This window comes from Burkholderia sp. SRS-W-2-2016 (assembly GCF_001931485.1).
Taxonomy (GTDB): domain Bacteria; phylum Pseudomonadota; class Gammaproteobacteria; order Burkholderiales; family Burkholderiaceae; genus Paraburkholderia.
In genome coordinates this window covers 1-57671 of the sequence record NZ_MSDV01000055.1, presented here as the reverse complement: position 1 = coordinate 57671, position 57671 = coordinate 1, and the positions used below count along the sequence as shown (strand labels likewise).

Genomic DNA, 57671 nt, shown 5'->3' with positions numbered 1-57671 from the left:
GGAGCGCAGCGCGTCGACCCAGACGCCGAAGCGCACGAAGCTGAACCCCGCTGCCTTGATGCGGGTCGCGGTGTCGGTATCGAAGCGCTCGATCTTGACCTGCGTGCCGGTTCTGATCGAACCATCGCTATTGGCCGGCCATTGCCGGAATTCCTGCGCGTGGGCGGCGCCGAACGCGCAGAGCAGAGATAGCGCGAGCGCGCATCGTTTAAGTCGATTCGTTAGCGAGTACATAGTGGCCCTATTGCTTCGGGTCGGCCGGAAGTTGCAGCGGCACGCGTCGCGTGAGTGGGACCCGCGACGGGCTGCCCGAGCGCCCGGCCAGATAGCTGAGCCGCCACCCGCAAAACAGCGCGACACTCGACAGATGCCGGATATAACTGCCCAGATCCGGCTCGAACAGCATCGACACCGCGATGTGCCCAATCACGAGGCAGGCGAGCAGATCGACCGCATTCGTGCCGCCGCGCGCGAGCGCCGGCTGCGCGGGCAGCCGGCCGAACGCCGAGCCGAGCACGATCCACACGAACGCGAGCATCACGAACTCCTTCGGCCCCGGATAAAACAGCACCGGCACGTTGAGCTTCAGAATCGCGTACGCGTAGTCGATGCAGAACGCCGTGAACGATGCCGGTTCGACCAGGTTGTAGAAGCTGGTGCGCGCGCCGTACGGCGAGCCCGCCACCAGATAGTCGACCGCCATATCGCGCGGATGCATCAGCGCGAAATACGCGTGCTCCGGCAGCACATAAAGAACCAGCAGCACCGCCATCAGCAGCACGGTTTTACGCCGCAACGACCCGGTGCGATAAACCCACGCGCCCACCGCGATCGCCAGAATCAGTGCGAAGTAGATGCGGACCGTTGCGGCATAGCCGGCATAGCAGGCGAGCGCCGCGACCGCGACATACCACGCGCTGCGTTTGCGCGCGATCAGCACCAGCACGACCGACATCAGCACGACCAGTGTGTCTTTACTCGCGACGAACAGATTGAAGAACAGGCACGGCGCGACCAGCACGACATTCACGAGCAGACTGCCGACGCGTTTCGACAAGCCGATCATCAGCCAGATAAACACGACCCCGACGGCCAGCACGAACAGCTTGCTGCCGCTATCGCCGAGCGCCGCATAGAACTTCGCGACCGCGTCGAACGAGGTGTCCTGATAGGTGCTCGATCCGCCGACCTGCGACTGGATCTTGTCGGAGTCGCGAAACACGAATTCCGGCAGGAACGCGCTCGCTTTCCAGTACAGCGTCACGTAGACGAAGATCGTCAGACTCGCGACCAGCCGCACCGTGCCCGTGCTCAAACGCGGGCCGGCGTTCAGCACTTTACGCAGCATGGGCCGCCTCCTTGTCCGCAACAGCAATCGCGGCCGGATTCGGCGCATGCGTGCGCATCACGATCCACGCAAGGATCGCGACGATCCCGACGCTCGCGCTTAGATGCGCGAGTGCCGCGCCGATTTCGTCCAGTTGTTTGATTAGCGTCCATTCGACCGGCACACAAGCAAGCGCGACGCAGCACATCGCGACCGCTACGCGTTTGCCGGCCCGCAACGCAATTGCAGCGGCCCAGTACACGTCCGCAATAGATCGGAGCACGAACGAAATCAGCAGGATCAGCAGCATGCCGAATTCCTGCCGGCCGGCCGGCTCGCGCGCGATGTGGAAAAGCGGCTGATGCACGAGCACGATCGCGGCCGCCGCCAGCAGCGTGATGCCGATACTGGCGAGCAGCGCGCGCCGCAACGTCGCACGGAACGGGCGCGCTGCGTGAGCGCCGCCGCTCAGCGCACGAACGAGGCGAGGCCCCGCGGTCACGACGATCGTCGCGTACGCGATGGTCTGGATCGAACTCGAGATCGACCACGCGAACACATAGCGGCCGAGCGTGTAGCTGGAGAAAACCTGGCTCGCCAGAAATCGTTCGCCGTACTGAAGTCCTGAAAGCAAGGTTGCGGCGACGAAGAACGGCAAGCCGTCGAGCCACACCGAGCGGAAGCCGCCGTTGCTATGCTGAGCCACCGCATCGCGGTTCGACGCGTCGCGGTTCAACTTCAATTCCCGCTCACGCCGCGCGATACACCACAAAGCGGCGAGCGACGCGAACACATTCGTGCCGCACCACAACGCAAAGATCGTCTCGACCGAACGGCTCAGCCCGGCGAGCAGCACCGCAATTGCGACCGCCGCCCAACCGCCGGTGCGGATAAACAGCAGCACCGCGCCAGCACGCGCGCGATGCAGCGAAAACACATACGAGGTCGTCTCCAGGCCGGCATGCTCGGAAAAAGCCACCAGCATCACGCCCCATAGAATGCCGGGCGCGATCCGGCTGAAACCGTCGAACACACCCGCGTGATACACGCCGCCCACGACCACTGCGATCGCCACATACACCGCGCCATACAGCAGCAACAAGCGACGCGCGTCGTGAATCGCCGGCAGCGGCTGCTCCGCGCTTAGGCGCCGGTTGATTTCGGTGCTGAAACCGAGCCCCAGCAATTTGGACGCCACCACCGACAACGCCAGCGCGAGACCATAATCGGCGACCGCCGCGAAGCCGAGTACCCGCGCGACGACGATCGTCAGCACGAATTTCAGCGCCAGCGCCGCAATCCGGAAGCCGAGGCGAACGAGCAATTGCATCAGCCGTCCCTGCTATACGCCGCGCGTCGCGCGCAGCGCCGCGATGATCTCATCGCGCTCCGCGCGAATCCGCTCGCAGGCGCGCGAGGTATTCGCCCAGAACTCGCGAATCGCGCCGGGCGCGAGGATCGTCGCGACCACGTCGGCCGGATCGAAATCCGCCGCATTGCTGACCCAGTCATTCAAGCCGAGATCGTCATACGCGCCGAAGCCTTTGCGCTCATAGCTCAGGTGATACGCCGGCACGCCGCTCAGAATCGACTCCAGCGCTCCATGCAGCCGCACCGACACGACCACGTCGGGCCGGTCGGTTGCGAGCAGTTCTTTCAGCGACACCAGTTCGCGCTCAATGCCGATGCTGCGGTAATACGCGAGGTCGTCATTGCCGCGGCCGGTGCTCTGGACTGCGAAGCTGATCCGGCACGTGCCGCCCAGCTCGCGAATCAGCTTGCGGGTCGACGCTTCATAGCGCTGCCGCTGCAGCGCGTTCCAGCTCGGCGCCTTGCGCAGCACGAACGCGACGTGCTTCACCTGCTGATTCGCATCGCGGGCAAGCGCGGCGATCTGCGCGCTGCGCCGCTCGACATCGAGTACCGCGAGATCCGGCGCGCGCCGGGTGTTCGCATTGCGCGCGAGAAAAGCCGCCGAGCGGTCGTCGCGCACGAAGACCGCCGAAAACCTGCCGAGCATTCGCGTCAGATGCGCGCGCAGCGGTAGCGCGGGGATCGTGGGGCCGATACTCTGCGGCAGATACACGACCGGCTTGCCCGAGCGGCACGCCGCGCGCATCTGCAACAGATGCCCCGCCTCGAGCTTGAGCGCCTCGCTCAGATTACGCGCGCGCAGATAGCCGCCGCCGACGCCGACCACCACATCGGCGGCGGCGAGCCGCTGCGACAGCTCGCGCATCCGGCTATAGAAGCCGCCGGCGAACAGTCCGCCCAGCGCGCCGCCGACCCGAGCGAGACCGCTCTGCGCGAGCACCGGGGCCGGATACACGTTCGGATAGCCGGCGAACGAAGCTGGGTCCGCAGCCACGATCGCGACCTCGGTCGCGTCGCCGAACGCGCGCTTGAGCAGATCGACAGAAAGATCGACGAGCAGCCCGTCGCCGGAATTTTTCGAGCTGTACGCTTGCAGCAGCACCACCTGCGTCGGCTTTTTCATCGGGAATCCTTTTCGATCAGTTGGCGATAAACATGCGCGGTCCGCTCGACCATCGCGGCGGCGGAAAAGCGCTCGGCGGTGCGCTCGCAGTTGCGCCGCAGGCGTTCGCGCAGGGCGGGCTCTCGGACCAGCGCATCGAGCGCGTCCGCGAACAGCGTCACGTCGTCCTCGTTCGGCACCACGTAGCCCAGTTGTTGCGCGTCGATCAGTTCGGCCGCGCCGGACACGCGGGTCGACGCGACCGGCACGCCGGCGGCCATCGCTTCGAGCACCACATACGGAAATCCTTCGTAGCGGCTCGGCAGCGCGAACACGTCGAACGCGGAGAAGTAGCGGCGCGCGTCGGGAATCGCGCCGAGCACGCGCACGTTGGCCGGGATGCTGCGCTCATCCAGACCCGCGGCAACCGCGAAATCGCCGGGACCGAGCACCGCGAACACCACTTCGCGCAGGCCGCGTTCGAGCAGCGTGCGCGCAACCCGCGCGAGCCGATCGACGCCCTTCTGAAAGTCGAGCCGCCCGACGAATCCGATCACCACCGCGTCGCGCGGCAGATCGAGCGCGGCGCGCGCATCGGCGCGCGACAACAGCCGCGGCGCCGGCACGCCGTTGAAAATCGTCTCGATGCGCGACGCGGCGATATGCAGCGTCTGTTGCAGATGCTCGGCCTCGTCGATCGACACCGCGATGATGCGATCGCTGCGAAAGCGGCCGAGCAGGCCTTCGATCAGGCCATAAAAACGCTTCTGCGCAGGCGGCAGATACGGATTGAGCGTATAGACCGCGTGCGGCGTATACACCTGTTTCCACGGCCCGAAACACAGCCGCGCGAGCGCGCCCGCCTTTGAGCTATGGCTGTGCACGATATCGGGCCGCAGCCGCTGCAGGCATCTGAACAGTTGCGCGAAGGCGACCATGTCGGCCGCGCCGACCGAGCGATGCATCGCCACGCGCTGCACGGAGTCGCACTGCGCGAGCACCTCGTCGCCGAGGATCACGTGATCGAAACGCTTGCCGTGCGGCACCACCAGATGAATCTCGAAGCCGCCCAGCTTGCGCAGCCCGCGCACCAGATCGGCGATATGAACCGCGACCCCGCCGCCCGCCGCCTCGACCACCAGCGCGATCCGCAAGCGCCGCCGCGCTTTGCCGTTGCCGGACTCGCGCTCGGCCTGGGCCAGCGCTTCGTTCGCGTCGCCCGCTTCACGCGCCGCCCCGTGCAGCTCCAAGGTCTCGCCCGCCGTGGTTTGCATCATCGTCTCCGTCCGATACGTGTGATCAGTCGCTGCCAGCAGCCGCCCGCGCCGGTGCACGGCGGTTCTTCGTAGCTGTACTGAACGAATCGGTAGCCGCCGTTCTTGCGGCCGTACGAGCGGCGCGCCGATTTCGGATCGATGCCGTTCAGGATCGCGCCGGTGACCGCGCAGCCCGCCTGCGCGAGCCGGCGCACGCATTCGGCCAGATCCGCGGCGCGCGTCAGGCCCGCTCGGGCCACCAGCATCACCGTCGCGCAATGCGCGGACAGCATCACCGCGTCGGTCACCGCTAGCACCGGCGGCGTATCGACCAGCACCACGTCGTAGTCGCGCGCAACCGCGTCGAGCAGTTCGGCAACGCGCCGGTGCAGCAGCAGTTCGCCGGCATTCGGCGGCAACGCGCCGGTGGCGATGAAGTCGAGATTCGGCACCACGTCGCGCTGGATCACTTCTTCGCGCGGCAGTACGTCGGCGATCAGATCCACCAGTCCGTGCTCACGCTGCCGGCCGAAGTAACGGTGCAGCGAACCGCGCCGCAAGTCCGCGTCGATCAACAGCACGCGCTTGCCGCTGCTGGCGAGCAGCGCCGCGAAATTGGCCGACACGAAAGATTTGCCGACGCCGGGCGTCGTGCCGGAAATCAGAATCACGTTGTTCTTCGCATTCGACATCGCGAATTGCAGCGCGGTGCGCAGACTGCGCATGCTCTCGACCGCGGGTTCACCGGGCTGCTCCAGCGCGAGCAGACGCAGCCCCAACACCTCGGCCGACGCATTGCGATCGAGCTGCTGCTGATGCCGCGATTCGGGAATCAGCGCATACACGTGCAGGCCGACCTGGCGCTCGATTTCCTCCGCTTCGGAGATGCCGGCGAACAGGAAGCTGTGCGCGACCGCGAAGCCGACGCCGAGCAACAGGCCGAGCAACGCGCCGGCGGCGATCGTCACCGGCCGGTTCGGAAACGCGATCTGCTCGGGCACCACCGCGGTATCGACGAGACGCACGCTGCCGGTCTTGCCGGCCTTGACCAGCTTCAGCTGCTGCACGTTGTTCAGCAGCGCGGTGTACAGCTCGGTATCGACCTTCACGTCGAGCAGCAAACGCACCGCGTCCTGCTGCATGTCGGGCAGGCGTTTGATCTGCTCGTCGAACGTGCGTTGCTGGGTGCGCAGCGTCGCGATCTGCGCATCGAGCGCGACCACCTCCGGGTGCGCATTGGTGAAGCGTGCAGCCAGTTCGTCGCGCTTCTGCTGCAATTCGAGCATCCGCGTCTTCGAGTCCGCGGTCTGCTGCAGCGCGAGCTTCGCTTCCTCCGACAGATCGACCGACCCCTGTTTGTCGCGCAGCTTCGTGTAGCGCAGTTGCGACGCTTCGAGCTGCTTTTTCAGCTGCGGCACCTGGGTATCGAGAAACGTCAGCGATTGCGCCGCTTCGGCCGCCTTGCGCTCGACGTTCTGCTGCACGTAATAGCGGCCCACCGCCTGCAACTGGTCGCGCACCACGAGCGGATCGCGGCCCTTCAGCGTCGCGATCAGTACCCCTGACGACTTGATCTTCTCCTGAATGTCGAGCCCGCTCTGCATGCTCGCGATCGCATCGAGCTTCGACTTGCGGACCAGTTTGAATTTGGTGCCGGGCTGCGCATCGACCGATTTGACCAGCAGCGTGATCGGTCCGTGGCTCGTGTCGAACACTGCGCGCTCGCCGATCGTGCCGGTGACCGCGTGGTCGAGATCCCAGCCCGCGAGCCGGTAGTGGCCTTCGGGCAGCACGGTCAGCGAGAAGCTGTCGCCTTGCAGACGCTTCGGCACATCGAACTGCACGACCTCGGCGCTTTCGGTGCCCCACGCCCAGCCGCCGATGCCGAGCAGGCCTGGCCGCGTCACGCCGTCGTTAAAGCGCGAGACGAAGTCGCCGAAGAGCGGGAAGCGGCTCGGCCGCACCACGATATAGCTGTGCAATTCGTCGACGACGCTCGTCACCACCAGCCGCGACGCCATGATCTGCTGCTCCGCCGAAGTCGGCGAGTTGTAGTTGAACAGCGACGACACGTCGCCCAGCAGACTTTGCGCGGACGCCATCCCGCTGCCGTCCTCGACCTGAATCGAAATATCGGCCTGGTAGCGCGGCGGCACGAGGAAGGCAAAGGCGGTCGCGAGCGCGATACATGCGACGCAGACTTTAAGAATGACCCAGCGGTAGTCGACGAAGATATCGATCAGCCGGATCAGATCGATCTCGTCGTCGGCCGGTTTGAGCGCCTCGTTATCGGGCGATTGCAGCGATTTCATGGTCAACAGTCGGGTTGTTTCGACGCACTCAGGACGACGAATGATCGGTGGATAAAGCCGCCGTGCCGGCACCGGCACGCGTGGTCACGCCCGCGATGCGCGCGCACCATGCGTCGACGCCGGCGTCGATCAGCGCGAGGCTTTGTTCGAACGACGCAAGGCCTTTGCGATGGGGATCGGGAATCTCGAAGCGCGCGTCGGGCGGCCCGCCCGCGCCGTGCGACGAACCGAGCAGATAGACGCGGCCGTACAGCGCGGCGAAGCGGCGCTCCACGTACTGCTTCTGCGCGCGGTCCATCACCAGCACGAGATCGGCGGCTTCGGCGATCAGCGCCGTCAGTTGCCGCGCGCGATGCGCGCTCAGATCGAGGCCGCGCTGCTGCATCAGCTGCACCGCGAGCGGATCGGCGCCCTCGCCGTGCAGCGCGCCGATCCCGGCCGACTCGACCGCGACCGCTTCGAGGCGTTGCGCGAGCAGCACCTGCGCCATCGGACTGCGGCAGATATTGCCCACGCAGACGATCAGCACGCGCCGGATCATTTGGTCACCAGCCCGGCCGTCAGGCCGCTGGAAATCAGCGGCATCAGCAGACTCAACACGCGGTTGAAACGGACCAGACCGTTGCCGTCCACATACACGACGTCGTTCGGCTGCAGCTCGAAATCTTTCGCGAGCAGCATCGCGACCGGCGAGCGCGCATCGAGATGGAACACCTGCGGAGTGCCCGACAGCGAGCCGCGAATCACATACATCTGCGCGGCGTCGGCGGTCGACGAATTGACACTGCCGGCTTGCGACAGCGCATCGGCCAGCGTCAGCCGGCCGGTGCGGCGCGGAATCGCCGCGATCGGCTTGTTCACTTCGCCCATCACGTACGCGTGGTTTTCGTCGCGCGACACGACGCGCAGAAAATCGCCCGGCTGCAGATAGATCAGCGACGGGCTCAGGCCCTGGGCGAGCAACCGCGTCAGATTCAGACGATGCGATTGGCCGCTGCGCACCAGCACCAGATCGCCCTGATCGGCGCTGTCGCTGAAACCGCCGGCGCGGCTGATCGCTTCGTACAGCGTCATCGGCACGTCGTTGACCGCCAGCGCGCCGGGGCTGTGCACTTCGCCGTCCACGTACACCTGATGCGCGCGATACGACGCGACACGCACCGTCACCTGCGGCTTGATGAAGTACTTCGCGAGCGCGCCGGTCAAACGTTGCTGCACTTCTTCCGCGCGCAGACCCGCGACGTGCAGTGTGCCGGCATAAGGAAAGGTCAGATTGCCACTTTGATCGACGATAAAACCGGCCGACGGATCGCCGGGACGCACCGAGCCGGACGCTTGCGACGGCCCGAGCGCGGCGGCGAATTCCGGGTGATCCCAGACGACGATCTGCAGCACGTCGCCAACGCCGATCGCATACGCTTGCGGCGAACCCGACAGCAGTTGCGACAGTTCGAGCTGCTGTTGACGGCGCTCTTCGCGGACCCGCGCGAGCAGCGCGGCGTCGACTTCGGTGATCGCAATCGCCGGGGTGCCTGGTGTTGCATCGGCGGTTCGGAGCGGCGGGCTGGGAGGGGCTAGCGCCGGCGTCGGCTCCGGTGCCGGTGCCGGTGTCAGTGCCGAATCGCTGGCCGCGACTGGCGCCGCTTCGCTGGCAACGTCCGCCGCCGCTTCGCTGGTCGCGTCAGCAATTGGATCGCTCTGCGCGAGCGTCTCCGATTCGTTCGTCATACTGGACGTTTCCATTCGCATGCCGGGCGCGACCGCGCAAGCGGACAACAGCAGCGAGACCGACACCGTCAAAACACCGAGCCGGCGCAGCGACCCGGTCAAAACTGAAGCAGACATCGTATTCAACCTATTCTTCGGCGGACGCGAAGCGCGCCGCCCTGCCCGCCCTTGTGAGGCGGATTTATCTTCGCTAACGGATCAATAGGCATTGGTGTGCCGCATACCCTTCACGACGGTCGCGAGGATGATGCGCATGTCCAGGCCGAACGACCAGTTCCGCAAGTAGTACAGATCGTGCTCGACTCGCGCCTGCATCTTTTCGAGTTGCTCGGTCTCACCGCGAAAGCCGTTGATCTGCGCCCAGCCGGTAATGCCCGGCTTGATCCGGTAGCGATGGATATAACCGTCGACGATCGTGCGGTAGTGCTCGTCGTGTTCGATCGCATGCGGGCGCGGGCCCACCACCGACATCTCGCCGCGCAGCACGTTGAGAAATTGCGGCAATTCATCGAGGCTTGTGCGGCGCAGAAAAGCGCCGAGTCGCGTAATGCGCGGATCGCCGCGCGTCGCCTGACGGACCTCGCCGGGCTTTTCCGTATGCACGCGCATCGAGCGAAACTTGTAGATGCGAAACACCCGGCCATTCGCGCCTTTGCGCTGCTGCGTGAAAAACACCGGCCCTTTCGACGTGAGCTTGACCGCGAGCGCGATCGGCACCATGACCGGCGCGAGCGCGATCAGCATCACGAACGCGAAGATCCGGTCGAAGATCGCTTTCTGCAGCAATGCGGCGGGCGTCATCGGCGAGACGATCAGATTGATCGCCGGCGCGCCGAGCAGATCGACCACGTTGCGGTCGAACATCACGAGGCGACTCACGTCCGGGAGAAAACGCACGTTGACGAGATCGCCGCTGAATTCGTCGAGCACGCGCAGCAGTGTGGTTTCGTCCGAGATTGGCAGTGCGAGCCAGACTTCGTCGATCCGCTGCTCGCGGACCCAGTCGGCAAACGCGCGCAGCGCGACGAACGCCGGCAGGCCATCGCTTCGCTGCCGGCCGTCACCAGCGGTGCTGAGCGTCGCGACCGCGCGAAAGCCGTCGGCGGGCGTCGCCGCGACTCGGGCCAGTACCGCGTCGCAATGTTCTCCCGCGCCGACCACCGCGACCGTGCGTTGGTCTTTGCCGGTGCGCCGGCGGCCGAGCAGCGCATGCACCGACAGATGCGTGGCGACGATGCCGGCCGTGGTGAGCGCGGTCCAGCTCAACCACCAGAAGCGCGAAATAGAAGGACTCCGATGCAATAACAGAGTCACCGCCAGCCCGCATGCCTGCACCGCGAACCAGCCGCACACCGCTGCCGCGAGCGGCCACCATTTCGATTGGCCGCGCCATAAACGGTAAAGGCCGAACATCGACAACAGCAGCGTGGCAAGCGCCATCTCGAACATCACGACGGCACTGACGAGTGCGCGCTGTTCGACACCGGGTTTGAAAAGAAGCGACGCGACGGCGGCGCCCACCGCAATGGCGGCAACGTCGAGTAAGCGCGCCAGTACGCTCTCCATATCGACCAGGTCGCGGCCGGCAGTGTGATGGATCACAGTACGCACGATGCGATCTCGATGCTTCTGTTCAGGGTCACCGGAATTGCCTTGTGTTCCAAAGGAACCGGATGATGCGACAGAAACACACGGACCAGAATAGTTCACGTCCTAAATACTGTTAGTTTTAATCAGATGCTTTCATCGCGCATTAGCGTTTATAGAACTACTTCCAAAGTACTGTAAAAAAGCATTTCATAACGAATAGCTAATAGGTGCCCGGAGAAACTTTAACTATCGTTATTCGTGCTCCGCCCGTATGCTCGAACGATGATCGGCTATGCGGCTTATTGCATTGCGGCAGAAGATTTTTCATCGTCATGGGAGCGACATCATGAAGATCTGCATCTTCGGAGCGGGAGCGATTGGCGGGATGATGGGCGTGCAGTTGGCGCGGGCCGGCGCGGACGTGAGTTTCATTGCGCGCGGCCCGCATCTGGCGGCAATGCGCGAGCACGGCGCGCGTCTGATCATGGACGGCGAAACCTATAGCGCCGCGGTGCGCTGCACGTCCGATCCGCGCGAACTCGGCGTTCAGGATGTGGTGATCATTACGCTGAAAGCGCATTCGCTGCCCGGCGTGGTCGACTCGATGCAGCCGCTACTCGGCAAACATACGGCAATCGTGACCGGCGTGAATGGCATTCCGTACTGGTATTTCTATCAGCATGGCGGACGTTTCGCCGGCACGCGGCTGGCGAGCGTCGATCCGGACGGCACGCAATGGAGCAAGCTCGGACCCGAACGCGCGATCGGCTGCGTGCTTTATCCGGCGGCCGAAATCGTCGAGCCCGGCGTAATCAAACATGTGTACGGCAAAAAGTTTCCGATCGGCGAGCCGAGCGGAGAACGCACGCCGCGCATTCAGCAATTGCATGAAATCATGCAGGCGGCCGGTTTCGACGCGCCGATCCGCGACAACATCCGCGACGAAATCTGGCTCAAACTGTGGGGCAATCTGTGTTTCAACCCGATCAGCGCATTGACGCACGCAACACTCGATGTGCTCACGAGCGACCCCGGCACGCGCGCGGTGTCGCGCACGATGATGCTCGAAGCGAAGCGGATTGCAGAACAGTTCGGCGTGCACTTCCGCGTCGACGTGGAGCGACGCATCGACGGCGCGGGCGCGGTCGGCGCGCATAAGACCTCGACACTCGTCGATCTCGAGAATCGCCGCCCGATGGAAATCGATCCGTTGCTGACCGTGGTTCAGGAAATGGGCCGCCTGGTTGCGGAACCCACGCCGACTATCGACGTGGTACTCGCGCTAATCAAGCTGCGCGAGAAAATGGCCTTGCAGGGCGATTAATCAAAGTTATTCGAAACTATATTAATTCTTGAAAAATTGGTCGCATTAAAAAAGATTGGACGCTAAGCGTCCAATCTTTTTTTCATTCACCGCTATTGATCGATTGCGACCCACACGGCTTTCGGTTCTGTAAAGTTCTCGATTGCCACGTCGCCATGCTCGCGGCCGAAACCCGAATCGCCGGCGCCGCCCCATGGCAGACGTACATCGGTATACCCATAGGTATTGATCCACACGGTGCCCGCTTTCAGATCGCGTGCCACGCGATGCACGCGGCTCAGATCCGCGCTCCACACGCCGGCCGCCAGGCTATATGCGGTACCGTTGGCAATCCTGAGCGCATCCGCCTCGTCGTCGAAGCGGATCACGCTCGCGACCGGACCGAAGATCTCCTCCTGTGAGATTCGCATCTCGTGCTCGACATTCGCGAACACGGTCGGCTCGACGAAAAAGCCGCGACTGCCGACGCGCGCGCCGCCCGTCACCAGCGACGCTCCTTCCGAGCGGCCGGTCTCCACGTAGCTCAATACGGTCTTCATCTGCGAGGCGGAGATCAGCGGCCCCATCGAGGTTTCCCGCACCGACGGGTCGCCGACCTTGATCGACTTCGCGCGTGTGGCGAGCCGCTCGACCACTTCGTCGTACACGTCGCGATGCGCGAGAATCCGCGAACCCGCGGAACACACCTGGCCGGTATTGAAGAAGATCCCGGACGCCGCGGCGCGCACCGCGTTGTCGAGATTCGCGTCGGCGAAGATCAGGTTGGCCGACTTGCCGCCCAGCTCCAGCGTCACACGCTTGAAGTTGCCGGCCGCGCCCTGCAGAATGCCGCGCCCGACCGAAGGCGAACCGGTGAACGTAACCTTGTCGATGCCCGGGTGCGAGACCAGCGCGTCGCCGACCACACTGCCCTTGCCGGTCACGATATTGAGCACGCCCGGCGGCACGCCGGCTTCGAGCGCGAGTTCGCCGATCCGCAACGCGGTGAGCGGCGTGATTTCCGCGGGTTTGACGATCAGCGTACAGCCGCACGCGAGCGCCGGCGCGATCTTCCACATGCCGATCATCAGCGGGAAATTCCACGGCACGATCGCGGCGACCACGCCGACCGGTTCGCGCAGCGTATATGTCAATGCGTCGGGACGCGTCGGCACGACCTGACCGTTGATCTTGTCGCACCAGCCGGCGTAGTACTCGACGGTATCGATCGCGGCCGGCACGTCCTGGCGCATCACCGCGGAAATCGGCTTGCCGCAGTCGAGACTTTCGAGCGCGACGAGTTCTTCCATGTTCTCGCGCATCAGGACCGCGAGCCGCTGCAAGATGCGGCCGCGTTCGGCGGCGCGAATCGAATTCCACACTTTCAACGCCGCGCGCGCCGCGCGCACCGCGGTGTCGACGTCGGCGGCGCTGCCCTGCGCGACCAGCGCGATCGGTTCCTCGGTGGCCGGATTGATATCGACGGAATATTCCCCGGTGCCGGGCGGCAGCCGCTTGCCGTCGATCAGCAGATCATGTTGTCTGAGGTCGGTCTGGGTTTCCATCATCAAGCTCCTTGAGTAGGACGTTATGTGGCGAGCTAACGGCGCAGCGTTCGAATCGCTCGTAAAACAAGGGGTTTTGTGCTGCGCGCGATCTAAGGTTCATGCAGCAGGCTGCGCGCGACGGACGGCCAGTTGAAGGTCCGCGCGGCGCGAGGCGCCGCGGCGTCGGTATGCGCAGGCTCATTAATCGATGCGAAAAACTGCGCCCACACGGCGGCCGCGTTCGGCCGCAGCGAGCGATTGCGGCGCTGGACCAGCACGGTGGTGAGCGTGGTCCGCGGCACCAGCGGACGGCTCACCAGACCCGCACCCGGCGCCGGCCAGTACGCGTCGACCGGCAATACGCCGACCCCGAGGCCCAGCTCGACCATCCGCGCTACCGCCGCGACGTGGCCGAGTTCCTGCAACGGTCCGCGCTTCAGCTCGTGGGTAACGAGTGCCGGCTCCAGTGCCGCGCGCACGCCGGTGTCGGCATTGAGCGTCAGCAGCGGCCACGCGCGCAAGCCGCGCCAGTCGATGCTGTCGTGACGCGCGAGCGGATGCGCGGCCGGCATCACCGCATGCAGCGGCGTGCTGAACAGCACCTGTGCGTGCAGCAGATGACTGTCGATTGCTTGCGCGACCGACACCACGCCGAAGTCCACCTCGCCATGCTCGACGCTCGCGAGCACGCCGCTTTGCGACTGATCGCGCACCGACACCACCAGTTGCGGATAGTCCGACGCGCAATGCGCGAGCGCCTGCGGCACCCAGCTCGACGACAACACCGGATTGCTCGCAACGATCACGACGCCGGTGCGGCCGTCGTTGGCGGCCCGCTCTTCGAGCAGCGTCAATTCGATTTCATCGAGCAGGCGGCCAATTCTTCGCTCGAGACTCGCGCCGGCATTGGTCAGTTCTACCTGGCGTGTGGTGCGGTCGAACAGCTTCAGATCGACCGCCTCTTCGAGCTCGCGGATGCAACGGCTTACCGCCGATTGCGTCAGGTCGAACTGGCGCGCCGCGCGGGTAAAGCTGCGCTCCCGCGCGACCGCGACGAACACCTTGAGCTGCTGCAGCGAAACGTTCATGTGCTCGGGCCCCGGCGCACGCGGCTCACGCCGCTTATTCGCCGCTCTGTTCGGGCCAGTGACTCATCCGCGACGCGCTGCCGGTGCCATGCGGATGTCCGGCGACCGCGAGCGCGCCCTGCGGCTCGTTATGCGAGTCGATCCAGCGGGTGCGCATCGGCTCGAGAATGAATTTCGCCGAGATGCCCGCCGCGATCGTGATGACCGCGGACACGATGAACACCAGGTTCCAGCCGCCGGTGGCCGCCAGCACCGATGCGATCGGCACCAGCAACGAGGCCGTGCCTTTCGCGGTGTACAACGTGCCCGCATTGGCCGCCGCGTATTTGCTGCCGAACGTATCCGCGCAGGTCGCCGGGAAGATCGAGAAGATCTCGCCCCAGAACAGGAAGATCAGCGCGGCGAACACCATGAACGCATACGGGTTGGTGCCGAACTGCATCATCCCGAGCAGCGCGAGCCCCTCGCCGATGAAGATCACGAACATCGTGTTTTCACGGCCGATCTTGTCGGAGATGAAACCGCACAGCGGTCGCGTCAGGCCGTTGAAGATGTTGTCGATCGACAGCGTCAGCGTGAGCAACGGCAAGGTCGCGCCGAACACCGACATCGGAATGCGCGCGAGGCCCCAGTCTTTCGCGATCGGACCGATCTGCGCGGTCGCCATCAAGCCGCCCGCGGCGACCGCGACGAACGACGCGTACATCACCCAGAACACCGGTGTCCTGATCATCTGGCGCGACGTGAAATCGACCTTCGACACCGCGAACTTCGTCTTGCGGGCCGCCTGCTGACGCAACACCGGCCGCACCAGCAACAGCGCGAGCAGCAAAATGCTGACGCCTTGCACGATGCCGAAGAAGAAGAACGTGTGCTCGAAGCCGCGGCTATTGATCATGTTCGCAATCGGTATCACGGTGAGCGCCGCGCCCGCGCCGAAACCGGCCGCGGTCAGGCCCGCCGCGAGACCGCGCCGGTCCGGAAACCATTTGAGCGCATTGCCGACGCAGGTGCCGTACACGCCGCCCGCGCCGATCCCGCCGATCACCGCGGCGAAATACAGCATGCCGAGTGTCGTCGCATACGAATTGAGAACCCATGACAGACCCGCGCAGATCGCGCCGCCGGCGACCACCGGGCGCGGTCCGAAGCGGTCGACCAGCCAGCCTTCGAACGGCACCAGCCACGTTTCGGTGAGAATGAAGATCGAGAACGCCAACTGGATCGATGCCTCGCTCCAGTGATGCCTCGCATGCATCGGCGCCACGAACAACGTCCACGCATATTGCAGATTGGCCACCAGCGCCATACACACCATGCCGATGACCAGTTGCCACCATCTGTTTCGCCAGAACATGCCAGCTGACGATTGCTGGGTGATATTGTCCATGAGCCTTGTCTCCACTATTTATTTAGTGCCGGCGGCCTGAGTGCCGCGCTGGATGTGTCCCGCCTTATTTTTATGTCCCGAAAGTACTTCGCCATTCGGGAAGATTGAAAAATAGCCACCGCTAATTGCCGACTTCTTTAAAACGATTCGCGCCGCATGCCGGGAAATTCTGCTTTATTCCGAGCAATTTAAATACACGGGACGGTAAGCGTTACAGCCAACTTCTAGACAATTTCCCGCCATTTAGTGCGCTACCCCACCCTACCGCGCGTTAACCCGCACAACGCGCCGGCAATTCGGCTTCTTATAAGAATCCATGCTAGGGTCATTGCTGAATTACGAATAATTAAAGTTTGTTATTATGTCGATTCACAGTTCCTTATACATCGACCATGACGATGCGCAATGCGACGCTGCGGCAACTGAAGGTCTTTGAAACGGTCGCGCGACACCTGAGTTTTTCGCGCGCGGCCGAGGAACTGCATCTGACTCAGCCGGCCGTCTCCACCCAGGTCCGGCAACTCGAAGAACATGCGGGACTGCCGCTGTTCGAACAGCTCGGCAAGAAGATCTACCTGACGCCGGCCGGCACCGAAATGCTGCACTACAGCCGCGCGATCATGCAGCAGTTCCACGAAGTCGACGAGGCGATGAGTCAGTTGAAGGGCGTCTCCGGCGGCAAGCTCAATGTCGCGGTGATCAGTGCCGGCGACTATTTCTTTCCGCGCCTGCTGGCCGAATTCACGCGCCGCTATTCCGGTGTCGATCTGAATCTCGCGGTGCACAACCGCGAAGAATTGCTGCATCAACTCGCGACCAATCAGACCGACCTCGCGGTAATGGTGCGGCCGCCGCATGAAACCGACGCGACCAACGAACCGTTTGCGCCGCACCCTTACGTGATCGTCGCGGCACCCACCCATGCGCTCGCGCATAAGCGCAACATCCGCTTCAGTCAACTCGCGAACGAGGCGTTCATCGTGCGCGAACGCGGCTCGGATACGTGGAATTCGATGGAAGAAGGTTTCGCCGGGCGGCTGTCCAATCTGAAGATCGCGATGGAGATCAAAAGCACCGAGACGATCAAGCAGGCGGTGATCGCCGGCATGGGCATCGCATTTCTGTCCGCGCATACGATCAGCCTCGAATTGCAATTGGGTCATCTGGTGGTACTCGACGTGGAGAGCTTTCCGGTGATGCTCAACTGGTACGTCGTACACCGGAAGAACAAACGCCTGCCGCCGGTCGCGGTCGCCTTCAAACGTTTCCTGATGGAGGAAGGCGCGAATCTGATCGAACGTATTACGCGCGTGAAGGAATTGAGCGTGCATAAGCAGTAGGCTATGGCAACCCAATAAAACTTTAACTATTGCAAATCGGTCGCGACTTCTATGCTGCAAGCGAGTTCTTTCACTTGCCAGCTCAGGAGGCCGATCATGAACCACGCACCGCTTCACTCTTCCGTCAGTCCGCGCGGCGCCAGCCTCGGGACGGATCAGCGCGACGCGCATCCGGACGACGCGCATCTGAGTGCTTATAACGCGGCATTCAGCGATCTCGGCCTGCGCTTCCGCTGGGATCGCGCGACGCTCGATATGCTGAAAGAATTCAATAGCGAGTCGGCGCGTATTACCGCGTATATCGAGCGGTATCACAATCATTTGCATCGCGCGTACGACGCCGAGTTTCTCGCGCAAATGATCCTGCATAGAAAGACGCAGTACTACAGCGAGTTCGCGGCGGCGGCCGGCGAATAAGCGCGGCGGCAAGCACTGCGGTACGCGATGTACTCGATGTACGCGATGGTTCGATAGCGGCGGGCTCTGCAGCCCGCCGCGCCGCATTGCCGGTACGAGCGGCTGTGCATACTCCGCATGTACTCGCGCGCTATTCATGATGCGCGCCGCGTCGTCGTGACATGAAGCGGCCGCGCGCGCGTGCATTCGCGCTGCCGGCCATTCACGTGGCGGCCTTCGCGCAAACCGCGCCGATATGGATAAGCACTCGCGCGCACGGTCCCCGGCGCGAGATCGCGCAACGCCCACATCGGCTCCGCACCGCCCGCATCCCCGCAATCTTCGCCGCCGTGCCATGCGAGATTCGCCAGCAGGCCCGGCCGCGCGATCGTCATGCCGTCGCTGCGCGCGGCGAACGCATAGACGGTGCAGGCGTCGCCATTCGCCGCGTGCACAGGCAAACCCGAGTACTCGCGACTAATCATTAGATGCGCGCCGATCGCGGCCGCCAACGCGCTCATCGCGAGCAGTTCGGCAAGTCCGAATAGTTGCGCGGGTTCAGTCGCGAAGCTATAGCCGAGCCAGCCGCATAACAGCAGCGCCAGCAGATTGACCAGATGATGACCGGGGAGCGCGAGCGCATCGCGCTGCAATGCACCGCGCAGCTTGCAGAACGCGAGCGACGATTGCGCGAAGATCAGCGCGCCGATGAATACCGCCGCGCACAACGCGAGCCGTTCGGTGTTATCGCTCGCCGCCGTCGGCACGGCATGCGCAACCCCTATCGAGACGACCGCGAGACCCATGCCGCTGCCGAGCAACGCGACAAGTGCGGGCCAGCGCGTGGGATTGCGTCCACGCATCCGCCATGCGCCGAGTACCGCACCGGTCAATGCCGCGCCCACAATCCAGGATCGAGCACCGAGCCCTGCCGCGAAGCTGCCGGCCAGTAGCGCCGCGAACGCGACCGCGCAACCGTAAAGCCGGCGAGTCGCGCGCCATTTGCACAGACGCTGCCCGAGCGCGACCAACGCGACCAGCAGCGCCGCGCCCAGCGCGGCGGCGAGCGTCACCGCCAGCAGCAGCAACAGGTCCATCCACACGGCACTCCCACAAGCTTGCAGCATGCGTGACCCTCCGTGATGCGATGTACAGATGCGAGCCGCGCGCTCGCGCGGCTTCGCACAACGCTCAGACCGCGCGCAGACCGCGCTCAGACTGCGCTTACACCGTATTCGCGGCGGCACCGTCGCGCTGCTGCGAATCCGGCGCCGGCGCTTCGCGTTGTACGCCGGTGCTCAGCGTATTGGTCAGCGTGCCGAGACCGTCGATCGTGATCGAGACCGTTGCGCCGTCCTTGATCGACCCGACCCCGAGCGACGTGCCACATGCAATCACATCGCCGGGTTCGAGCGTCAGATCCTGCGAAATCAGGCTCACCTGCTCGGCGGGCGAGAAAACCATATCGTCGAGCGGATAGTTCTGCCGTTCGACGCCGTCGAGCGTGGTCAGCAAGCGCGCGTGCCGCCAGTCGAAACCGGACACGATACCGGGACCGATGCAGCAGAATGTATCGAAGCTCTTCGCGCGGCACCACTGCGGAAAGTGCGGATTCTCGTTGAGCAGATCGGCGGCCGTTACGTCGTTGATCAGCGTGTAGCCGAAAATCGCGGCCTGCGCCTCGCGCACGTCGACGTCGCGGCAGCGCTTGCCGATCACGACGCCGAGCTCGCCCTCGTAGACGATCTTGCCCGCGTAATGACGCGGCCGGCGGATCGGCTCGCCCGAGCCGATCACCGAGGCCGCCGGCTTCATCAGAAACAGCGGATGGGTCGGCACGGGCTTGTCGAGCTTCGCCGCCAGCGCGTGATAGTTATTCCACAACGCGATGACCTTGCCCGGCGCGCATGGCGCGAGCGGCGTCAGCGCGCGCAGCGACAGCACCGCGCCGGTCGGCACAGGCTGCTCGAGACTTTCGTACTCGTGCAGATAAGCGCCTTCGACCCGGCCGAACACGATGCCGCCATCGCTCGACATGAACCTCATCCACGTATCCATAGCTCGCTCCCGCGTTCAGATCGCGCCAGCCGTGCGCAACGCGCTGATCTGCTCGGGCGTATAGCCGAGCTCGGCCATCACTTCGTCGGTATGCTCGCCGAGCAGCGGCGAGCGTTGGACGTCGGTCGGACTGTCGGACAGCTTGATAGGATTACCGACGGTCAGATACTTGCCGCGCTGCGGATGATCGACTTCGACGATCGTGCCGGTCTTGCGCAGCGACGGCTCCTCGGCGATTTCCTTCATCGACAGGATCGGCCCGCAAGGAATGTCGTACTTGTTCAGGATCTGCATCGCCTCGAACTTGGTCTTGGTCATCGTCCAGCGTTCGATCTCCGCGAAGATCTCTTTCAGACGCGGCAGCCGCGCGGGCGCGGTCGCGTAGTCCGGATCGGTGGCCCACTCTTCCTTGCCGATCACGTTGCAGATCTTCGCCCACACCGGCGCCTGCGTAATGAAGTAGATATACGCGTTCGGATCGGTCTCCCAGCCTTTGCACTTCAGAATCCAGCCCGGCTGCCCGCCGCCCGATGCATTGCCCGAGCGCGGCACCGCTTCGCCGAATTCGCCGTTCGGATATTGCGGGTACTCCTTCAGCACCTCGGTACGCTCGAGCCGCTGCTGGTCGCGCAGCTTGACGCGGCACAGATTGAGCACGCCGTCCTGCATCGCCGCCAGCACGCGCTGACCGCGTCCGCTATGCGTGCGCTGATAGAGCGCGGTGACGATGCCGAGCGCCAGATGCAGACCGGTGCCGCTGTCGCCGATCTGCGCGCCGGTCACGACCGGCGGGCCATCGTCGAAACCGGTGGTCGATGCCGCGCCGCCCGCGCATTGCGCGACGTTCTCATATACTTTGCAATCCTCATAAGGCCCGGGACCGAAGCCCTTCACCGACGCGACGATCATCCGCGGATTGAGCTCCTGCACCCGCTCCCACGTGAAGCCCATCCGGTCGAGCGCGCCCGGCGCGAAGTTCTCGACCATCACGTCGCATTTGCGGATCAGCGCTTCGAGTACCTGCTTGCCCTCCGGATGCTTGGTATCGATCGTCACCGAGCGCTTGTTGTGATTGAGCATCGTGAAGTACAGACTGTCCACGTCGGGAATGTCGCGCAGCTGTTCGCGCGTGATGTCGCCCGCGCCCGCCCGCTCCACCTTGATCACGTCCGCGCCGAACCACGCCAGTAACTGGGTACAGGTCGGTCCCGATTGCACATGCGTGAAATCGAGGATGCGCACACCGTCGAGTGCCTTGGCCATGTGATGTCTCCTGAAGGGGGATGCGGGTTATTTGTACATGGTCTGGTTCTTCGTGCCCGGCGCGTATTCGCGCGGGTCGACCCAGATATTGACCACCGCGGAGCGGCCGGTCCGATGAATCGCTTCACGCGCGCGCTGCAACGCGGCGGCGATCTGCGCGGGATCGCGCACTTCCTCGCCGTAGCCGCCGAGCATCTCCGCGAATTTGCTGAACGGCACGTCGCCGAGCAGATTGCCGACGTTGCCCCGCTCGTCGCCGTATTTGGCCAGTTGTCCGTAACGAATCTGGTTCATCGCCGAGTTGTTGCCGATCACCGCCAGATACGGCGCGCCGAAACGGTTCGCGGTTTCCATATCGAACGCGGTCATCCCGAACGAGCCGTCGCCGTAATAGCAGAGCACTTCCTTGTTCGGGTGCGCGAGCTTCGCGGCGAGCGCGAAGCCGGTGCCGACGCCGAGCGAGCCCAGTGCGCCCGGATCCATCCATTGACCGGGCCGGCGCGGGCGCACCGCCTGCGCGGAAATCGTCACGACGTCGCCGCCGTCGCCGATGTAGATCGTGTCGTCGGCGAGGAATTCGTTCAGCTCGTACGCGACCCGATACGGATGGATCGGAGTACTGTTCGAATGGAACAGCGGCAGCAGTTTTTCAGTGGCGGTGGCTTCCGCATCGCGCAGCTGCGCGAGCCATTTGCGGCGCGCCTGGCGCTTGTCCTCTTTCACGCGGCCGCTGGCCGCTTGCAGCACGGCCGCGAGAATCGCGCCCGGATCGCCGACCAGACCGAGATCGATATCGCGGTTCTTGCCGACCGTTCGGTAGTCCATATCGATCTGCACCAGCGTCAGTTCCTTGCTGATGCGGCGCCCGTAGCCCATGCGGAAATCGAACGGCGTGCCCACCACGATCAGCACGTCGGCGTTCGCGAAAGCCTGCGAGCGCGTGCGGTCGAAATGATGCGGATCGCCCGGCGGCAGCAGACCGCGGCTCGCACCGTTGAAATAACCGGGAATCTCGATCCCGCGCAGCAGCGCGACCGCCTCCTCGTGACCGCGCGCGATCCACACCTGCTGGCCGTACAGGATCGCCGGCCGCTCGGCATTGACGAGGATGTCCGCGAGTTTTTCGATGTCGCGCGGATCGCCGATCGATTTGGTCGACGCGCGATAGTGGCCCGGCTTCGGCACGACCGCGCGGGTCGCGTCGACTTCGCGGTCGAGCACGTCGCGCGGAATTTCGAGGTAGGCCGGACCGGGCGCGCCGTTGAAGCACTCGCGCGCGGCCATCGAGATCATGTCGGCGACGCGCTCGGTGCTCGACACGCTCGCCGCGAACTTGGTGATCGGCGCCATGATGTCGACGTGCGGCAGGTCCTGCAGCGAGCCCATTTTGTGTTGCGACAGCGCGCCCTGGCCGCCGATATGCAGGATCGGGCTCTCGGAGCGGAACGCGGTCGCGATGCCGGTCACCGCGTTGGTGCAGCCGGGGCCGGCGGTCGTCACCACGCAGCCGAGCTTGCCGGTCTGGCGCGCGTAGCCGTCGGCCGCGTGCGCGGCGACCTGCTCGTGGCGCACGTCGATGATGCGAATCCCTTCATCGACGCAGCCGTCGTAGATATCGATGATGTGGCCGCCGCACAGCGTGAAGATCGTGTCGACCCCTTCGTTCTTCAGCGCCTTCGCGACCAGATGGCCGCCCGACACGACGCCGGCGTCGCGGGTTTTCTGCTTGAGGGTGTCGTCGGCGGTGGTGGTGCCGGTGGCGGGGTTCAGGGATGCAACGACTGCGGACATGGTTGTCTCCTTTGTCGATCGGAGTTGTCACTCCGGTCCCATGCGGGTTCACTTGCGGTCGATCGGCATGAAGCGTCGCGCCTGCCCCGCTCCATACCGTATGTGATATATCACATTCAATCAAGGCCAATTTCGAGATAAGTCGGGTGCGTCGGGTTGCTGCTGAAGCCTTTTCCTGCGCGGCTTTGCGCCGGAATTACGCGCGTCGCGAAGGTCGTTTCAAGGGAAAACACCGAGCCGGAATGTTCTGCGTCCGGCGTTGATATATCACATACCATATTTCTGAGACAGTCAAGCGCGGTTTATCCCGCAGAGGCGATTAGCGCTCCCCCCGCCCCGCTCCGCGCAGAACTCCCGTTACTGTCCAAACGCCGGACGCAAAAAAGCCCGCGGTGCCAATGCACCGCGGGCTTCGGGTCCTGCCGCGCCCCAACCGGGCGCCTAACCGCTACTCAATCGAGAAAATCGCAATTCGCTTCGACGAACGCCGCCAGATCGAGCGAATGCTGACGCGTGAGCCGCTCGGCAAGTTCGGTATCGCGCTTCTCGAGCGCTTCGATGATGCGCAGATGATCGACGATCGAACGCGCCGCGCGGTCGCTCTGCGAGATGGTCATGCGCCGGATCGCGCGCACGTGGATGAAGATGTTCTTGATCGTGTCGAGGATGATCTGCGACTTCGACAACTCGACGATCGCCTGATGAAACGCGATGTTCGCATCCGAATACTCGGCGATATGCTCGGCCGGCGTGGAGTCGCGGAAGTTGTCGAACATATGGCGCAGGCGGCCGATTTCCGCGTCGCTCGCGTGCAGCGTGGCGAGACGCGCGGCCATGCTTTCGAGCGCGGCCCACATCTGGATCATTTCGACGATTTCGCGCTTGCTCTTGCGCACGATATAGATGCCGCGCCGCGGCACCATGCGCAGAAAGCCTTCCTGCTCGAGCAAGGTCATCGCCTCGCGCACCGGCGTGCGGCTCACGCCGAGCGATTCGCTGAGCACGCGCTCGTCGAGACGGATTTCTTCGCGATTCTGGTAGATGTCCGCGTCGGCGATCGCCTGACGCAGCATCGCGTACGCCTGATCGCGCAAGCTCGCACTCGCGCCGATCGGCTGCAAAGACAAAGTCAGCGGGGTGGCCACTGCTTCAGTTTGAAGTTCTGACGACATTCATCGCCTCTGCTGGAACATGCGCGCGATTGAGCGCCGACGCCGTGTTGCCGCGCGCCTCGCCCAGGCCGATGAAGCGGCCATGCCGGGATGCGAATTGCGCGACCGACTCGGGAATCCCGTCGGTCAACAAAACCGTGGCGGCGGAGCCCAACGTTACGACAGCCATGGCGAACAGCGCGAGAGGCACAAAATCCACTTGTCACTCCAGACGATTGAGAGAACGAATTCCTCAATCATATGCTGCAACGCCGCATTTTTCAATATTCGGTATGTAGTATATCAACGCGTTGTTGTTTTTGAGACTACTTCCACGTTAGCACGCGCGGGCCCCACCGGTTGCGCCGTCGCCTCTCCTCTTCGCTCACGCTCGGTGTAAACGCGCAAAACGCGCGCTATGCGCGCAGTGACGTGCGATGATCGCGCATTTTGCCGTCCGGACGGGTTGTGAGACCGAGGTCGTCTCATTAACCTTCCGGACATCGCGCCCCGGCTCGACCCACTCAAGCATCACGCCGTCCGAACAGGAGACATGACCCGATGAGCACCACCCATCCGCAGGCCGCAGTGGCCTCCCATTGCACCACGCGCAGTCAGGCGCGCAAGGCCGCGCTCGGCAGCTTTATCGGCGCCGTGGTCGACTGGTACGACTTTCTGCTGTACGGCATCGTCGCCGCGCTGGTGTTCAACGCCGAGTTCTTCCCGGCCGTCAGCCCGGCGATGGGCACGCTCGCCGCGTTCGCGACGTTCGGCGTCGGCTTCCTGTTCCGCCCGCTCGGCGGCTTCGTGTTCGGCCACTACGGCGACCGCCTCGGGCGCAAGCGCATGCTGGTGCTGACGGTGATGATGATGGGTCTGTCGACCGCGGCGATCGGGCTGTTGCCGGCGTTCTCGACGATCGGCTGGTGGGCGCCGGTGCTGCTCGTCACGCTGCGCGCGATTCAGGGCTTCGCGGTCGGCGGCGAATGGGGCGGCGCGGCGTTGATGGCGGTCGAAAGCGCGCCGGAGAAAAAGAAGGCGTTCTACAGCAGCGGCGTGCAGGTCGGCTACGGCGTCGGGCTGGTGCTGTCGACCGGCTTCATCGCGGCGATCAGCCGCTCGATGGACAACGCGTCGTTCCTCAGCTGGGGCTGGCGTCTGCCGTTCCTGTTCAGCGTCGTGCTGGTGCTGATCGCGCTGTGGATCCGCTCGAGCATGGAGGAGTCGCGGGAATTCGTCGAGAAAGTCGGCAAGCAGGGCGAGCGCCGCGTGCGTCTGCCGATCGTCGAGGCGCTGCTGCGTCATCCGAAGGCGTTCCTGCTGATCATCGCGCTGCGCCTCGCCGAGCTGTTCACGATGTACATCGTGACCGCGTTCGCGCTGAACTACTCGACCGCGAACCTGCACATGCCGCGCGAATTCTTTCTGACGATCGGCTTTATCGTCGGCGCGCTCAGCTGCGTGACGATTCCGTGCTTCGCGTTGCTCGCCGACCGCTTCGGGCGCCGCCGCATCTATATGATCGGCGCGCTGGTCGGGCTGCTCAGCGCGGTGCCGTTCTTCCTCGCGCTGGAAGCGCGCTCGACCGTGTGGATCGTCGTGTTCGCGGTGCTGCTCGCGAATATCGCGCACGACATGGTGGTCAGCGTGCAGCAGCCGATGTTCACCGAGCTGTTCGGCACCGAATACCGCTACAGCGGCGCGGGCGTCGGCTATCAGGTGGCGAGCGTGGTCGGCGGCGGCTTCACGCCGTTTATCGCGGTCGCGCTGGTCGGTCTCGCCGGCGGCTCGTGGCATCCGGTGGCCGGCTATCTGGCGCTCGGCTGTCTGATCTCGCTGGTGGTCGCCGCGCAGATGAAAACGGGCCGCACGGTTCAATAAATCCGGTTCAATAAATCGGCAGATCACATCTGTCGTCAGACATGACGGGCCGGGGCCGCCGACAGGCGCCCCGGCCCGTCGCTTTTCCGGGTATCATCCCGCCCCGCCGGTCGCCTTTACCGCCCACACAGTCTGCTTTTCCCACGATTTGCACAGCCGCTCCGATTACGGCGACATTTCATCGGGACCACACCTTATGTCGTCGTACTTCATATTGCGCAGCCGTTCTACGCGGCCTATTGTCGAGCCAGGCGCCATTTCCGCTCACTCGAACCAGGTCATATGAAATAAAAATACATATTAAAAAGGGCGAGATTGGCCCGCCTATTTACATCACACGCCTAAAAAATCTGTATTAAGCGCCGATAACAAAGAATTCCCTCCCAAGGAGACGACCATGAGTAGTATCAGTGAGCCGAGCGGCCAGCACGGCCCAGCCCCGTTCTTTTCCAAACAGGCGACTGTCGCGCAACCCGGTTTTTCGCGCTGGATGGTGCCGCCCGCCGCCCTCGCCGTGCATCTGTGTATCGGCCAGGCCTACGCGTTCTCCGTATTCAACGGACCTCTGACGAAGGTAGTCGGCATCAACCAGTCCGCGCCCGGCGACTGGTCGCTGACCGAACTGGGCTGGATCTTCTCGCTGGCGATCGTGTTTCTCGGTCTGTCGGCGGCATTCGCCGGTAAATGGCTCGAACACGTCGGCCCGCGCCGCACGATGTTTACCGCCGCATGCTGCTTCGGCGGCGGCTTCCTCGTATCCGCGCTCGGCGTGTATCTGCACCAGATCGTGCTGCTTTATCTCGGCTATGGGGTGATCGGCGGGATCGGGCTCGGGCTCGGCTACGTGTCGCCGGTGTCGACGCTGATCCGCTGGTTTCCGGACCGCCGCGGGATGGCGACCGGGATGGCGATCATGGGCTTCGGCGGCGGCGCGATGATCGCCGCGCCGTTGTCGGTCGCGCTGATGAACCACTTCCACAGCGCGACGAGCGTCGGCGTGGCGGAGACCTTCGTCGTGCTCGGCATCGTCTATTTCATCTCGATGACGATCGGCGCGCTGGCGATCCGGGTGCCGCCGGCGGACTGGAAGCCGGCCGGCTGGACGCCGCCCGCGGCAACGCAGCACCGTCTGATCACGCGCAATCACGTGCATATCGATCAGGCGCTGAAGACCCCGCAGTTCTATCTGATCTGGCTGGTGCTGTTCCTGAACGTGACGGCCGGCATCGGCATTCTCGGCCAGGCTTCGGTGATGATTCAGGAGAGCTTCAAGGACACGGTGACGCCGGCCGCGGCCGCGGGCTTCGTCGGGCTGCTGTCGCTGTTCAACATGGGCGGGCGTTTCGTGTGGGCGTCGGCCTCCGACTGGGTCGGCCGCAAGAACACCTACTTCATCTTCTTCGTGCTGGGCGCGGTGCTGTACTACCTGGTGCCGAGTTTCGCGTCGAACGGCCAGATCGCGCTGTTCGTGCTGACCTACTGCATCATCCTGTCGATGTACGGCGGCGGCTTCGCGACAGTGCCGGCGTATCTCGCCGACATGTTCGGCACCGCGTTCGTCGGCGGCATTCACGGCCGTCTGCTGACCGCGTGGGCCGCGGCCGGTGTCGCCGGTCCGGTGCTGGTCAACTACATCCGCGCGTACGAAGTCGCGAACGGCGTCGCCAAGGCGGACGCGTACACGATGACCGTGCACATCATGGCCGTGCTGCTGGTGATCGGCTTTATCTGCAACCTGCTGGTCAAACGCGTGGACGAGAAGCACCACATGACCGACGCACAAGTCGCCAAGGGCGCGTAAGGAGATCCGCATGTCGACCGTTCAAACCGCTCATCCGACCAACAAGGCGAAGCTCGCCGTGTTCTGGCTGTACGTGATGATTCCGCTCGCGTGGGGCGTGATCAATACGCTGACGCAGGCGATGAAGCTGTTCAAGTGATGTGAACTGAAGTGACGCGCGCCGCGCCTCCTGCACTTTTGCAAGGCGCGGCGCGGATAGAAGTAGCAGAAGTAGCCCTCTCCCACCGGCTCATTGCGCAGCCGTCCTCACCGCCCCAACCCACTGTGCGCGATCTGCTGCTCGACGTACTGCGCGAACAGCGCATGCATGTGCGTGGTCGGATGCAGATCGTCGGCGAACATATACGTTTGATCCGCATTGGCGCTTGCATAAGTCGCCGGCGAACACAGCAGTGAAGTGTCTTTCGGCGTTTTATTCGGGTCGCAGGCCTGCCCGGTGTTCGACACGGCAAAGCCGTTCGCCTGGAAGTTCGCGATCGTCTGATTCGTCCAACTAAACGAATCGACCTCGATTACTTTCGCCTGAATCCCTTCGGTTTGCAGCGCCGCGTTCAAGGTCTGATTGAACAGTTGCGACAACTGGGTCAGATTCGCGCCGCCATCCGTTGCGGCGAGTCCCTTCGGCGCAAGGCCGATATTCGGCAGATTGATCACCACCACGTGCGCGGCGCCGTTCTGCACGATCTGCGCGACCAGTTGCGCGAGCGTAGTGGCCGCCGTCTGCACGATCGCGGTCGCGGCGGGCGGCGTGCCGGCGCGCAGCACGTCGTTCGCGCCGGCCCACACGAGCACGAGTTGCCCACTGTTGAAACTGCCGTGCGCGGCGAGATAACTCGATAGCTGCTGATTGACCGGCATTTCGACATTGCCGATCACGTCGGTCAGATAGTCGTTCTGATTGGCGGGCGTCGCCACCGTCGCGCCGCCTTCCGCATAACCGAGGCCGCTTTGCGCGCTCAGTTTGTGGGTCGCGTCGATCGTGTACGCGGCGGCGAGCGTATCGCCGTAGTACTGCGCGACGTTTTGCGCCCACACCTGGCCGGGATTGGTCGTGAAGCGCCCGCCGCCCACCACGCTCGCGAGCGGCGCATAGGTGCCGACGTCGGACAGACTGTCGCCGAACGAGACGACCTGCAGGCTGACGCCGCCGGGCGGAGTCGCCGGCGCGGGCGGCGCCGACGCATTGCCTTGATCCGATCCGCCACCGCCGCCGCATGCGGACAGCAACGCCACGGTGATGGCAAAAACTACAGTGCGGAACCGCTCATCGATACATCGCATGGCGCCTCCTCGCGGGACAGCCCGATGTGCCGGGCGCGCGACGAAGGTCGAAACGCGCGCGGCCCTTCAATCAAGCATCGGTTGTGCCCGGCGACGGCATGCCGCGGTTCCGCGCAGCAGCGTTCAGAGCTTTTCGAACACGACGTCCTGCGCGCCTTCCCACAGCACCTTGACGCCCAGTTCGCGCAGCTTTTCCTTGCCCTCGACGATGGTCAGGAAGTGATTGCCCGCGAGCTGTCCGAGCTTGCTCGCGAAGCAGCACGAGCCGTACGCGAGGATGATTTCGGTCTCGCTATAGCCGCCCGGATAGAACAGGATGTCGCCGACCGACGGATGGCTCGTGTGATTCTCGAAGCCGACCGCGACGCCGTCGTTTTCGAGCTTGAAATCGCCGAGCGGCACCCAGCAGCCCTCGCCGCTCCAGCGCACGTGGATCAGCTTCTGCCGGTACGGCAGCAGTTTCAGGAACGCGGCCACCGTCTGCGGCGCATCGGGGTGGGTTTCGGCAATGAAGGTATGGCCGCAGGCGGTTATCTTGAGTCGGGTCATCGCTGGGTATCCGTGTGACGAATTGAAGGGGGATCGGTCGGCCATGCTCGGGGGCGAAGTCTCGCGAGCGCCATTCTGTCGTCCGATGCAAGCCTTCGACAGGTACAGTTACCGGCCCACTGGTCAGGCCAGTTCGACCTGTGTATCCCGCTCGCGCACGTCGCAGGCGACCAACGTGCCAGATCGCGCGCCGGGCAGCCCCGAAACTTCGTAGTTTGCAAGCTGCGCAATGCAACGCACACTGCGATAGGACAAGATTACAATCGGTAAGCAATACCGGCCCTGCCCGCGGCAATCACCGCGCGGCGCGAGTTGCCGGCTTTGCGACGGATGAGCGCGGGCGGGGGCCCGGAGCGCCATTCGTATCAACCGCCCAACCGGTAGGCGAGCGGCGTCACACGATTAGCCCCGCTTGAACTGTACGGAGAAATGACAGGCACTCTCGAATCCAACCTCGAGCGCGATGTGCAGCACGCTAGGAGCGGTGGCGCGTAACGGCGCGCCGGCTCGTCGAGCCCTATGCGCGTGACGAACCGATGCGGCGTCTCGCCGGTCTCGTGACGACACACCCGCGCAAACTGAAAACTGCTTAGCCCGGCCTCGGCGACCCGTCGGCGAGCGCCTGATCGTCGGCGCACGCAACGTGTCCAGCCTCAGCGGTTGCGCGGCGCCGGCGAGCAGCGCGCGCTCGCGTGTGCGCGCCCGATCGACTGCGACCCGTCGCCGGGCGAATGCCAGCGCCATGACACCGGCAGCGGCGGCACGCATCCCGGGTGCCGCGCGCGCGGACTGGCGCTTCGCCGGCGCACGCCCGCACCGCGTTCGAGACGCTCGAGCCGCTGTCCCGCTCTATAGCGGTCGTACCCGAGTGTCACGGTGAGGCGGGGAATTCGCGCCATCACATCCCCTCAAAAGGAGGTGCCGTATGGAAGGAGCCAACGCAAAGAACAACCTGCGAAAGGAGAAACGCCGCCGCAGACGTATTGCCGGTCCACTGTCACTGCTTTATCTCAAAAATGATAGCAAAGAACCGCCCTCTGTTATCTCAAAAATTTGCTAATCATCGAGCTTGTCGTCTTTCACGCGTTTAGAAATCCGGAGCTAGCATTTCATGGAACATGAATGCGATACGCTGCCGCAATGGCTGACCGGCGCGCCGCAAGGCGCAGCCGGACCCGCGTCGGCAGCATACCCAGCAACGCCGTCCGCTCAACCGGCCTACCCGGCCGGCACGCGCGATGGCGCGAAGTCAGCCCACGCGGCTGATGCATCGAAGACGTCGGTCCGGGCAGCGCAAGGCGCGGCCCGGGCTGGCTTCCTCACGTTGTTTACCGAGGAGGAAATCGGCACCCCGCCACCCGCCGCGCGCCGCGGCGCCCCGCTGACCGGTCCGCTCGGACGGTTCGGCAGCACCCAGGACCGGATCGAGTTCGTGCGCCAGCGCATCAGGCACCTGGGCTTCGACTCGTTCAGTTACACGGCCACGCGCACGTCCGCGCATCACAAGACGATGTACGTGCTGTCCAGCTACGAGTCGCAGGCGTGGCTCACGCGCTATTTCCGCGAGCGTTATTTCGAGCTCGATCCGCGCGTCGCGCTGGCGTCGCCGACCGGCTTGCCGCTGCTGTGGAATACCGCCGACATGCGCGCCGACCTGCCGCGCGCGCAGGTGCGCAGCGAACGGCTCGGCAGTCTGATCGACATGCTGGACGCCGCCGGCCGCAAGAGCGGGATTCTGATCCAGATGCCGCTGCCCGAGCCGGAACTGCGAGCGTGTCTGTGTTTCAACTCGGAAATCGGCAACCCGCGCTGGATGACCGAGTCGATCGTCGCGGAAACGCTGATGTTCGCGCACGCGCTGCACGAGTTCATCTGGACTCACGCGAAGAGCGTGATCGGCGTCGCGCCCGCGCAACCGCAGAGCGTCGCGCTCAGCAAGCTGCAACACGCGGTGTTGCGGGCGGTCGTGCAGGGGCAGCGGGACAAGGAAATCGCGTACTTCCTCGGACTGTCGCCGCATAACGTCGACTATCATCTGCGCCGCTTGCGGCAGTTGTTCAACGTGCGCAACCGCGTGCAGTTGATCAACGTCGCGCAGGCTTATCTGTCGTAAGCGCGCGGTGGCATCGACGTAAAAAGGGCGTGTCGGCCGCAGCCGCCACGCCCTTTTCTTTTCATCGCCGTCCGGTTTAGATCAGGATACCTGAGGTTTCCCGTTCGCCCACTCGCCGACGATCTCCTCGATCGCGCGCGCCGCCGACAGCAGCGCCGCCTCGCCGCGCACCCGGCCGACGATCTGGATGCCGACCGGCAGACCGCTCGCGCTCATCCCGCACGGAATCACGATCACCGGCATGCCCGTTAGCGTGAGCGCATAGGTGATCGCGAGCCAGTCGATGTAGGTGTCGAAATGGCGGCCCGCGGCCTCGCGCACGTCGCGCATTTCAACCGGGAACGGCAGCACGATCGACGCCGGGCAGATCAGCACGTCATAGCGTTGCAGCAACGTGTCGAGCCGCTGGAACAGCGCGGCGCGGGTGCGCAATGCCGAACGCATCGCCTGATTGTCCTGTTGCAGGCCGAACTCGATGTTCCAGACCACGTTCGGATTGAGCACGTCGCGATGCTGCGCGAGCACTTCTTCGTAGTTCGTCGCGTACGCGATCCCACGTAGTGTGTGGAACGCCTGGTTCGCCGCGCTCAGATCGAGATCGGTTTCGTCGACGCCGATGCCGTTCGCCGCGAGCCGGTCCATCGTTTTGAGACAGATTGCGGCGATTTCCGGCTCGGGGGTGGCGATGCCGAGCCCCGCGCTGAACGCGACGCGCGCCGGCCGGCGCGGGTTGCGCGCATGGGTGAGGAACGGCGTCGCGGGTGCGGCGAGCGACAGCGGCGCGCCGTCTACTTCTGCGCACATCGCGTCGAGCAGCAGCGCGGTATCGGTCACGTTGCGCGCCATCGGCCCGTGGATGCCGAGCGTGCCGTATGGATCGGCGGCCGGCGCGTAGGACACGCGGCCCGGCGTCGGCCGCATCCCGACCACCCCGCAGAACGCCGACGGCGTGCGCAACGAGCCCGCGAGGTCGGAGCCCTGCGCGACCCACGCGGTGCCGGACGCGAGCGCGGCCGCCGCGCCGCCCGACGAACCGCCGGCCGAGCGCGACAGATCCCACGGATTGCGGGTGATGCCGAACACGCTGTTGTAGGTATGGCCGCCCGAACCGAATTCGGGCGTGTTCGATTTTGCGTAGATTACGCCGCCGCGCGCTTCGAGCAGCGCGACGCCGGCGTCCGACGTTGCCGGCACGCGGTCGCGATAGACCAGCGAGCCGCGCGTGGTGCGCACGCCGGCGACGTCGGTCAGATCCTTGATCGGCACCGGCAAGCCGCACAGCAAACCGCGCTCGGCGACGGGCTTTTTCAGCAGCGCATCGGCATGCGCGTGCGCGCGTTCGAAACACAGTGTGGGCAGCGCATTGACCTGCGGCTCGACGCGCTCGATCTGCGCGGCGAGCGTATCGAGCAGATCGTGCGGACTCACCTCTTCGGTGCGCAACAGTTCGACGATTTCGCAGGCGCTGCGCCCGATCAGACTCAAATCAGTGGACATGGTGACTCGCGGCTCCGGTAGTCGGGATGAACGCCAGTGTCGCATGCCGTGTCGCGCGGCACAGCATGCCTGGGCATCGACGCGCCTAGCTCTTCAGACGGTAACCGGTCCTGAAGATCCAGCCGACGATCAGCAAAAACACCGCGAGAAACAGCAGCGTCATCCCGAGGCTGAGGCCGACATCGACGTCGCCGAGTTCGAAGAAACTCCAGCGAAAACCGCTGACCAGATAGACGATCGGATTGAACAGCGTGACGGTGCGCCAGAACGGCGGCAGCATATTGACCGAATAGAAGCTGCCGCCGAGAAACGTCAACGGCGTGACGATCAGGAGCGGCACCAGTTGCAGCTTCTCGAAGCTGTCCGCCCAGATGCCGATGATGAAACCGAGCAGACTGAAGGTCACCGCTGTCAGTACCAGAAACAGCACCATCCAGAACGGATGCATGATCTGCAACGGCACGAACAGGCCCGCGGTCGCGAGAATGATCAGGCCGAGCAGGATCGATTTGGTGGCCGCCGCGCCGACATAGCTGACGACGATCTCCAGATACGACACCGGCGCCGACAACAGCTCGTAGATCGTGCCGGTAAAGCGCGGAAAGTAAATCCCGAACGACGCATTGGCGATGCTTTGCGACAGCAACGACAGCATGATCAGCCCCGGCACGATGAACGCGCCGTAGCTGATCCCCTCCACTTCCTTGATGCGCGAGCCGATCGCCGAGCCGAACACGACGAAGTACAGCGAAGTCGAAATCACCGGCGCGATGATGCTCTGCATCAGCGTGCGCCACGTGCGCGCCATTTCGAACTTGTAGATCGCGCGCATTCCGTAGATGTTCATTGCTCCCCCCGCAGCAGACTGACGAAAATGTCCTCGAGCGAACTCTGCGTGGTGTGCAGGTCCTTGAAACGGATGCCGGCGTCATCGAGCGCTTTCAGCAGCGCGATGATGTCGGTGCGCCCGCCGTCGCCCTCGTAGGTGTAGATCAGCTCGTTGCCGCCCTTCGCGAGCGCGAGCCCGTAACCGTCCAGCGCGGCCGGCAGCGCGTCGAGCGGGCTGTCCAGTTGCAGCGTCAGCTGCTTCTTGCCGAGCTTGCGCATCAGTTCGGTCTTCTCTTCGACCAGCATGATCTCGCCCGCGTTGATCACGCCGATGCGGTCGGCCATTTCCTCGGCCTCGTCGATGTAGTGAGTAGTCAGGATGATCGTCACGCCGCTGGCCGCGAGCGAGCGCACCAGCTTCCACATATCGCGCCGCAATTCGACGTCGACGCCGGCGGTCGGCTCGTCGAGAAACAGCACGCGCGGTTCGTGCGACAGCGCCTTCGCGATCAGCACGCGCCGCTTCATGCCGCCCGACAGCGTGATGATCTTGTTATTGCGTTTGTCCCACAGCGACAGGTCGCGCAGCACCTTCTCGATGTAAGCCGGGTTGGCCGGCTTGCCGAACAGGCCGCGACTGAACGAGACGGTGGCCCACACGGTTTCGAACGAGTCGGTGGTCAGCTCCTGCGGCACGAGGCCGATCAGCGAACGGGCGGCGCGATAGTCGGTGCGGATGTCGTGACCGTCCACCGTCACGTGGCCTTCGCTCGCGTTGACGATCCCGCAGACGATGCTGATCAGTGTGGTTTTGCCGGCGCCGTTCGGACCGAGCAGCGCGAAGATTTCGCCGCGGTCGATCGACAGATTGATGTTCTTCAGTGCCTGAAAACCGCTGGCATAGATTTTCGACAGATTAGTGACGGAAACGATTGGCTGCATGGACTCGATAAGGGCAGACACCGCTGTTGGAAAAGAGAAAGCGGCGTGCGCGCGCGCGCCGCTTCCGCAATGTAATGGAAAGCGCGAAAGCGTGCAGCGCGTGCGGCGCTTATCGGAGCGGGTGGCTAACCGAGCGGGTGGCGGTGCGCGGCCGGAAAGCGGCTCGAGATCACGTTCTGGATCTCTTCGATCGACACCGGCTTGACCAGATGATGATCGAAGCCGGCCTCGCGTGAGCGCTGCCGGTCGGTCGCCTGGCCGTAGCCGGTCACCGCGATCAGCAGCGCGCCGGCGGTGGCCGCGCGGCGGCGCATCTCCTGCGCGAGCTGGAAGCCGTCCATGCCGGGCAGGCCGAGATCGAGCAGCACGACTTGCGGCTCGAACTGCGCGGCGAGTTCCAGCGCGCTGTCCGCCTCGTGCGCGACGCGCACGTCGTAGCCGTCCGCCTGCAGCACCAGCGACAGCGCGAGCGCCGCGTCGACACTGTCGTCGACCAGCAGCACCCGCAGCGCGTCACCGGCGTCCTGCGGCGGGGCCGGCTCGACGGCCGGCGCGGGCCGGGCCGCGCGCTCGATGCGCGTCAACGGCAGGCGCACGACGAACTCGCTGCCGCGCCCCGGTCCCGCCGAAAACGCTTCGATCTGGCCGCCGTGCAATTCGACCAGCGTGCGCGCGAGCGGCAGGCCGATCCCGAGCCCGCCTTCCGAGCGTTCGAGCGATATCTCCGATTGCACGAACAGATCGAAGATGTGCGGCAAGGTTTCGGCCGCGATGCCGACGCCGTTGTCGCGCACGCTGACCAGCACGTCGTTCTGCGCGTCGCGCACTTCGACGCGAATGTCGCCGCCCGGCGGCGTGTACTTCACCGCGTTCGACAATACATTGCCGAGCACCTGGGCGATCCGCACGCTGTCGCCGAGCACGAACACCGGCTCGTGCGGCAACGCGCTGCTCAGCGTATGGCCTTTGCGGTTCAGCGCGGGCCGCACGGTTTCGATCGCCGCTTCGAGCGCGGCGGACAGTTCGACGATTTCCTGGCGCAACGTGATCTTGCCTTGCGTGATGCGCGCGACGTCGAGCAGATCGTCGACGAGGCGGCTCAGATGTTTGACCTGCCGGCCGATCACCGCCCGCATCGCTTCGAAGCTTTGCTGGGTCGGCGTGCGGGCCGGGTCGAGCAGTTCGATCGCATTGCGGATCGGCGCGAGCGGATTGCGCAGTTCGTGCGCGAGCATCGCGAGGAACTCGTCCTTGCGGCGGTCGGCGTCGCGCAGAATCATTTCGTTCGCCTTACGGTCGGAAATGTCGTTGACGATGCCGGCCAGCCGGTAGATGCGTTCGCGCGCGTCGCGCACCGGAAACGCCCGCTCGACCGCCCAGCGCGTCTCGCCGTCCGGCCGCACGATCCGGTATTCGATCTCGTACGCAATGCCGGTCGCGAGCGCGCGATACGCCTGCTCGACCGCGGCGGAGTCGGTGGGATGAATATGGTTGGCCCAGTGGCGCGAGGTGGGCGTCGGTTCGTGCGCCGCATCGCCCCACAGGCGCCGATACGCGGGACTCACGTACAGCAGCTGCGCGCTCGCCGGATCGAGCATCCAGAACACGTCGTCGATGTTCTCGGCCATCTGCCGGAAGCGCTCCTCGCTTTCGCGCAATGCGCCTTCCGCGCGGCGCACGCGCAGCAGCGCGCGCACCTGCGCGATCAGTTCGTCCGGTTCGATCGGCTCGGTCAGATAACTGTCCGCGCCGCCTTCGAGACCGCGCACGCGGTCCATGCTCGCGACCGCCGCCGCCGACGTATGGATCACCAGCACGCCCGCGGTTTCCGGCGCCGCCTTGATCCGGCGGCATACTTCGAAGCCGTTCAGGTCCGGCAGATTGACGTCGAGCAGCACCAGATCCGGCTGCGAAATGCGCGCGCGTTCGATCGCGTCGGCGCCGTTGCCGGCCTCGATCACCTCGAAGCCCGCGCGCGACAGGATCCGCGTCTTCGCGTAACGAGCGCCTTCGTTGTCGTCGACGTTCAGGATCAGATTGGCGTTCGCGTCGGTCATGGAAATGCAAGTCCGTAGAGGAAGGCCTGCCGGGCGGCACGCCGCCGCGCGAGGCGCGGGCGCGTCGCGGCACGGGTGGCGTAACGCAGCGCGCGGCGCGTCATGATTGGCCGCCGCTCGTGCCGGTCACGCTTTCGCCCGGCGTGCCGGTCATGCCCGGCGGCGCTGCCGCGCGTGATGCGCCGCCCGCGTTGTGCGGTAGCCGGATCGGCAGCGTCGCGGTGAAGGTCGAGCCACGGCCGAGCTCGCTCGTCAGACCGACCGCGCCGCCGAGCAGGCGGCACAGCTTGTCGCATAACGGCAGCCCGAGCCCGGTGCCTTTCACCTGGTTCTGCAGATGATTCTCGACCTGCTCGAATTCTTCGAACACGCTTTGCTGATGCTCGGGCGCGATGCCGATGCCGGTGTCGCTGACCGCGAAGATCATCCGTTGCGCGGCGTCGTCGTAAGTGGCGCGCACGCGCACCTCGCCGTGCTCGGTGAACTTCAGCGCATTCGAAATGAAGTTGCGCAGGATCTGCGCGACCTTGCCTTCGTCGGTGCAGATCACCGGCAGATCGTCGCACGGCTCGAACAGCAGCTCGACGTCGCTCGCCGGCAGCAGCGGACGCATCATTCCGCGCAACGCCGAGAACAGCTTGGCGACCTCGAATTCGACCGGCTTCAGTTCGATCTTGCCGGCTTCGATCTTCGCGATGTCGAGCAGATCGTCGACGGTCTCCGACAACTCCTCGGCGGCCTTGCGGATGAAGCGCACCTGCTTGGCCTGCTCGTCGGTCAGCTCGCCGTCGACGCGGTCGAGCAGCAGTTTCGACAGCGCGCGGATCGAGTACAGCGGCGAGCGGAATTCGTGGCTCGTGTTCGACAGGAAGCGCGATTTCGCTTCGTCGGCGCGGCGCAGATGCAGCGCGCGTTCGTCGAGTTCCGCATACAGCGCGACGACGCCGCGATTGGTGTCCTCGAGTTCGCGCGTGAGCCGCATCAGTTCGTCGTTGCGTTCGTGCAGATCGGCGAGCGCGGCGGCCAGTTCGCGGTTTTGCCGCTGCACTTCCTCGACCGACACCTCGGCGCCGAGCGGCACTTTCGCGGCCGGCGCGTTCAGGACCTTGCTCAGCGCCGCCGCGCTCACCCGCGGCGCCTGTTCCGGCAGTTGCATGGTCAGCGTCAGCAGCGCGTCGCCGTCGGCCTCGTCGAACCGGCACGCGTCCATCAGACGCTGCGCGGCCAGCAGGCCGAGCGCGACCGGAGCCGGCGCGTCGGGCGTGGCGACGGGCGTCGCGGTGAGGCGCGCGAGCGGCGTCGCGGGCGCGATGACAACGATCTGCAGCGCCTGCGGTTCGGCCGTTTCGTCGAAGCGAAACTCGACGCGGCCGGCGCGCGTCGCGGCCAGCACCGTGCGCGCGACTTCGAGCACCGAGGTCGCGATCCGCGTGCGATCCTGCATCGCAAAGCCGAGCGCCTCGCCGAATTCGCGCGCGAAGCGGCGCGCGGCGACCGTCGCGAGTTCGCCGTCGAGCGGCAGCGTGTGCAGCAGCGCGGCCTTCATACGGACTCCTTACGCGGCACGCGCGCGACGAACACGGTCAGGTCGTCGCGGCCGCGCGCGAAGTCGCGGTACAACGCGGCCGCGATCAACGCCGGATGACGCAAGGTCAAACCCGGATAGCGGCTCAGATCCCAGCGCGTCGCGAGTCCGTCCGAATGCAGGATCAGCAGCGCATCGTCCGGCCAGTCGACCTGAAACGCCTGCGCCTTGTGCATCTGATGACCGGCAATGCCCGCGTGCGAAACCAGATGACGATGCGCGTGCGGGGTCCAGACACTCGCGGCGATGTTGCCGATGCCGCAGAACCGCGCGGCCGCGTTCGCGCCCGTACTGCCCGGCTGCGGCGGCTCGCCGCCATTCGCGCCGAGCGGAATGCGCGCGACGCCGAGCGCCGCGCCGCGCGTCGGACGCAACGCCTGATGCGCGGCGACGACGATCTGTTCGACGCTCGACGGTCCCAGCTGCGCGAAGTTATCGACCGCGGCGCGCGCGGCCTGATGCGCGAGCGGGCCGTGGCCGAGACCGTCGGCGACCATCACCGTGAATTCGCCATCCGCGTAGCCGCACGACCACCCGTCGCCGCACAGGATTTCACCTTGCAGCGGCAGATTGATTGCGCCGTATTCGACCGGCGGCGTGGCGGTGGCGGTGTGGCTGCCGGCGTGGCTGCCAGTGCTAGCGGCGAATTCGGCGAGCGGCGCGGCCGGGTCCGCCGTGGTTGCCGCGCCATTGGTTGCGCCATTCGTCACGCTGTTCGCTACGCTGTTTGTTGCGGCGCCGCCGTCGGCCCACACGACGACCCGCAAAATCGTGCCGAGCCCCGGCGCGCTCCACACGTCGAGTTCGTCGGCGAGCCGGTTGATCGCGCCCATCCCGGTGCCCGGACTGCCGGCCGTCGTATAGCCGTCGACGAAGCACGCATGCAGATCGTGAATGCCGGGACCGTTGTCGATCGCGAGCAGTTCGACGCCGGCGCGCGCGGCCGGCGAACTGTCCGGCGCCAGCGCGTGCAAAGTCCGCGCGAGCAGTTCGCCGCGCTGCGCATGCTTGAGCTGATTGGTCGCGCATTCGGTCACGACGATCGCCAGTCTGCCGATCGCGGTCTCGCTGCAACCCACGCGTTGCGCGAGCTCGCCGATTCCCCGCCGGGCAAATGAAATCTGACTGGGATCGGCGATTTCGAAGCGCTGCTGCATCGCGCTCGATTGATTCAGAACGGCTTCCATTTGGTAATTGAAATATGGGTGCCCTCGCCAGGCGCGGAGCGGATCTCGAATTCGTCGCACAAGCGCTTCGCGCCGCCCAGTCCCAGACCCAGACCGTTGCCGCTGGTGAAGCCGTCGGTCAGCGCCTGCTGGATGTCAGCAATTCCCGGGCCAGTGTCGATGAAATCGAGCCGCAAACCACTCCGGCCATTGCGCTGCACCGTGTAGATATAGACGTCGCCGCCCCGCCCGTACGTGAGCGTGTTGCGCGCCAGTTCGCTCGCCGCGGTGACCAGTTTGGTCTGATCGATCAGCGACAGGCCGAGCGCAACCGCTTTCTCGCGCACGTAGCGCCGCAGCCGCACGATCTGTTCGTCCGAGCGGACCGGCAGCGCCTCGTCGGGCGGCTGGCCATCGGCAAGTGTCGGGGCATTGGGGCTCGTCATGGCGGCAAGTGGCGCGCTCGTGGGCGGCTGACCGAAGAACGCGCTCAAAGCTCAGCCGCGCCGGTCAGCAACGCCATGCCCTTCTCGACGTTGAGCGCGGTGCGCACCCCGGGCAACGCGAGACCGAGTTCGACCAGCGTGATCGCCACCGACGGCTGCATGCCGACCACCACCGTTTCCGCGTCGAGCACGCGCGCCATCGCGGCGGTCTCGCCGATCATCCGGCCGATAAACGAGTCGACCACGTCGAGCGACGAGATGTCGATCAGCACGCCCTTCGCGCGATCCTTGACGATGCGGCTCGTCAGATCGTCCTGCAATGTCATCGCGAGGCGGTCGTGCATGTCGACCTGAATCGTCACGAGCAGAAACTTGCCCATCCGCAAAATCGGAATGCGTTCCATCGATGAATCCGGTTGAGATGCGTGCGGGCCGGCGTCAATCGCCGGTGTACGGATTGAGGTTCGCGCCCGGGTTCGCCGCGCCGGCGCCGCCCGGCATCTGCGCACGCGGCGCAATGCCGGACACCGACTTGCCGGTGCGCTGCAGCGCGACCACGAACGCGTCGGCGAGCGTGGCCTTGGTGATCACGTTCGACAGATTCACGCCGAGGTGCACGATGGTCTGCGCGATCTGCGGACGAATCCCGCTGATCACGCAGTCGGCGCCCATCAGCCGCGCGGCGGCCACGGTCTTCAGCAGATGCTGGGCGACCAGCGTATCGACGGTCGGCACGCCGGTGATGTCGATGATCGCGATCGACGCGCCGGTGTCGACGATCTTCTGCAGCAGGCTTTCCATCACGACCTGGGTGCGCGCCGAATCGAGCGTGCCGATCAGCGGCAGCGCGAGAATGCCTTCCCAAAGCTGCACGACCGGCGTCGACAGTTCGAGCAGTTCCTGCTGCTGACGCACGATCACCTGCTCGCGACTGACCTGGAATACTTCGGTGGTGAAGAGGCCCAGCGCATCGAACAGCGTGCTGACGGTCCAGGTGAGTTCGGCCAGCTTCACTCCGTCGGTGCCGAGGGCTTCGCGCAGCCGCGTGAACAGCGGCTCTTTCAGCGAGAACACGAACATCGCGGTTTCGCCCGGCGTGAAACCCTGGCGCGCGCGTTGCGCGGACATTTCGGAGAGCAGGCTGCGCACTTCGTCCCACTGCGCGGTGCGAAAGTCGACGCGATCCGACGAACTCAACGCGGTACAGATCAGCGCGACGAATTGCATGAACTGGCTGCGCAACTGTGCTTCGCTGATGCCGCCGCGGCGTGCGGCGATCGCGAACTGCTGCGCGACCCACTCGCCCGCGAGTTCGTTTTGCCGATCATTGAAAATTTGGGCGAGACGCACTCCGCCTAGCGTTTCCATACACACTCCCCTAATCGTTATAGCGACCGGCACGTTGCGCGCCGTTCGGCGTTTTTGTGCGCGTGTTGACGGCTCGTTTGCCCGAGCCCCTCGGACTCTAGCACGCACGTGCTGAGCTTCACAATGCTGCGAGCAGGTTGTGCAAGCAACTTTTACGCCGCGCTGTAGGGGCGATTGAATTAGCGATTTGAAATCGGATTCTTTTACCTTGTTCGCTTGAATGGAGCGGTAACTATTGCGCGCGATAGAAGATCGCAATGTGCGTTGTTTATGGCTTTGTCCGGTGGGGAATGTCGGAGCTCGACCGGTCGATCGATCGCCGATCCTACTCATTGCAAATTACTTCGGATGTCTATCTTTATTTCCAAGGCATAGCCCTTGCGGCGAGTGATGCATGCGAGCGGCAAAGCGCTTGCGTGAATTCAATCCTTTTCGTGGAGGTGAATCATGAAACGCATGACCACCACTATTCTGGCTTCGGCGCTCGTGATGGCGTTATCCGGCGGCGTGTATGCGCAAGCCGGTGGTGCAGGAGCAGGCGGAGCCGGCGGCGGTGCGGGTGCAGGAGCCGGCGCCGGTAATGGCGTCGGCGCCGGCGGCGGCACGACCGGCGGCGCGGGCGGCACTGCCACCCCGGGCGTCGGCCCCGGTTCGATCAAGACGCCGCACGACTCCGGCTACGGCTCGCCGGGCGTAACGGGCACCGGCGGCGGGATGGGCACCGGCACCGGCGCGACACCGAATAGTCCATCGACCAATCGTTCGACCGGCAATATGAGCAATGGAATGCACAATGGTTCGCGCACGGGCACCGGTGCCAATATGAACAACGGGATGAATAACGGCACGATGCAGAACGGGCAATAAGGCTGCCGTTGATGTACTCGATGTACTCGATGTACTGATAGCGGCGCGGCCTGCGGAGTCTGCGAGACTCTTCGATGGTCGCGCCGCGCGCGTCACGGCTGCGCGCAAATAAAACTACTCGCGAGATTGAGATTGCCTTTACCCGCATAACGCGGAAAACGCGGATAGCGGCACAACGGCCGCGACCGTCCATTGGTCGGCGCCGCGATATCCGTAGCGGTCAGCGTTTCGGGCGCGACGCCGCGCGTCACCCAGTTATCGAGCGCGCCGAGCAGATCCACCGACGGAATGAATACGCCGTTGCCATGCTGAAAGCCCGGCACCATGTATAGCCGCATGAAACCGTCGACCGGTTCCGCGCCGAAGCGCGCGACCAGCGCGTCGTGATAGGCGATCGTCTGATTCGGGCTGATCACTTCGTCGGCAAGGCCTTGTAGCGTGATCAGCTTGCCGCCGCGCGCGATGTAGCGCGACAGATCGGGATTCATCGCGCCGATCGTGTGCGACAGCGCGATCAGTTGCGCGCGATATTTGCCGGGCCGTTGCGGATCGAAGCGCAGCGAATCGAACTCCGGATCACGCGCGACGAAATAGCGAACGTAGCCGTCGCCCTGTGAGAACAGATAGCCGTTGGCGTGAAAGGACGGTACCGGCAAGCGTTGCGGCTGATGCGCGAGCCCGAGCGAACCGGTCAGCTGGGTGCCCTGAAGCACGTTGTAGCCGCGATAGCCGCTCACGTCCCACGCGAGCCGGTAAGGCAACGACAGGCCGTCGCGCATCACCAGCAGTGTCGAAAGTTGTGGGTCGCTCAGACAGGCGTCGGAAGAGATTGCGGACGGTGCGCTTGCGGACGCGCTCGGATATATCGGGCAACGCAGCGAATCGATGATGTCCGCTTCATGCGTGCGGCACGCGTCCACGTCGCTGACGATGCCGTCCGCCGCGCCGTCGAGTCGATCGCACACCGCAAGCGTGCGCTGATACACGCGTTCGAGCTGCGCCGGCGCAACGAAGCCGCCCGGCTTGCCGTACTCGGCCTGACCGAGTTTCACGCCGATCAGCCGGACGCCGGAGAAATTCAGCGCGGGGGAATTGGCGATTACGCCGTCGTAGTCGTCGGGAAAGCGCTGCATCACCGTGTAGCCTTCGCGACCGCCGGTCGAGCCGCCGGCGAAATACATGCGTTGCGGCGGCCGGCCGTACGCGCGCGCGATCAACGCAAGCGCGACGTCGTGGGTCTTCTTCAGATGCGCGTAGCCGAAGTTCGTCACCGCTTCATCGACGAGACCGAACACCGCGAGCGACGAATCGCCGACATGACCGGAGTCGTCGCCGAACGTCGCATAGCCTTGTGCAAGCGGCGCGCGGTCCGGCGAAAACGGCATTACGCCGGTGCCGCTGACCACCACGCCGTTATAACCGCCGCCGCCGATCTGCAACGCGCGGCCATTCCAGCGGCGCGGCAGATTCAGATCGAAACGGATGTCGGGCGTGGTCGGCTCGAGCGCCTTGATCCGGCCGGTGATCCGGCAGTACTCGCCGCCCTGCTGATTGCCTGGGGTAGTCGCAGCGATCATCGTCGCGCTCTCGATCTGCGCGCCGGCGGTCGGCATCGCGATCAATTCGGGCGACAGCACCGCACCGGCGAATTCCGTGCAATGCATCGCGAGCGGCGCCTCTTTCGCGAGCGCGGCGGTGCGATACAGCGCGAGCCACCCGAGCGCGCCGACACTTGCGATGGTCGCGCAGCCAAGCAGTTTGCGCGCGACGCGCGCGCGTTTCGTCAACGACGTACGCGGGTAGCGAAGCCCGCGCGTCATCCGTAACCCGCGCCATTCGCGTGCGCTCGATGCCGCTGATCCTTCCAGCCGTTCCAGCCGCGCGCGATCATCAGCAGCGCGCCGATCGCGGCGAGGTCGCCGCCGAGTCCGACCAGCACGCCGCGAAAACCATGAAACGTGTGCGGCGTCGCGGTATCGACGATCAGCGACACCAGCGTGCCCGCGACGAAGCAGACGAGCCCGGTGCGCCCGACCGTCACGACCGCGGGCAACCGCCGCGCGAGCCACGCGATACCGCCGATCCGCACGCACTGGGCGGCGAGCCACGCGATTGCGATGAAGTTGAGCACCCGTTCCACCGATAGATTCTGTTTGTGCGTGCCGGGCAACGGTTGCGTCAGCACGAAAAGTTTGACGACCGCGAAGCCGAGCACCGCGACCACCGCGAAACGCGTGAACCATTGCGCGGTGCCGCTGGTTTGAAAGCGCTCGCTGAGCGGCTGCACGCGACACAGGATGCCGAACACGAACATCAGTTGCCACGCAAACGGATTAAAAGCCCAGCCGGGCACATCGTCAATGCTGAATAACGCGGCCAGCGGGCGCGCGCCGGCCCAGATCGCGAGACTCAGCGCCAGCGCGAGCGGCGCCGAACGGCGCGCGAGCGGTACGGCGACGGGGACGAACAGCGCGAACAGCACGTACATCGGCAGCACGCTCGACAGATACGGTTGCCGGCGCAACAACGCGATATCGAACGCCTCGCGCCACGGTTGCAGCGCGAACGGCGGCCAGCCGGTCAACTCGACCATCGGCCGGTTCAGGTTCAGCACCGCGAGCAACGCGCCGGACACCAGCGTGAGCATCGCGGTCAACAGATACGCGCGATAGATTTCCCAGCAGCGCCGAACGAAACGCCTGTTCGCGGCGCTCTCGCCGCGATGCGCGAGCACGGCCGTATAGGCGGCCGCCGATGCATAGCCGCCGAGAAACACGAACACCTCGGCGGAATCGCATAACGCGTACGCGTGCAGCATCAGATGCGACAGCGGGCTGCCGGGGATGTGATCGAGCACGATGACGATCAGCACGACACCACGGAAGAAATCGACTTCGACCGAGCGGCCACGACGGGTTTCCATTCGGTTTCCTGAAGAATTCGCGCGCTGCGCGTTGTGACAGGAACGGTCATGGTTGCGCGACCGTCGGTTCTACGAACCGGACAAGAATAGATTTTTTCCGGGGGCTGCGCGGAGAGGTGGAGTTTGTTTTGGTCGGTTTGCCTGGGTGCCTTTTCGCGCGCTGTCGGCCGCCGCGCCGCGCGTGCTGTGCGTTAGAGACGCATGCCTACGCTACGGCACCGTGTGTGTCGAAATACAGAATTGCCGGTTTTAATGGTTTGCGGATAGTGCCGGCGACGTCGGTCAGCTCGTCGCGTGGATGGACCGGCGCGGTCTTCGGTGTAGTCCCCACCGCGGCACAGCCGTTGCTACTTCCAAGCTATGTTCATCAACCGGAGAGCATTGTGTCGAACATGGCGAACTCCCCGAATGAGCCTGAACGCCGGGCCGATGAAGACCCCGGCAGCCCACCCTCCGAGGTTTCGAAGCCTCTCGGCGATGCGATCCCAACCCCAGTCGAGCCTGGCCTCGATCAGCCGCTGCCGAAGAAGGGCGAGCAGCCCGCGCCCGACCCGAACAAAAGCGGCCAGTCCGGCGGCGGCAACGACGGCGACCCGCTAGGCGACACCGACGCGCCGCCGGGCGTACCCGACCCGGGTCCTTCCGATTTTGCCTAGCGTGTGAGCCGTTGCGGTGAGACCGTAAGAACAGGCACGCGCGGCGCTAACCCGCCGCGCTCAAGCCGCCGCGGCTTCGTGAACGACCGGCTGCTCGACGACCGGCTCATGCACGATCTTCAGCGCGCCCCTATGCTCGCGAATCAACCGGTACACCGTTTCGCCCGGCACGGTTTCATGTTCGAGCAACTGCTCCGAGATTGCCCGCAGCACCGGCTCGTACGCATGCAGCAGCCCGTAGCACAGCTCGTTGAGTTCCTTGAGCAACACGTTCGCGTGCTCGATCGCGCTCTTCATCTGCAGGCCGGCGTACTGGGACGGCAGCGCGGCGAGGCTGAACAGATCGCCGTCGCTGTTAAAGCCGAACTTCGACACCATGTCGAGGCCGATGCGCGACGCCTCCTGCAAGTCCGACGCCGCTCCGCTCGATGCTTCGGAGAACACAAGAATCTCCGCGTTGCGTCCGCCGAGCAACACCTGGATCTCGTTGCGAATTTCCGTTTCGCGGTACAGGTGCTTGTCCTGCGCCTTTGTAATCAGCGCGACGCCGAGCGCGCCGCCGCGCGGCAGGATCGTCACTTCTTCCAGTACGCCGGTGCCGAGCAGCGCGGCGACGAGGCCATGTCCCGCCTCATGCACCGCGATGCGCTCGCGCTCGTCCTCGGTCAGCGCGCGCTCGGCGCCGCTCACGTCGCCGATGCGTGCAATCTTGATCGCTTCCATGAAGTGCTTCGCGGCGATTTCGCTCTCCCCCGCCTTGCGCGCGATTAGCCCCGCCTGATTCACGACCATCGCGACGGTGGCCGGCGACAAACCGGTGGTCAAACGCGCGAGCTGGTCGTAATCGATATCGGCGGCCTTCGATTTCAGCTTCTGCGCGTAGAAACGGAAAATCTTCGCGCGGTCTTCGCGATCGGGCAGACGCACCTGCACCGTGCGATCGAAACGGCCCGGACGACGCAGCGCTTCGTCGAGATTGTCCGGGTGATTGGTCGCGGCCACGACGATCACGCCTTCGTTCGACTCGAAGCCGTCCATCTCCGCGAGCAGCTGATTGATGATCCGATTGCTCTCGGCCTCGACCGGACCGCCGCCGGTATCGGTGCGTTTCGCGAGACCATCGGCTTCGTCGATGAAGATCACCGTCGGCGCATTCTTGCGCGCCAGTTCGAACAGATGCCGGACCTTCTGGATGCCGACGCCGTAGTACTTCGCGCTGAAGTAGCTGCCGGTGATCGAAATGAAGTTCGCGCCGCATTCGCCGGCCAGCGCCTGCGCGAGCCGCGTCTTGCCGACGCCGGGGCCGCCCACCATCAGGATTCCGCACGGCGCGCGCACGCCCATCGACGAAAACTGCCGCGGATCGGTCAGATAACCGCGAATGTCGGCGAGCGCGGCCTTCGCCTCGTTCGCGCCGATGACGTCGTCGAAACGCAGCGTCGGCGCTTCGCTGAGCAGCTTCGCGCCGCCCTTCATCTCGCGCCGCATGAACCACGCCATACCGCCGATCAGCAGCAGCGGCAGCAACAGACTCAACGCGTCGCGCAACTGGTCAAACAGCAGGGTCCAGCGCGCGCCGCCCGCGTCGACATCGACGTCCGGCAGCCACACGAGCTGATACGCGGCGGCGGCGTCGCCGGCGCGCGGCTCGCCGAGCAGCAACGCGTGCGAGAAGGTCGCGTTGTGATCGGTGACGAAGTACTTGCCGCCGTCGCGCCGCGACACGAGGATCGCGTTGGGACTCACGCCGATCGCCGCGACGTTGGCGTCGCGGATATCGCGCAGCATCGTCGACGCGTCTTTCTCTTCACGCGTCCAGGCCGACGCGTCGTCGCGCATCTGGCTCGCGACGCCGGTCAGCGCGGGCGCCTGGTGCGCGGCGCGCTGCTGCCAATGCCACCCGCCCCAGCCCACCAGCACCGCAATCAGCACGGCAACCGCGGCGATGGCGATTCGGCGTACGCGTTTTTTCCCAAGCGAATTATTTCCCGGCTTCATGAGTCATTTCCAAAAGCGGACTTTGTTCAAGTCCATACTGGCAAAACTGCCCGTCAAAATTACCTGTCGAAAATCGGAGATGGAGGCGCGCGAAATGCCGGCCGTGGCTAGTATGCCGGGGCGACGCGTCGTTCAAACGTGCGGAAAAGGCCTGTTTTTGCCGTCTATCCGGCCAGCGGCGTGGCCGGACCGGGTCAGCGGGCGCGTGAAAAAAGCGGTTACCGCGAATACTCCGGCGCACAGTTTAGCAGCGCAAAATGAGTCGCGTATTTTGAATATTCGCATTTAACCGCACCCTAATTAAATTCAGTCAGATTTACTGAAAGGGCGCGATTTAAAATCAGAGGATTATCGACCGACAGGCGGATTTGGGATTATCTGGCGGATGAGCGACGGGCCTCTACGGGCCCGTTCGCATCACCACACTCTCTCTCAGGCTCTTTGATTTTTGCTACCGCTACTTGCGCAGCGGCGACTCCCTGGCGCTTCTACCTCTCCCAACAACCTCGCTCTACTGCATTGATTCGCCGCTTCCACCGCGCCTGACGCGCTCACTGAAAGCGATCTGCAATTTGATCGTATGACGATAGCTCAGGTTGCGAACCCGGCTTGACCGGCTGTCTCAAAATTAACCCGGCGGGCAAGAAATCGCCCGTCCAGCGGGCGTCCGGCGTGCGTCCGGCGCGCGAACGCGGCTCAGCGCGCTGCTACACTGGCGCGAAATTTATTCCATGGAATACACCGCACGAGAGGCCGCCCCCGCCCCTTCTCAACGCCAACCTATGCTTCGATTCGACAACCTCAGCAAACGCTACGGCGACCGCGTCCTGTTCGAAGGACTGCATTTCGACGCTCCCTCGGGCTGCGTCGCATTGAACGATGAATCCGGCAGCGGCAAATCGACGTTGCTCGCCGTCCTCGCCGGCGCGCTCGCCGCCGACAGCGGCGACGTGTGGCTCGGCGGCCATTCGTTGCGAACGGCGCCGGCCGCCGCGCAGGCGGTGCTGACCTATGTGCCGGAAGACAGCATGAACTGGCCCGATCAGACCGGCCGCGCGTATCTGCAACAGGTCGCCGCGGCGCGGCACACCGCCGTCGGCGACGAGGTGCTCGCACTGGCCGAGCGCGTCGGCCTCGCGCCGCATCTGGACAAACGCTTCGAGCAGATGTCGTACGGCACCCGCAAGAAGGTCTTTCTGACCTCCGCGCTTCTGGGCGACACCCGCGTGCTGATCGCCGACGAACCGGCCGGCGGTCTCGATGCATCGGCGCGCGCGACGCTCGCCGAGCTGTTCCGCACGCTCGGCACCACTCGCACGGTGTTTTTCACGAGCTACGACGAGGGCTTCACGCAAGCCTGCGGGGCGACGAGCATCGCTTTCACCGATCTCGCGCGACGCCCCGCTTAAGCGCCGTCCTTCCCGCTAGTCGCGCGAACTGAATCGCGCCGCGACCCGCGCGGCGCTGCGCAGGCCTTCTTAAGCGCGACTCCCTGTCGCTCAAATCGCCACGCAGATCTTGCCGAAATGCGCGCCCGACGCCTCGTGCCGGAACGCATCGTCGAGCTTATCCAGCGCGAACGTGCTGTCGATCACCGGCTTGATGCCGGTCGTCTCCAGCGCCCGCACCATCTCGACCTGCTCCTGGCGGCTACCGACGATCAGCCCTTGCAGCCGCTGCTGCCGCGCCATCAGATGCGCTGTCGGCACCGGCCCGGCGCGGCCGGTGAGCACGCCGATCAGCGCGATGTGTCCGCCGATCCGGCATGCGGTGATCGATTGCGGCAGCGTGCCCGGGCCGCCGACCTCGATCACATGATCGACGCCGCGCCCGCCGGTCAGTTGCCGGACCTGCTTGCCCCATTCGGGATTGTCCCGATAGTTGATCACATGATCGGCGCCGAGCTCGCGCAGCCTGGCGAGCTTCGCATCCGACGACGACGTCGCGATCACCGACGCCCCCATCGCCTTCGCCATCTGCAAACCGAAGATCGACACGCCGCCGGTGCCGAGCACGAGCACGCTGCTGCCCGCCTTCAATTGCCCGTCGACGACCAGCGCGCGCCACGCGGTCAGGCCGGCGGTGGTCAGCGTCGCCGCTTCGGCGTGGCTGTAGCCGGCCGGCGCATGCGTGAAGTAGTGGCTCGGCAGCACGACGACTTCGCGCGCATAACCGTCGACGCCGTCGCCGGGCGTGGTCGAAAAATCGGCGATCGCGGGCGGGCCGTTTTCCCAGAACGGGAAGAAGCACGACACCACGTGATCGCCCGCCTTGAATTCGCGCACGCCCTCGCCGACCGCTTCGACGACGCCCGCGCCGTCGGCCATCGGAATCCGGCCGGCCTCGGCGGGCAGCGCGCCGGAGACGACGCCGTAGTCGTGGAAGTTCAGCGAGCTCGCCTGCACGCGCACGCGAATCTGCCCGGCCGCGGGCTGACCGGGATCGGGCAGATCGACGACCTGCAGGCTATCGACGGTGGCGGGCGAACCGATTCGGACTGCTTTCATATTGGCTTCCTTGGTGAGCGGTGAACGGCGCGCACGCGCCGTATTACTTGACGGTTTGAATGACCTCGAAGCCTTCGAACTCCGGATGGCCGAGATAGAGCACGCGGTTTTCGTTGCCGGCGCTGCGATGCGCGGCGCGAAACGCGTCGGACTTCGTCCATGCGTCGAACGATGCGTGGTCGCGCCAGATCGTATGGCTCGAATACAGCACGTGATCGTCCTTGCGCGGTCCGCGCAGCAGATGGAATTCGACGAAGCCCGGCACCTCTTTCAGATGGGTGTCGCGGCTCGTCCACAGATGTTCGAAGGCGGCCTCCGAGCCGGGCGCCACTTTGAAACGGTTCATCGCGATGTACATGCTGTCGGCCTCGTTACGTTAGGGATGCTGCATTGCCGGTGACGGGTTGCTGATGCGGGTTTCATTATAGGCACGTGCTTTTCGGCAAGGCGCTTGACCTTACCACCGTAGGAAGGTCCACGATGTGCGGATCTTTCGTCAGCGGAGGCAGCAGATGGAATTCGTGATCCCCGATATGAACTGCGGCGGCTGCGCAAAAGCCGTCGCCAATGCGTTGAACCGTATCGACCCGGCCGCGCGGGTCGACATCGACGTGGCCGTTAAAATCGCGCGGGTGTCGTCGGCGGTGCCGGAACGAGAACTGATCGCGGCCATCGAGGCGGCCGGCTTTCATCCCGCGCGCAACAGCTGATTCGATGTTTCGATTGCAGTAGCAGCGTCACCGAGAACTTTTCCTCATCAACGGATAGCCACTATGAAAAACAACCTTCGCGCGTTGCGCGCTCTCTGTGTATTCGGCGGTTTTGCGTTCGCGGCGGCGGCCCTGCCCGCCCATGCGCAGCATCAGGGGATGGCCGGCATGGACATGTCGGGTTCGGAGCATGCCGATGCCGACGCGTCGACCCGCGCCTTCAAGGCCGCCGACGAACGGATGATGCACGACATGAGCAGCCCCGAATACACGGGCGACGCCGACCGCGATTTCGTCGCGCATATGATTCCGCATCATCAGGGCGCGATCGAAATGGCCCAGGCGGAATTGAAGTACGGCAAGGATCCGGAGATCAAAAAGCTCGCGCGCAACATCATCAAGGCGCAGCATGATGAGATCGCGTTCATGAAGCGCTGGCAGGAAAAACACGGCGGCAAGTAAGCCGGCCAGTTGAATGCGGCGAAGCGCAAGCTTCGCCGCTTTTTTTTGCGCGCCTACCAGCGAGGCTGCTTGCGAAACAGCGGCCTCATCGCGATCAGGCCGATGATCGGCCCCGGCAGCAGCAGCCACGCGACGCGCACATCGAGCGCGTGATAGACGCTGGTCGACCACAGAATCGAACACGCGGACAGGAAAAAGCCGAAGCTGTTCTGCAGCGTCAGCGCGCCGCCGATCTTGTCGGGCGGACAGGCTTTCACCGACAGCGCGGAAAACTGCGGCGAATCGGCAATCACGCTGATCCCCCATACGAGCAGCAGCGCAAGTTGCACGCCGGTGCCAAGCGCGTTGGTCAACGGATAGATCGCGCACAGCGTGCCGGAGATCGTCAGCGCGAGCGCGGCGGTCCGCGCGCTGCCGACCGAGCGGCTGAGCCGGCCGCCGAACAGACACCCCGCCGCGCCGACCGCGATGATCAGAAACGACCACACCGCGACGGTACTCGGCGCGGCCGGCGTGCCGCTCGCGAACGCATGCTGGACCAGCAGCGGCGTCAGCGTCCAGAACGCGTAAAGCTCCCACATGTGGCCGAAGTAGCCGAGCGCGGCCGCGCGAAATTCCTTGATCCGCAGCACCTCGCCGATTCCCGCCGACAAACCGGAGCGGCGGTTGGCCGAGCGTCGCGCGTGCGGCCCTTCGCCGAGCGAGAACACCAGCACAGCGCCGATCACCGCAAGCACCGACGAGGTCAGCACCACGGTCTGCCACGGCACCGTCGCCAGCATTGCGCGAATCGCATGCACGGATGCGGTGCCGAGCGTCAGCATCGCGACGAGTAACGCGAGCGTCTGCGCGGCACGCTTCGGGTCCCAGGTGACCAGCAGTTTCATCCCGAGCGGATAGATGCCCGCGAGCGCGATGCCGACGCCGAAGCGGAACGCGAGCGCCGACGCGAGCCCGCTGCTGCACAGCGCGAACAACGCATTGAGGGTCGCGCCGAGCACGCCGCACACCGCGAACACCTTGCTGGCCGACACGCGATCCGCGAGACCGGTGATCGCCGACAGCAGCGTGCCGACGATAAAGCCCGCCTGCACCGCATTGGTCAGCCAGCCGATATCGGACGCGCTCAGTTGCCACGCGACCTGCAGATCGCGCATCGCGCCGTTCGCGCTGAACCACAACGAGGTGCCGAGCAATTGCGCGAGCGCGATTACGAGGACCGCGCGCTTCGCGCGCGCTGCCGCGCGCGCCGCGTCTTCGGGATGGGTTGCGTCCGCGTCCAGCCTGTCCTGCATCGTGCCTCCTGCGTGCTCCGTTTCGGATCTTGTGCGGCCGCGACGCGCTGATTGGCGGGTTTGCTAGTGCGCTGATTGACGGCGGCCGGTTTTGAGCGGCCATTGTAGTCGACGGAAACACGCGTTGAAGGGCGAACGCGAGTCCGCATAAACGCCGATGCCCGGCTTCGCGCTCTCACGCGGCCGGGCATCGAATTCGTTCAGGCAGACATGAACTCGATCACGTCCGCCGGACACGCGCGCGCCTCACCCCTGCTGCGGCACCCGCACCCACCCTTCCATCAGCACCCGCGCGCTGCGGCTCATGATCGCCTTCGTGACGACCCACTCGCCGTCCTTGAAGCTCGCCTGCGCGCCGACCCGCAAGGTCCCCGACGGATGCCCGAAGCGCACCGATTCGCGCTCGCCGCCGCCCGCCGCCAGATTCACCAGCGTGCCCGAAATGGCCGCCGCGGTGCCGATCGCGACCGCCGCCGTGCCCATCATCGCGTGATGCAGCTTGCCCATCGACATCGCCCGCACCAGCAGATCGACGTCGGCCGCGCGCACCTGCTTGCCGCTCGACGCGACGTAGTCGGCCGGCTTCGCGACGAACGCGACCTTCGGCGTGTGCTGCCGCGTCGCGATTTCGTCCAGATGCTTGATCAAGCCCATGCGCAACGCGCCGTGCGCGCGGATCGTCTCGAACTTCGCGAGCGCCGCGGCGTCGCTATTGATCGCGTCCTGCAACTCGGTGCCGGTGTAGCCGATCGCCTCCGCGTCGACGAAGATCGTCGGGATGCCCGCGTTGATCATCGTCGCTTTCAATGTGCCGACGCCCGGTACTTCGAGGTCGTCGACCAGATTGCCGGTCGGGAACATCGCGCCGCCCGCGCCCTCTTCCTCGGCGGCCGGGTCCATGAATTCGAGCGCCACTTCGGCGGCCGGGAACGTCACGCCGTCGAGTTCGAAGTCGCCGGTTTCCTGCACCGCGCCGCCGGTCATCGGCACGTGCGCGACGATCGTCTTGCCGATATTGGCCTGCCAGATCCGCACGATCGCGACGCCGTCGCGCGGCACGCGGTCCGCGTCGACGAGACCCGCGCTGATCGCGAACGGCCCGACCGCCGCCGACAGATTCCCGCAATTGCCGCTCCAGTCGACGAACGCCTTATCGATCGACACCTGACCGAACAGATAGTCGACGTCGTGACCGGGCCGGCTGCTGCGCGAAATGATCACCGTCTTGCTGGTGCTCGAGGTCGCGCCGCCCATCCCGTCGATCTGCTTGCCGTACGGGTCGGGGCTGCCGATCACGCGCATCAGCAGCGCGTCGCGCGCGGCGCCCGGGGTTTGCGCGGCCTCGGGCAGATCGTCGAGGCGGAAGAACACGCCCTTGCTGGTGCCGCCACGCATATAGGTGGCCGGAATCTTGATCTGGGGAAGGTGGGCCATGAAGGTGTCCTGAGTGAGGTCTTAACGACGTCTTGATGAGGTCTTAATTGAGTTGGGCGCAGCGGCTTCCGAACAAAGCCGCTGCGCCCGCCAGGTTTTCCAGATGCGCAGCCGCCGCCAAAACGACGGCCGCGCTACGGCATCAAGCCGCCGCCCTGGTCGATTCGAGAAAGTCCTGCGCGAAACGCTGCAACACGCCGCCGGCTTCGTAGATCGATACCTCTTCGGCGGTGTCGAGCCGGCACGTGACCGGCACTTCGACGCGCTCGCCATTGCGACGCTGAATCACCAGCGTCAGGTCCGCGCGCGGCTTGCGCTCGCCGATCACGTCGAAGGTTTCGGTGCCGTCGATGCCGAGCGTCAGCCGGTTCACGCCCGGCTTGAACTCGAGCGGCAGCACGCCCATGCCGACCAGGTTGGTGCGGTGAATCCGCTCGAAGCCTTCCGCGACGATCGCCTCGGTGCCGGCGAGCCGCACGCCCTTCGCGGCCCAGTCGCGCGACGAGCCCTGACCGTAGTCAGCGCCGGCGATCACGATCAGCGGCTGCTTGCGCTCCATGTAGGTTTCGATCGCTTCCCACATCCGCGTGACCTTGCCTTCCGGCTCGATACGCGCGAGCGAACCGGCCTGCACCTTGCCGTCCTCGACCACCATCTCGTTCTTCAGCGTCGGGTTCGCGAAGGTCGCGCGCTGCGCGGTCAGATGGTCGCCGCGGTGCGTCGCGTACGAATTGAAGTCCTCTTCCGGCAGGCCCATTTTCGTCAGGTATTCGCCGGCCGCGCTGTCCGCGAGGATCGCATTCGACGGCGACAGGTGGTCGGTCGTGATGTTGTCGCCGAGCACCGCCAATGCACGCATGCCTTTGAGCGTACGCTCGCCGGCCAGCGCCCCTTCCCAATACGGCGGACGGCGGATATAGGTGCTCTGCGGGCGCCAGTCGTACAGCGGGTCGGCTTTCTCGCCGTGCTCGACGGCCGCCGCGAACATCGGTTCGTACACCTTGCGGAATTGCTCCGGCTTCACGCTCGACGCGACGATCGCATCGATCTCCGCATCCGTCGGCCACAGGTCCTTCAGCGTGACCGGCTGACCGTTTGCATCGACGCCGAGCACGTCTTTCTCGATGTCGAAACGGATCGTGCCGGCAATCGCATACGCGACGACGAGCGGCGGCGACGCGAGAAACGCCTGCTTCGCATACGGGTGAATCCGGCCGTCGAAATTACGGTTACCCGACAGCACCGCGGTCGCATACAGATCGCGTTCGATCACTTCCTTCTGGATCACCGGGTCCAGCGCACCGGACATGCCGTTGCACGACGTGCACGCATACGCGACCACGCCGAAGCCGAGCTTTTCCAGATCGGGCAGCAGCCCCGCTTCTTCCAGATACAGCGTGACCGCCTTCGAGCCGGGCGCGAGCGAGCTTTTCACCCACGGCTTGCGGACGAGACCACGGCGGTTCGCGTTGCGCGCGAGCAGGCCGGCGGCGATCATGTTGCGCGGATTATTGGTGTTGGTGCAGCTGGTGATCGCGGCGATGATCACCGCGCCGTCGGGCATCAGGCCCGGCTCGTTCTCGACCTTGCCGCTGATCCCGCGCGCCGCCAGATCGGCGACCGGCAAACGGCGATGCGGATTCGACGGACCGGCCAGCGTGCGCACGACCGTGGACAGATCGAACTTCAGCACGCGTTCGTATTCGGCATGCTTCAGCGAATCGGCCCACAAGCCGGTTTCTTTCGCATACGTCTCGACCAGTTTGACGAGTGCGTCGTCGCGGCCGGTCAGCTTCAGATAGCTGATGGTCTGTTCGTCGATATAGAACATCGCGGCGGTCGCGCCGAACTCGGGCGCCATGTTCGCGATCGTCGCGCGGTCGCCGAGCGTCAGGTTCGCCGCGCCTTCGCCGTAGAACTCGAGGTACGCGCCGACCACCTTCTCCTTGCGCAGGAATTCGGTCAGCGACAGTACCACGTCGGTCGCGGTAATACCCTCGCCGCGCTTGCCGGTCAACTCGACACCGACGATATCCGGCAGCCGCATATACGACGCGCGGCCGAGCATCACGCTTTCCGCTTCGAGGCCGCCGACGCCGATCGCGATCACGCCGAGCGCATCGACCATCGGCGTATGCGAGTCGGTGCCGACCAGCGTATCGGGAAACGCGACGCCGTCCTTCACCTGCACGACCGGGCTCATCCGTTCGAGGTTGATCTGGTGCAGGATGCCGTTGCCCGGCGGAATCACGTCGACGTTGCGGAACGCGCGCTTGGTCCAGTTGATGAAATCGAAGCGGTCTTCGTTGCGGCGATCCTCGATCGCGCGATTCTTCGCGAACGCATCCGGATCGAAACCGCCGCACTCGACCGCGAGCGAGTGATCGACCACCAGTTGGGTCGGCACGACCGGATTGACCAGTGCCGGGTCGCCGCCTTGCGCGGCGATCGCATCGCGCAAGCCCGCGAGGTCGACGAGCGCGGTCTGGCCGAGGATGTCGTGACAGACGACGCGCGCCGGGAACCACGGGAAATCCAGTTCGCGCTTGCGTCCGATGATCTGTTTCAGCGACGCGGTAAGCGTGACCGGATCGCAGCGGCGCACCAGATTTTCGGCGAGCACGCGCGACGTGTACGGGAGTTTGTCGTAGGCGCCGGGCTCGATCGCATCGACCGCGGCACGCGTATCGAAGAAGTCGAGCTGGGTGCCCGGAAGGCGTTTGCGATTGGCAGTATTCATGGCGTAGGGACAGGACGGTTAGCGGCCGCCGGACCGGATGGCGGCGGCGGCCGGTCTCGCGCGGCGCGCTTTTGCAGGCGCTGGGCCGGCGAGCCGGTCGGACAGTAGGTGTAAGTGTAGTTCGCGTTTTGGCGCGTGAAGTACTTGAATCGGGAATGGCGAGCGGCGCGGGTGGGCGCCGCTCGCCATATGCTCAGGTGCGCTCAGGCGCGCTTGGCCAGCGGCACGAACGGCAGATCGTCCGGGCCCGTGTAGTTCGCGCTCGGGCGGATGATCTTGTTGTCGATCCGTTGCTCGATGATGTGCGCGCTCCAGCCCGCCGTACGGGCGATCACGAACAGCGGCGTGAACATCGCGGTCGGCACGCCCATCATGTGGTACGACACCGCGCTGAACCAGTCGAGATTCGGGAACATCTTCTTCGCTTCCCACATCACCGATTCGAGCCGCTCGGCGATCGAGAACAGCTTGGTGTTGCCTGCCTCTTTCGACAGCTTCTTCGCGACGTCCTTGATCACCTTGTTGCGCGGGTCCGAGATCGTGTACACC

The 57671-nt window shown here is 64.8% G+C and carries 51 protein-coding genes (1 of these 51 running past the window's edge); 13 read left to right on the top strand and 38 right to left on the bottom strand.

All coding sequences use genetic code 11. The features are described from left to right. The 9 genes from BTH42_RS23965 to BTH42_RS23925 form a co-directional block, all read right to left on the bottom strand. Window positions 1-234 carry the 5' portion of a cellulase family glycosylhydrolase gene (locus BTH42_RS23965; protein ID WP_075303653.1) on the bottom strand. The gene continues 765 nt to the left of window position 1, outside the view, so 234 of the gene's 999 nt are visible here — the first part of the coding sequence; it begins with the start codon at window positions 232-234; the stop codon falls past the left edge of the window. Window positions 235-241: 7 nt separating this feature from the next. Then, window positions 242-1348, bottom strand: a complete 1107-nt coding sequence (locus tag BTH42_RS23960) for a hypothetical protein (RefSeq protein ID WP_075303652.1) — start codon at window positions 1346-1348, stop codon at window positions 242-244. Next, window positions 1338-2657, bottom strand: coding sequence for a lipopolysaccharide biosynthesis protein (locus tag BTH42_RS23955; protein WP_083654886.1), 1320 nt, complete (start codon window positions 2655-2657; stop codon window positions 1338-1340). Before BTH42_RS23955 ends, BTH42_RS23960 begins: the two co-directional genes overlap by 11 nt. A gap of 12 nt (window positions 2658-2669) precedes the next feature. After that, window positions 2670-3824, bottom strand: a complete 1155-nt coding sequence (locus tag BTH42_RS23950; protein WP_075303651.1) for a polysaccharide pyruvyl transferase family protein — start codon at window positions 3822-3824, stop codon at window positions 2670-2672. After that, window positions 3821-5080: a glycosyltransferase gene (locus tag BTH42_RS23945; RefSeq protein ID WP_256702199.1), complete on the bottom strand. Its 1260-nt coding sequence runs from the start codon at window positions 5078-5080 to the stop codon at window positions 3821-3823. Before BTH42_RS23945 ends, BTH42_RS23950 begins: the two co-directional genes overlap by 4 nt. Beyond that, entirely contained in the window at window positions 5077-7371 is a 2295-nt protein-coding gene (locus BTH42_RS23940; protein WP_075303649.1) for a polysaccharide biosynthesis tyrosine autokinase, read from the bottom strand. The genes BTH42_RS23945 and BTH42_RS23940 overlap by 4 nt, the downstream gene beginning before the upstream one ends. Window positions 7372-7399: 28 nt before the next feature. Beyond that, complete coding sequence (locus tag BTH42_RS23935) at window positions 7400-7912, bottom strand: low molecular weight protein-tyrosine-phosphatase (RefSeq protein ID WP_075303648.1); 513 nt, start codon at window positions 7910-7912, stop codon at window positions 7400-7402. Continuing rightward, window positions 7909-9216, bottom strand: coding sequence for a polysaccharide biosynthesis/export family protein (locus BTH42_RS23930; protein WP_083654888.1), 1308 nt, complete (start codon window positions 9214-9216; stop codon window positions 7909-7911). Before BTH42_RS23930 ends, BTH42_RS23935 begins: the two co-directional genes overlap by 4 nt. Before the next feature lie 81 nt (window positions 9217-9297). Then, window positions 9298-10674 carry an undecaprenyl-phosphate glucose phosphotransferase gene (locus tag BTH42_RS23925; protein ID WP_075303681.1) on the bottom strand — a complete coding sequence of 459 codons (1377 nt, stop codon included), beginning with the start codon at window positions 10672-10674 and terminating at the stop codon, window positions 9298-9300. A 361-nt stretch (window positions 10675-11035) separates the two neighbouring features. On the opposite strand from BTH42_RS23925, the gene BTH42_RS23920 reads away from it, so the two are divergent. Further along, window positions 11036-12013, top strand: coding sequence for a 2-dehydropantoate 2-reductase (locus BTH42_RS23920; protein WP_075303680.1), 978 nt, complete (start codon window positions 11036-11038; stop codon window positions 12011-12013). Window positions 12014-12105: 92 nt separating this feature from the next. Here BTH42_RS23920 and BTH42_RS23915 read toward each other — a convergent pair whose 3' ends face one another. The 3 genes from BTH42_RS23915 to oxlT form a co-directional block, all read right to left on the bottom strand. Continuing rightward, entirely contained in the window at window positions 12106-13557 is a 1452-nt protein-coding gene (locus tag BTH42_RS23915) for an aldehyde dehydrogenase family protein (RefSeq protein ID WP_075303646.1), read from the bottom strand. A gap of 92 nt (window positions 13558-13649) precedes the next feature. Further along, window positions 13650-14627, bottom strand: a complete 978-nt coding sequence (locus tag BTH42_RS23910; RefSeq protein WP_075303645.1) for a LysR family transcriptional regulator — start codon at window positions 14625-14627, stop codon at window positions 13650-13652. 34 nt (window positions 14628-14661) lie between these two features. Continuing rightward, complete coding sequence (oxlT, locus tag BTH42_RS23905) at window positions 14662-16017, bottom strand: oxalate/formate MFS antiporter (RefSeq protein WP_075303644.1); 1356 nt, start codon at window positions 16015-16017, stop codon at window positions 14662-14664. Window positions 16018-16409: 392 nt separating this feature from the next. Here oxlT and BTH42_RS23900 point away from each other — a divergent pair, with 392 nt between their 5' ends. Both BTH42_RS23900 and BTH42_RS23895 read left to right on the top strand, forming a co-directional pair. Further along, the gene (locus tag BTH42_RS23900) at window positions 16410-17357 is read left to right on the top strand and encodes a LysR family transcriptional regulator (protein WP_075303643.1); all 948 of its coding nucleotides are present in this window, start codon (window positions 16410-16412) and stop codon (window positions 17355-17357) included. Window positions 17358-17453: 96 nt separating this feature from the next. Continuing rightward, complete coding sequence (locus BTH42_RS23895; RefSeq protein ID WP_075303642.1) at window positions 17454-17774, top strand: hypothetical protein; 321 nt, start codon at window positions 17454-17456, stop codon at window positions 17772-17774. Between the two features lie 134 nt (window positions 17775-17908). Here the strand turns inward: BTH42_RS23895 and BTH42_RS23890 are convergent, their stop codons facing one another. The 6 genes from BTH42_RS23890 to BTH42_RS23865 form a co-directional block, all read right to left on the bottom strand. Beyond that, on the bottom strand, window positions 17909-18880 hold the full coding sequence (locus BTH42_RS23890; protein WP_075303641.1) for an NAD(P)(+) transhydrogenase (Re/Si-specific) subunit beta: 972 nt from the start codon (window positions 18878-18880) through the stop codon (window positions 17909-17911). Between the two features lie 97 nt (window positions 18881-18977). Then, window positions 18978-19811 (bottom strand): fumarylacetoacetate hydrolase family protein, encoded by an 834-nt coding sequence (locus tag BTH42_RS23885; RefSeq protein ID WP_075303640.1) that lies wholly within the window; start codon window positions 19809-19811, stop codon window positions 18978-18980. Between the two features lie 15 nt (window positions 19812-19826). Then, entirely contained in the window at window positions 19827-21074 is a 1248-nt protein-coding gene (gene frc / locus BTH42_RS23880) for a formyl-CoA transferase (RefSeq protein WP_075303639.1), read from the bottom strand. Between the two features lie 27 nt (window positions 21075-21101). Continuing rightward, a complete protein-coding gene (locus BTH42_RS23875) occupies window positions 21102-22865 on the bottom strand; it encodes a thiamine pyrophosphate-binding protein (protein ID WP_075303638.1) in 1764 nt (587 codons plus the stop codon). 452 nt (window positions 22866-23317) lie between these two features. Then, a complete protein-coding gene (locus BTH42_RS23870; RefSeq protein WP_075303637.1) occupies window positions 23318-24037 on the bottom strand; it encodes a GntR family transcriptional regulator in 720 nt (239 codons plus the stop codon). Continuing rightward, on the bottom strand, window positions 24015-24227 hold the full coding sequence (locus tag BTH42_RS23865) for a hypothetical protein (protein WP_372237280.1): 213 nt from the start codon (window positions 24225-24227) through the stop codon (window positions 24015-24017). The genes BTH42_RS23870 and BTH42_RS23865 overlap by 23 nt, the downstream gene beginning before the upstream one ends. A gap of 350 nt (window positions 24228-24577) precedes the next feature. Here BTH42_RS23865 and shiA point away from each other — a divergent pair, with 350 nt between their 5' ends. The 3 genes from shiA to BTH42_RS23850 all read left to right on the top strand — a co-directional run bounded on the left by shiA (window position 24578) and on the right by BTH42_RS23850 (window position 27837). After that, entirely contained in the window at window positions 24578-25897 is a 1320-nt protein-coding gene (shiA, locus tag BTH42_RS23860) for a shikimate transporter (RefSeq protein ID WP_075303635.1), read from the top strand. A gap of 397 nt (window positions 25898-26294) precedes the next feature. After that, entirely contained in the window at window positions 26295-27698 is a 1404-nt protein-coding gene (locus tag BTH42_RS23855) for an OFA family MFS transporter (protein ID WP_075303634.1), read from the top strand. Between the two features lie 10 nt (window positions 27699-27708). Next, entirely contained in the window at window positions 27709-27837 is a 129-nt protein-coding gene (locus BTH42_RS23850; protein ID WP_075303633.1) for an oxalate:formate antiporter, read from the top strand. A gap of 107 nt (window positions 27838-27944) precedes the next feature. On the opposite strand, the gene BTH42_RS23845 is transcribed toward BTH42_RS23850, so the two are convergent. After that, a complete protein-coding gene (locus tag BTH42_RS23845) occupies window positions 27945-28979 on the bottom strand; it encodes an SGNH/GDSL hydrolase family protein (RefSeq protein WP_075303632.1) in 1035 nt (344 codons plus the stop codon). Between the two features lie 123 nt (window positions 28980-29102). Continuing rightward, window positions 29103-29528: a DUF3830 family protein gene (locus BTH42_RS23840; protein ID WP_075303631.1), complete on the bottom strand. Its 426-nt coding sequence runs from the start codon at window positions 29526-29528 to the stop codon at window positions 29103-29105. Between the two features lie 1111 nt (window positions 29529-30639). On the opposite strand from BTH42_RS23840, the gene BTH42_RS23825 reads away from it, so the two are divergent. Beyond that, complete coding sequence (locus BTH42_RS23825) at window positions 30640-31641, top strand: LuxR family transcriptional regulator (protein ID WP_075303629.1); 1002 nt, start codon at window positions 30640-30642, stop codon at window positions 31639-31641. A gap of 81 nt (window positions 31642-31722) precedes the next feature. Here BTH42_RS23825 and BTH42_RS23820 read toward each other — a convergent pair whose 3' ends face one another. From BTH42_RS23820 to BTH42_RS23780, 9 genes are all read right to left on the bottom strand, one after another. Beyond that, complete coding sequence (locus BTH42_RS23820; protein WP_075303628.1) at window positions 31723-33138, bottom strand: amidase; 1416 nt, start codon at window positions 33136-33138, stop codon at window positions 31723-31725. An 85-nt stretch (window positions 33139-33223) separates the two neighbouring features. Then, window positions 33224-33985, bottom strand: a complete 762-nt coding sequence (locus BTH42_RS23815) for an ABC transporter permease (protein WP_075303627.1) — start codon at window positions 33983-33985, stop codon at window positions 33224-33226. Then, entirely contained in the window at window positions 33982-34908 is a 927-nt protein-coding gene (locus BTH42_RS23810) for an ABC transporter ATP-binding protein (RefSeq protein WP_075303626.1), read from the bottom strand. Before BTH42_RS23810 ends, BTH42_RS23815 begins: the two co-directional genes overlap by 4 nt. 125 nt (window positions 34909-35033) lie before the next feature. Further along, on the bottom strand, window positions 35034-36965 hold the full coding sequence (locus BTH42_RS23805; protein ID WP_075303625.1) for a response regulator: 1932 nt from the start codon (window positions 36963-36965) through the stop codon (window positions 35034-35036). A gap of 100 nt (window positions 36966-37065) precedes the next feature. Further along, a complete protein-coding gene (locus tag BTH42_RS23800; RefSeq protein WP_075303624.1) occupies window positions 37066-38511 on the bottom strand; it encodes a sensor histidine kinase in 1446 nt (481 codons plus the stop codon). Continuing rightward, window positions 38508-39737 carry an ATP-binding protein gene (locus BTH42_RS23795; protein ID WP_075303623.1) on the bottom strand — a complete coding sequence of 410 codons (1230 nt, stop codon included), beginning with the start codon at window positions 39735-39737 and terminating at the stop codon, window positions 38508-38510. Before BTH42_RS23795 ends, BTH42_RS23800 begins: the two co-directional genes overlap by 4 nt. Then, entirely contained in the window at window positions 39722-40162 is a 441-nt protein-coding gene (locus tag BTH42_RS23790) for an anti-sigma regulatory factor (protein WP_075303622.1), read from the bottom strand. Before BTH42_RS23790 ends, BTH42_RS23795 begins: the two co-directional genes overlap by 16 nt. A gap of 44 nt (window positions 40163-40206) precedes the next feature. Continuing rightward, on the bottom strand, window positions 40207-40566 hold the full coding sequence (locus BTH42_RS23785) for an STAS domain-containing protein (protein ID WP_075303621.1): 360 nt from the start codon (window positions 40564-40566) through the stop codon (window positions 40207-40209). Window positions 40567-40600: 34 nt separating this feature from the next. Then, window positions 40601-41530: an STAS domain-containing protein gene (locus BTH42_RS23780; protein WP_083654885.1), complete on the bottom strand. Its 930-nt coding sequence runs from the start codon at window positions 41528-41530 to the stop codon at window positions 40601-40603. Window positions 41531-41977: 447 nt separating this feature from the next. On the opposite strand from BTH42_RS23780, the gene BTH42_RS35570 reads away from it, so the two are divergent. Further along, window positions 41978-42397 (top strand): hypothetical protein, encoded by a 420-nt coding sequence (locus BTH42_RS35570; RefSeq protein ID WP_075303620.1) that lies wholly within the window; start codon window positions 41978-41980, stop codon window positions 42395-42397. Window positions 42398-42489: 92 nt separating this feature from the next. On the opposite strand, the gene BTH42_RS23770 is transcribed toward BTH42_RS35570, so the two are convergent. Both BTH42_RS23770 and BTH42_RS23765 read right to left on the bottom strand, forming a co-directional pair. Continuing rightward, the gene (locus BTH42_RS23770) at window positions 42490-44217 is read right to left on the bottom strand and encodes a tannase/feruloyl esterase family alpha/beta hydrolase (protein WP_075303619.1); all 1728 of its coding nucleotides are present in this window, start codon (window positions 44215-44217) and stop codon (window positions 42490-42492) included. Next, complete coding sequence (locus BTH42_RS23765; protein WP_075303618.1) at window positions 44214-45320, bottom strand: OpgC domain-containing protein; 1107 nt, start codon at window positions 45318-45320, stop codon at window positions 44214-44216. The genes BTH42_RS23770 and BTH42_RS23765 overlap by 4 nt, the downstream gene beginning before the upstream one ends. 383 nt (window positions 45321-45703) lie before the next feature. On the opposite strand from BTH42_RS23765, the gene BTH42_RS23760 reads away from it, so the two are divergent. Continuing rightward, window positions 45704-45976, top strand: coding sequence for a hypothetical protein (locus BTH42_RS23760; protein WP_083654884.1), 273 nt, complete (start codon window positions 45704-45706; stop codon window positions 45974-45976). A gap of 60 nt (window positions 45977-46036) precedes the next feature. On the opposite strand, the gene BTH42_RS23755 is transcribed toward BTH42_RS23760, so the two are convergent. Beyond that, a complete protein-coding gene (locus tag BTH42_RS23755) occupies window positions 46037-47974 on the bottom strand; it encodes an AAA family ATPase (protein ID WP_075303616.1) in 1938 nt (645 codons plus the stop codon). Between BTH42_RS23755 and BTH42_RS34960 the strand changes: the two genes are divergently transcribed. Both BTH42_RS34960 and BTH42_RS23750 read left to right on the top strand, forming a co-directional pair. Beyond that, window positions 47973-48263 carry a hypothetical protein gene (locus BTH42_RS34960; RefSeq protein WP_143752185.1) on the top strand — a complete coding sequence of 97 codons (291 nt, stop codon included), beginning with the start codon at window positions 47973-47975 and terminating at the stop codon, window positions 48261-48263. The two genes, BTH42_RS23755 and BTH42_RS34960, sit on opposite strands and share 2 nt — an antisense overlap. Window positions 48264-48756: 493 nt before the next feature. Beyond that, window positions 48757-49383, top strand: coding sequence for an ATP-binding cassette domain-containing protein (locus BTH42_RS23750; RefSeq protein WP_075303615.1), 627 nt, complete (start codon window positions 48757-48759; stop codon window positions 49381-49383). A gap of 90 nt (window positions 49384-49473) precedes the next feature. Here the strand turns inward: BTH42_RS23750 and BTH42_RS23745 are convergent, their stop codons facing one another. Both BTH42_RS23745 and BTH42_RS23740 read right to left on the bottom strand, forming a co-directional pair. Further along, window positions 49474-50481, bottom strand: coding sequence for an NAD(P)-dependent alcohol dehydrogenase (locus tag BTH42_RS23745; protein WP_075303614.1), 1008 nt, complete (start codon window positions 50479-50481; stop codon window positions 49474-49476). A gap of 43 nt (window positions 50482-50524) precedes the next feature. After that, complete coding sequence (locus BTH42_RS23740) at window positions 50525-50839, bottom strand: antibiotic biosynthesis monooxygenase (RefSeq protein WP_075303613.1); 315 nt, start codon at window positions 50837-50839, stop codon at window positions 50525-50527. Between the two features lie 154 nt (window positions 50840-50993). Here BTH42_RS23740 and BTH42_RS23735 point away from each other — a divergent pair, with 154 nt between their 5' ends. Further along, entirely contained in the window at window positions 50994-51191 is a 198-nt protein-coding gene (locus tag BTH42_RS23735) for a heavy-metal-associated domain-containing protein (protein WP_075303612.1), read from the top strand. Between the two features lie 63 nt (window positions 51192-51254). After that, window positions 51255-51653: a DUF305 domain-containing protein gene (locus tag BTH42_RS23730; protein WP_075303611.1), complete on the top strand. Its 399-nt coding sequence runs from the start codon at window positions 51255-51257 to the stop codon at window positions 51651-51653. A gap of 53 nt (window positions 51654-51706) precedes the next feature. Here the strand turns inward: BTH42_RS23730 and BTH42_RS23725 are convergent, their stop codons facing one another. The 4 genes from BTH42_RS23725 to BTH42_RS23710 all read right to left on the bottom strand — a co-directional run. Beyond that, window positions 51707-52948 (bottom strand): MFS transporter, encoded by a 1242-nt coding sequence (locus tag BTH42_RS23725; protein ID WP_075303610.1) that lies wholly within the window; start codon window positions 52946-52948, stop codon window positions 51707-51709. Between the two features lie 246 nt (window positions 52949-53194). Next, entirely contained in the window at window positions 53195-54382 is a 1188-nt protein-coding gene (gene prpF, locus BTH42_RS23720) for a 2-methylaconitate cis-trans isomerase PrpF (protein ID WP_075303609.1), read from the bottom strand. Window positions 54383-54524: 142 nt separating this feature from the next. Continuing rightward, entirely contained in the window at window positions 54525-57122 is a 2598-nt protein-coding gene (gene acnD / locus BTH42_RS23715; RefSeq protein ID WP_075303608.1) for a Fe/S-dependent 2-methylisocitrate dehydratase AcnD, read from the bottom strand. A 203-nt stretch (window positions 57123-57325) separates the two neighbouring features. Beyond that, the coding region (locus BTH42_RS23710) for a citrate/2-methylcitrate synthase (RefSeq protein ID WP_305954805.1) at window positions 57326-57671 on the bottom strand (346 nt) is incomplete at its 5' end.

Bases quoted from the DNA above. Each gene is read 5' to 3' on its own strand.
- BTH42_RS23800 (WP_075303624.1), bottom strand. From the start codon at position 38,511: ATGAAGGCCGCGCTGCTGCACACGCTGCCGCTCGACGGCGAACTCGCG.
- BTH42_RS23780 (WP_083654885.1), bottom strand. From the start codon at position 41,530: ATGGAAACGCTAGGCGGAGTGCGTCTCGCCCAAATTTTCAATGATCGG.
- BTH42_RS23810 (WP_075303626.1), bottom strand. From the start codon at position 34,908: ATGCAGCCAATCGTTTCCGTCACTAATCTGTCGAAAATCTATGCCAGC.
- BTH42_RS35570 (WP_075303620.1), top strand. From the start codon at position 41,978: ATGAAACGCATGACCACCACTATTCTGGCTTCGGCGCTCGTGATGGCG.
- BTH42_RS23845 (WP_075303632.1), bottom strand. From the start codon at position 28,979: ATGCGATGTATCGATGAGCGGTTCCGCACTGTAGTTTTTGCCATCACC.
- BTH42_RS23730 (WP_075303611.1), top strand. From the start codon at position 51,255: ATGAAAAACAACCTTCGCGCGTTGCGCGCTCTCTGTGTATTCGGCGGT.
- oxlT (WP_075303644.1), bottom strand. From the start codon at position 16,017: ATGGACAATATCACCCAGCAATCGTCAGCTGGCATGTTCTGGCGAAAC.
- BTH42_RS23795 (WP_075303623.1), bottom strand. From the start codon at position 39,737: ATGGAAGCCGTTCTGAATCAATCGAGCGCGATGCAGCAGCGCTTCGAA.
- BTH42_RS23735 (WP_075303612.1), top strand. From the start codon at position 50,994: ATGGAATTCGTGATCCCCGATATGAACTGCGGCGGCTGCGCAAAAGCC.
- BTH42_RS23960 (WP_075303652.1), bottom strand. From the start codon at position 1,348: ATGCTGCGTAAAGTGCTGAACGCCGGCCCGCGTTTGAGCACGGGCACG.
- BTH42_RS23885 (WP_075303640.1), bottom strand. From the start codon at position 19,811: ATGGATACGTGGATGAGGTTCATGTCGAGCGATGGCGGCATCGTGTTC.
- BTH42_RS23900 (WP_075303643.1), top strand. From the start codon at position 16,410: ATGACGATGCGCAATGCGACGCTGCGGCAACTGAAGGTCTTTGAAACG.
- shiA (WP_075303635.1), top strand. From the start codon at position 24,578: ATGAGCACCACCCATCCGCAGGCCGCAGTGGCCTCCCATTGCACCACG.
- BTH42_RS23930 (WP_083654888.1), bottom strand. From the start codon at position 9,216: ATGTCTGCTTCAGTTTTGACCGGGTCGCTGCGCCGGCTCGGTGTTTTG.
- BTH42_RS23875 (WP_075303638.1), bottom strand. From the start codon at position 22,865: ATGTCCGCAGTCGTTGCATCCCTGAACCCCGCCACCGGCACCACCACC.
- BTH42_RS23895 (WP_075303642.1), top strand. From the start codon at position 17,454: ATGAACCACGCACCGCTTCACTCTTCCGTCAGTCCGCGCGGCGCCAGC.
- BTH42_RS23820 (WP_075303628.1), bottom strand. From the start codon at position 33,138: ATGTCCACTGATTTGAGTCTGATCGGGCGCAGCGCCTGCGAAATCGTC.
- BTH42_RS23915 (WP_075303646.1), bottom strand. From the start codon at position 13,557: ATGGAAACCCAGACCGACCTCAGACAACATGATCTGCTGATCGACGGC.
- BTH42_RS23750 (WP_075303615.1), top strand. From the start codon at position 48,757: ATGCTTCGATTCGACAACCTCAGCAAACGCTACGGCGACCGCGTCCTG.
- BTH42_RS23765 (WP_075303618.1), bottom strand. From the start codon at position 45,320: ATGGAAACCCGTCGTGGCCGCTCGGTCGAAGTCGATTTCTTCCGTGGT.
- BTH42_RS23745 (WP_075303614.1), bottom strand. From the start codon at position 50,481: ATGAAAGCAGTCCGAATCGGTTCGCCCGCCACCGTCGATAGCCTGCAG.
- BTH42_RS23815 (WP_075303627.1), bottom strand. From the start codon at position 33,985: ATGAACATCTACGGAATGCGCGCGATCTACAAGTTCGAAATGGCGCGC.
- BTH42_RS23855 (WP_075303634.1), top strand. From the start codon at position 26,295: ATGAGTAGTATCAGTGAGCCGAGCGGCCAGCACGGCCCAGCCCCGTTC.
- BTH42_RS23920 (WP_075303680.1), top strand. From the start codon at position 11,036: ATGAAGATCTGCATCTTCGGAGCGGGAGCGATTGGCGGGATGATGGGC.
- prpF (WP_075303609.1), bottom strand. From the start codon at position 54,382: ATGGCCCACCTTCCCCAGATCAAGATTCCGGCCACCTATATGCGTGGC.
- BTH42_RS23740 (WP_075303613.1), bottom strand. From the start codon at position 50,839: ATGTACATCGCGATGAACCGTTTCAAAGTGGCGCCCGGCTCGGAGGCC.
- frc (WP_075303639.1), bottom strand. From the start codon at position 21,074: ATGGCCAAGGCACTCGACGGTGTGCGCATCCTCGATTTCACGCATGTG.
- BTH42_RS23725 (WP_075303610.1), bottom strand. From the start codon at position 52,948: ATGCAGGACAGGCTGGACGCGGACGCAACCCATCCCGAAGACGCGGCG.
- BTH42_RS23945 (WP_256702199.1), bottom strand. From the start codon at position 5,080: ATGATGCAAACCACGGCGGGCGAGACCTTGGAGCTGCACGGGGCGGCG.
- BTH42_RS23790 (WP_075303622.1), bottom strand. From the start codon at position 40,162: ATGACGAGCCCCAATGCCCCGACACTTGCCGATGGCCAGCCGCCCGAC.
- BTH42_RS23805 (WP_075303625.1), bottom strand. From the start codon at position 36,965: ATGACCGACGCGAACGCCAATCTGATCCTGAACGTCGACGACAACGAA.
- BTH42_RS23910 (WP_075303645.1), bottom strand. From the start codon at position 14,627: ATGAACGTTTCGCTGCAGCAGCTCAAGGTGTTCGTCGCGGTCGCGCGG.
- BTH42_RS23755 (WP_075303616.1), bottom strand. From the start codon at position 47,974: ATGAAGCCGGGAAATAATTCGCTTGGGAAAAAACGCGTACGCCGAATC.
- BTH42_RS23950 (WP_075303651.1), bottom strand. From the start codon at position 3,824: ATGAAAAAGCCGACGCAGGTGGTGCTGCTGCAAGCGTACAGCTCGAAA.
- BTH42_RS34960 (WP_143752185.1), top strand. From the start codon at position 47,973: ATGAGTCATTTCCAAAAGCGGACTTTGTTCAAGTCCATACTGGCAAAA.
- BTH42_RS23955 (WP_083654886.1), bottom strand. From the start codon at position 2,657: ATGCAATTGCTCGTTCGCCTCGGCTTCCGGATTGCGGCGCTGGCGCTG.
- BTH42_RS23940 (WP_075303649.1), bottom strand. From the start codon at position 7,371: ATGAAATCGCTGCAATCGCCCGATAACGAGGCGCTCAAACCGGCCGAC.
- BTH42_RS23770 (WP_075303619.1), bottom strand. From the start codon at position 44,217: ATGACGCGCGGGCTTCGCTACCCGCGTACGTCGTTGACGAAACGCGCG.
- BTH42_RS23840 (WP_075303631.1), bottom strand. From the start codon at position 29,528: ATGACCCGACTCAAGATAACCGCCTGCGGCCATACCTTCATTGCCGAA.
- acnD (WP_075303608.1), bottom strand. From the start codon at position 57,122: ATGAATACTGCCAATCGCAAACGCCTTCCGGGCACCCAGCTCGACTTC.
- BTH42_RS23825 (WP_075303629.1), top strand. From the start codon at position 30,640: ATGGAACATGAATGCGATACGCTGCCGCAATGGCTGACCGGCGCGCCG.
- BTH42_RS23850 (WP_075303633.1), top strand. From the start codon at position 27,709: ATGTCGACCGTTCAAACCGCTCATCCGACCAACAAGGCGAAGCTCGCC.
- BTH42_RS23890 (WP_075303641.1), bottom strand. From the start codon at position 18,880: ATGCTGCAAGCTTGTGGGAGTGCCGTGTGGATGGACCTGTTGCTGCTG.
- BTH42_RS23785 (WP_075303621.1), bottom strand. From the start codon at position 40,566: ATGGAACGCATTCCGATTTTGCGGATGGGCAAGTTTCTGCTCGTGACG.
- BTH42_RS23870 (WP_075303637.1), bottom strand. From the start codon at position 24,037: ATGTCGTCAGAACTTCAAACTGAAGCAGTGGCCACCCCGCTGACTTTG.
- BTH42_RS23935 (WP_075303648.1), bottom strand. From the start codon at position 7,912: ATGATCCGGCGCGTGCTGATCGTCTGCGTGGGCAATATCTGCCGCAGT.